Raw genomic sequence first — 52,823 nt, forward strand, 5'->3', positions numbered from 1 at the left:
ACGGCACGGCCCGAGCCCTCTCCTGGGACCGGATGCACCCGCGCCTGACGGCACGCGGCCCCTGGCTCGACCACTGCGACGAACTACCTCTGATTACTGACTTCGGCTCTTCAAGGTGACGTTGGTTCGTCGAGGGTGAGGCCGGTGCCGGCTATGAAGCCGTCGAGGGTGTGGGGCCGGTATTGCAGGCGCTTGAGGCGGTTGCGGACAAGTGCTTCGAGGCGGTCGAGGGCCATGACGGCGAGGTTGGCGAGGCTGCGTTTGACGTGTGCCCATACCCACTCGACCGGGTTGAGGTCGGGTGAGTAGGCGGGCAGCAGGAACACCGTCAGCCACTCCCGCTCCGCCACGAGACCCTGCATCTTGCGGGACACGTGAGTGTTCAGGCGGTCCCAGACCAGCACGATCGGCGCTCTGACCAGCTGGTGGACGCCGTCCAGGAGCGCGATGAAGTCCCGCTCGCCCATGCTGCGACGTGCGCCCTTGCCCGCGGGATGAGACCGAAGCCGGTGACAGAGCCGGGTCCTGGACCCCGGTCGCATCGCGATCAGCCCGGCCACCGACAGCCGCCCCGAACGCCGGCCGCTGATGGTGACGACCGGAGTCACCCCACGCCGACCCCAGGTCCGCCCCCGCGGCGGCCTGCGGGTGAAACCGGCTTCGTCCTCGAAGCAGACGTAGCCCCCGCAGGCCGCCCGCGCCCTTTTACCTCCGCCCAGGTCGCCTCCCTCCACACCGCGACGGCCTGATCGTCGCGTTCGGCAACCCGCCGGGCGGGAACCTGCGGGCTGAAGCCGAGCCGGTGCATCAACCGGGTCGCACCCGAGACGCTGTAGGAGACGTGGAACTTCCGGCCGATCAGCGTGGCCACCCGCGACGCGGTCCACACCTGGTCCTCCACCCAGCCATGCGCGGCCGGCCCCTCCTCCAGATACCCGGCCAGCTTCTCCAGACAACGCGGAGACAGACGGCACCGCGACCCGCCCGGGCCGCCGGAGGCCAGAGCCTCCACACCGCCCTCTCGCCACAACTGATGCCACTGATATGCCGACTTCCGGCTCACCCTCAGTTGTCTGGCGACCTCAAGCGGCTTGATCCTCTGCTCGAACAACTCGGCCGCCTGCCTCCGCACCATCTCCCGGCGCCGACGTCCCTCGGCGGTCAGCCCGCCACCATCTGCATACCTCACACACCACGAAATACAGCCAACACCTCAGCCCTGTCAGACACTCCGTGGAGAATCACCCTGACGAGCCGAGGTCAGTAACGGCACGTTGATCCGACTGAAAGTCGAGCATCTGCCCGGCGACCGCGACCCAAAACCGGTTTGGCTGTGGTCCTCCAAGACCGGGATGTCCGGCGAAGACGTCGACCTGCGCTGGCAGGCGTTCCTGCGACGCTTCGACCTGGAACACACCTTTCGACTGTTCAAGCAGACCCTCGGCTGGACCGTTCCGAAGGTCCGCGACCCACACACCGCCGACCTGTGGACCTGGCTGATCATCGTCGCCCACACCCAGCTCCGCCTCGCCCGACCGCTCGCCGAGGACCTACGCCGCCCCTGGGAACGGCCCTGCGAACCACGCCGGCTCACCCCCGCACGCGTCCGCAGGGGGTTCCGCCACCTCCGCGCGAAGACCGCCCGTCCCGCAGCGGTTCCGCGACCCTCCCAACCCGGCCCCGGCCGCCCACCTGGCTCACAAAACCGCAGGCCAGCACCACGCTACGAGCCCGGGAAGACCGTGAAACGAGCCGAAAGCCTCACTGAACACATCCGCCTGAAACAGCAGCGAGGTTAAAGATCAAGCTTACATCTCGGTCGCCCACCAGGACGCTCCCTCAACTCCAGCGCACAGCCACGCCCGGAGCGCCCCGCCCAGCGCCGCTGGTGACAGCATCTCTGCTGCGGTGACAACTATCGTGCGTCGGCTCAGCCCCTGAGACGTAGATCGTTGTACGGGACAACCCTCAGTTCTAGGAACGCCTCCGCCTCGCCATCGCAAAGCCCGTCCCGACCCCCGCGATCACGAGTCCGATCCCACCGAAGATCAGCGGCAGCAGCCACAAGGAGGCGAAGCCATTGATCCGGGCGTCCTCCGGGGAATCGGTGCGATACAGCACCTCGACCCGCTCGCCCTTCTCGTACGACGGCGGATTGGAACCCGTCGAGCTCCGGAACGTCCTCGGCGTGCCGTCCGCCGAGGCGAACTCGACCACCGGGTACGCCGCGGGCTCGTCGTTGCCCCGCTTCTTGCGGGAAGCGCCGTCATGGTCGTTCCGCCACTCCAGCGCCACCACTGTTCCCTGGGTACGCTCCGCGTCCGCCAGGAACGAGACGGACACCCCCGCCAGGATCAACCCGACGACCAGGAACAGCGACCCGAACGCGATCGCCCCGAACGTGATCCACCGGCCGGCACCCCGCCCACTCACCTGCACTTGAACCTGCACGACATTCCTCTCACCGGTCCGGAGTGAGGGACGCTATCCCAGGCACTTCGGTCACCCTCCTCCCGCCCCGGGCGGTGCGGCTTCTCCCTCCTCGAAGAGGAGGGAGAAGCCGCAATCCTCACCGACAGGCGCACCTTCGCCGTGCGCAGCGGCGCCGAAGTGGCGCCCTACCCGGACGGGCTGCTGGAGCAGGGTCAACTCGGCGCCTGGACTGTCGCGTTGGTCCGACGACCGGCACGCCATATCTCGTACGTACGCCTCCAGCGCGGGCTGGTCTCGGCCCTGTCACCGGCCGGAGTACGCCGTGTTCGGTGAAGGAGAGAGCGTCGTGCGTTCGGTCTCCTGCGCCTCCTTACGCGCCGCAGGGTGTGGTGTTGTTCTTCAGGGAGTGGGTGGTGTCGTTGAGCTGGTAGGAGCGCAGGTCTGCGATGGTGCCGCCATCGGCTCCGACGCACACGTGCCGGCCGAAGTAGTTGTCCTTCTGGTAGACCCTCGCGGTGCGGCTGCTGTTGTTGATGACCGAGCTGCCCTTGCCGCGGATGTAGTCCGGCAGATGTCGGACCGAGCCGTCGGTCGCTCGTTTGACGTAGGGCTGGCCCTCGAAGTGGATCTCGGGGTAGATGCACACGAATCCGCGCGGGCACTGGATCTGGTCCTGGGGAGCGGTGACGGCCGGACCGGTCGGCGCAGACCGGGCCTGGGCGGGGGTGACACCGCCGAGCACCGCTGTCAGAGCGACGGTCGTACCGGCGATCGTGAGAATCCTGGCAACGTGCATGTACTGACTCCTCCGGTTGGCTTCTGTCGTGCGGAGCAGCAGACGCCGCACGGATCGGCGCCCAGCCCCCGCCGCGGCTGGAAGCCGCGGGATGCCAGAGTGATTACCCAAAACGGTAGTTAATTTGCATACCACCCCAACCAGGCTGGATCACAAGGAGCGCACTGATTGCGACCGTGCGCCGCGAGTGCCTCAGCGCCGCGGTCACGTCTGTACGACGGCGGTGCGGCGGGCGGCGGGGAGCGAGCAGTGCTCGTGCTGACGCCGGGCGGGCGTAAAGCAGCGGTTCGACGGTGACGTCGGACGGCGTGCCTCCAGGCCGCTTCCGGGCCCTGGACGCCTACTTGCGGTGGCGCGAGCCCGGTCACGCGGTCCCGGCTGACGGTCCGTCGAGCACTCGCCGACGCGGAGCCGCACCAGCCGTCGTGGCGGGGTGCTCGGCACCCAACCGCACCGGTTGTTGGGGCCGCGGGGGCGTGGACGGGTTCGTGGGTGGGGCAGGGACGCAGGTGATCCGGCCGGTCCGTCGGCGGGACCTGCGAGAGGGTGGTGTGCTGATGGAGTTGGGGCTGGTGGACGGTGGAGTTCGGGGACGTGCACGCGGGCGCGGCGGGTGTCCTGATCGGTGGGGGTGAGCCGGGGCCGGTGTACTTCGATGTCGGGAGCGGGCCGAACGTGCCGTCGACGACGCACTGGACGGCCTACGACGGCCGGTCCCGTCGTCCACGCGCGGAGGCCTTGCGGGCGGTGTGCGCGTGCGGCTGGCGGGGCGCCGCGGAGTACCCGCTGGACTGGGCGGCGATCGGATACCGGCCGCTGTACGAGGCGGACGTCGACCTCGGCGGAGCGCTCGCGGACTGGACGGCGCACCTGTCCGTCGTCCGCGACAGGGCGGTGACGCTGCCCGAGCCGCTGGCCGCGCTCCTGGTCGAGGTCACGGAGCAGCTGACCGCTACGGCCGCGGCCACGCCGTTGGCCGCGTTGCGCGCGGTCGGGGTGCTGGAGCGGGTCGCTGCCTGTGTCGGGCGGGAGGCCGTCGGCGCGGTCGGCGACGACGGCATGTCCGCCGAGGCGGTGGCCACCGCGCTGGGCACCACCCGCTCGAAAGCCGTGGTTCTGCTCCTGACCGCCCAGGACCGGCACCAGAGCTGGTGACGAGGCACGCCACAACATGAGCTCTGTTTGGTTCGGTTTCGCCGGAGCGGATTCTCCCCCACCGGGGTGGGGGATACGGTGGTGACGCCACGCCAGACGAGAGCCGAGGAGTCCGGGATGAGCGAGCAGCCGGCCACCGTGCCCGTGCCCGAACGTCAGCCCCTTGACGAGCACGCGGCCGCGTCCGTCCTCGCGTACGCGGCCGAGCAGCGGGCGAAGGTCGACGTCCTGGCCTCGGTGCTGGAGGACATCGCCGCCCACGGCTACCCCGCCCCGGAGACCGGCATCCTGTGGGAGACGGCCCGCGACGCCCACCTCGCCCGCCTCACCGAAGAGCAGCCCCGTGTCGCCTGACCCCTCCGGACGCCGTGCGCGCGTCGTCATGGTCGAACCCGCCCTCACCCAGCTCACGAAGCTGACCGCGAACGAGACGCACCGCCTGGACCGCGCGATCGTCGCCATCAGCGTCAACCCCGACCTCGGCACCGAAGTCCCCGGCACCCTGCTGCGCGACTACGCGGACGACATCGACGGGGTACGGGTCATCTACTACGTGACCGCCCTGCGCACGATCATTATCTCGGGTTTATGTGGCTTCGTTGCAGCTCAGGGCTTCGCTGCTGTGTGAGGGACGTTAGCCACGGTCCTGCTTCAAATAGGGTGACGGGGTGTCTCAGAGTCCTGATCAGCCGCTTCTGCCGTCTCGTCATCAAGTTGGCAGCCTTCGTGACTTCCTGCATGGAAGGACATACTCGGCTGCCTCAATCACCATCCGGCTCGACGGTGCACCGTCTGATGCTGCGGGCTCGCCTCTGGATGACGTGAGCAAGGTCTCCAATGCCCTGTATGAGGTTGTCGACGGTCTTGCCAGGCGGGTGCTGGACGCGGTTTTCTCCGGGCAGCCGAACGCTGAGGCGCGTGGAGCATGGGTCGCGCTCTTGCTGATCGCCCAGAACTGGCGGGACTCACCTGACCTGCCGGCAGATGTGGAGACCATGGTTGATGAGGCCCTTCCACTCTGATAGGCGGCAACGCTGGATCGTCGCCAGCCGAGCTCCGTCAGGTCACGGCTCCTGGTGTCCAGCTGCGCGGAGCCTGGCAGCGGCTTCAGCGGGTGTGTCGTAGTAGCCGGGACGAGCCAGGAGGACCGAGCTGAAGTAGTAGCCCTGTTCTTCGTCGGGTTCGTCGTCCGCTTCGAAGGGGCGCCAGAAGCTGAGAAGAAGGTCTGGCGCGATGAAGGAGGCCGGGTCGTCCTCGGCCTCGGTGATCGTGGCGAGCCCTCGCAGCTGGGTGACCGCCTCGGCAGCGGGCAGACCGAAGACGTCGATTCCGCGGAACAGGACGATGTCCTGGCCACTGGCGGGTCGGCCCAGCTCGATTGCTTCGAGCTTGCCGCGCGAGCAGTGAATGCTGACCATCAGGCCGCTTGGCCGGAAGACGAACCTGCCCAACTGGTCTGATTCCGAGATCGCTGAGGGATCGCGGAACGAGGCGAGTGCCTGTTCTGCTGCCTCGCGGGGCATGCCGATGACCAAGGCACCGAGACCGGCAGGCGGCGTGAGTTCGAATTCCATGGGCGAATGATTCCAGAACCGATGATCGGCGGGATTCAGCGCTCTGGTGGCAACCGGTTCTCGTTGCGGATCATGCGGCGGAGGCTGGTGCGGGTGGCGGCGAGGTCGTCCTCGAGCTCGGTGACTCGCTGCTGGAGTTCCGCATTCTGAGTGGTCGCGTGCCGTTCTGCCGTGGACAACCGGAGGTTCTCGGGCCTTGGCCCAAGGCCGGGAAGTTAGCGTTTTCGCAGGTCATGCAAGTGCGTTGATGAGTGCGGGGGTAAACCGCAACGGAGCTCGTTGGTACAGGCAGTCGTCCAAGACAGCTTGTCCCGCAAGGAGCTCCGTTGCACGTTCATTCTGTCCTGCCGTCCGAGCTGACGGCCATCACCCGTACGGTGACTGTGGCGGCGGGCCGGTTCGCGCCGGGTCATCTGGGGGAGCTGACCTCAGTGGTGCCGTTCGAACTCGTCGACGCGGTCCTGGCCGAGACTCGTGCGGTGCAGCGGCGGTTGCGTGATCTGCCCTCTCGGGTCGGGGTGTACTTCCTGCTCGCGATGTGTCTGTTCCCCGAGGTGGGCTACCGGCTTGTCTGGGACAAGTTGATCGGCGGTCTGGCCGACATGCCGGCGGTCTCGCCGAGCGCGAAGGCACTACGGGATCTGCGGCGCAGGCTGGGGGTCGCACCGGTGCGGGCGCTATTCGAGGTGCTTGCGGGTCCTCTGGCTCGCCCGTCGACGCCGGGGGTGCGGTTCGGCGGCTACCGGACGGTGTCGTTCGATGGCTGCAGCTCGCTGCGGGTGCCCGATTCACCGCGCAACCGGGCCTGGCTGGGGCGGACGGCGCATCACGGCTATCCCACGCTGGAGCTGATGACGCTGGTCGAGACCGGGACGAGGTCCCTGATCGGCGCGGTGTTCGGCCCTACCGACGAGGGCGAGACCGCATGGGCCAGCCGCCTGCTGCACCTACTCAAGCCGGACATGTTGGTGCTGTGGGACAAGGGGTTCGACGCCAACGCCTTCCTCGCCTCAGTGAACGCGACCGGCGCGGAGGTGCTGGGCCGGCTCCGCAGCAACCGGCGCACGCCGGTCCTGGCCCGTCTCGCGGACGGTTCCTACCTGTCGGTGATCGGCATCGTGAAGGTCCGGATCATCGACGCTGAGATCACGGTGACCTGCGACGACGGCACGGTGTTCACCGGCGCCTACCGGCTGGTCACCACCCTGACCGACGCCCACCGTCACCCCGCGGCGGCACTCATCGGTCTCTACCACGAACGCTGGGAACACGAGAGCGCGTACTACGCGCTCCGGCACACGATCCTGACTGGACGGAACCTTCGCTCGGGAGATCAACCTGGTCTCGAACAGGAGATGTGGGCTCTGCTCACGCTCTACCAGGCCCTGCGGGCCGTGATGGTGGAGGCCGCCGAGTCCCTTCCCGGCACAGACCCCGACCGGTGCTGCTTCACCGTAGCCCTCCAGACCGCCCGCGACCAGGTCGTCCTGGCCACCGGCATCGTCTCCGATCAGCCCGGCTCCGCCGGGCTGATCGGCCGCCGAGTCCTTGCCCGGCTTCTCCCGCCCCGCCGCCATCGGGTCAGCACCCGCAAGGTCAAATCCCCGATCTCCCGCTACAGCGACCGACGTGACGACGGCCGCCCCGGCCGCAGCCAGACCGTCACCCGACTCGCCATCACCGTCCTCGAACCCGGCCCCGAACAACCATCACTGCCCACCGTCTCCCGCGACGACCGAAACGCCCTGCCCGCACAGCGCCGACGCCACCGGATTCTCCACTTGCTCCAGAACGACCCGGCTCGCCTGTGGAGACCAGCTGAGATCGCGGCTCACTTCGGCGACGTCACACTGCACACCATGTATCGACAGCTCTCCAGATGGGCCGACAACGGCCTCATCCACAAGATCGGCCCCGGCCTCTACGCAGCCACAGCCTGGACATCAACACCCTTGCCGCCAGCGGGAAAACGCTAACTTCCCGGCCTTGGGCCTTGGCCCCGGATGTTGAACACGTCTATGCGGCTTGGGTCAGGGTAGTTGCTGTTGTTCGGAGGGCGTTCTCGTAGGCGATCGGGGACCGCTGGCCGAGGCGGGAGTGCCTGCGGCGGGTGTTGTATCGGGTCAGCCAGCGGAAGGCGTCGAGTCGCGCTTCCCGCTCGCTCGGCCAGGCTTTGCGGCCTTTGAGCGTCTCTCTCTTGAAGGCGGCGTTGAAGCTTTCCGCGGCTGCGTTGTCCGCGCTTGATCCGATCGCTCCCATGCTCTGCCGGACCCCTGCTGGCCTGCAGATTTCAGCGAATGCCCTGCTCGAATATTGAGATCCGTGGTCCGTGTGCATGATCGCTCCGGCCAGGTTCCCGCGGGTCCGCTCGGCCGCCGTCAGGGCGTCGGTGACGAGCTCTGTGCGCATGTGATCGGCGATCGCCCAGCCGGCCAGTCGGCGTGAGGCGAGGTCGATGACGGTCGCGAGATAGAGCGGCTTCGCGCCGCTGACCGGCAGGTATGTGATGTCGCCGACGTACTTCGTGTTCACCGCGGCCGCGGTGAAGTCACGGCCGATCAGATCCGGTGCCTTCGGCGCCGCCTGGTCCGCGACGGTGGTGCGGTGCCGGCGGCGCAGACGCACTCCCTCGAGCCCGATGGTCCGCATGATCCTGGCGACGCGCTTGTGGTTGACCACCGGGCCGCCCTCGTCACGGAGTTCGGCGGTGATCCTCGGGGCGCCGTAGGTGCCGTCGGAGTCCTGGTGGACCTTGCGTATCCGGGCCGCGAGCCCGGCTTCGAGAGCCTGCCGGGCAGCCCTTGCGGCCGCGGAGCGGCGCCAGTAGTAGAAGCTCGACCGGGAGAGGCCGAGGATGTCGCAGAGCCGCTTCACGCCGTGTCGGCGCTGGTGATCCTGGACGAACTGGAAGCGGTTCACCAGCGCGTCTCCGTCGCGAAATACCGGGCCGCCTTGCGGAGGATGTCCCGCTCTTCCTCCAGCTCACGGATCCGCTTCCGGGCGGCGGTCAGCTCTGCCTGCACGTCGTCGACACCGGTTCGGGCCGTGGCCGGCGGCGCGGCGTGGGCGCCAGGGCGACGCCCGTCGGCGGCCCGGATCCAGTTCCGCAGTGTCTCGGTGTTCACCCCGAGATCACCGGCAACGGACTTGACCGTCGCTCCCGGCCTCGACCGGTACAACGCGACCGCGTCCGCCTTGAACTCGGCGGGATAGTGCTTCATCCCCACGGGGACTCCGTTTCTCCTGGACCTTCAAGATCCAAGTGTCTCCGGTGTCCAAAATCCGGGGTCAGGGCCCTTCCTCGACCGTGACCTGCTGGTCCGAGAGCCGTCGCCAACGCGAGTAGTGGGTGCGGCAGAGCTGGCCGCAGTGGGCGGGTCGCTCGCATCTGCCGGAGGGACCGTCCAGGGCGCATGGCTCGCGCTCGGTCCCCCATTGCGTGCGGATCCGGCGGGGCCGTTCGTAGGTGGCGGTGAACTCCTCCTTGCTCAGCGTGCTGGTCTTGTGCAGCTCCAGGCAGTGCCGGCAGAACAGACCCCGGGAGTGCATCACGGTCCAGCACGACGTGGTGATGCACTTCGAGGCCGAGGTCCGCGGGTTGTCCACGTCACCGTCGAAGAACCAAGCCTGCTGGGACCATTCGCCCGGCCGCCAGAGGAGATCGACCTGGTCCTGCAGCCAGTTCGTCCAGGCCGTCAGGTCGAACGGAATGACGTCGGAGAGCGGCTCCGTTGCAATCGGGGCGGTACTGGTCACGACCGCCTCCCCGCCGCCACCAGCTCGACCGCCGCCCGCTTGTCCGCCTCGCTGGCGTGCAGGTAGGGCGTCAGCGAGGACCGGGAGACGTGCCCCATCAGGTCCTGGACCACGTCCTCGTCGACGCCGGCGCGGACCCAGGCCGTGGCCGCCCCGTGCCGCAGCATGTGCGGACGTGCGGTGAGCTGGGCTTTCTTCGCCAGACGGTCGAAGAGCTCCTTCGCCGTGCCATAGCGCATGGGCTGTCCGAGCGGGGCGTGGAAGAGGTTCACGAAGACCATGTCGCAGCCGGCCGCCGCGGGGACATCGTCTCGTTCGAGCTGGTAATCCGCGTAGAGCCCGGCGAGGTCCTCGGTGACCGGGATGACCCGGGCGAAGCGGGACTTGGCCAGGGCTCCGTTGGCGTTGTTCGCCCGCCGCCGGACGTGGATGTGCGGGCCCTCGACCCGGCAGCCGAGCATCCGTGAGTCGCTGAGCAGGTGCATGTCCTGACGGCGCAGGCCCAGGGCCTCGCTGATCCGCTCCCCCGTGCAGCCCAGCAGGGCGACCAGGAACCGGTCGCGGGCCCGCGTGGCGACCTGGAACAGCTGGTCAGCCTCCTCCGGGGGCAGATACTCCACGGCCTCCTCGGCCGGCTCCGACAGCTTGAGGATCTTCGTCCTCACAGTGCGGAACTGGCCTTCCTCGCCCGCATCCTTGCCCGGCGGAAGCCAGCTCAGGTACTTCGTCTCCGACAGCCGGCCCACAAGCTCCGCGTCCACCCACTCGTTGCGCGAGCAGAACCGCAAGAACTCGCAGACCCCGCTCATCACCGCGTTTGCCGACTTCTCCATCCGGAAGCGCGGCGCAGACGAGACCCGCGGGCTGCGTGGCGGCAGCGGCTCGTCCACCAGCCAACGCAGGAACCGGGCCAGGTCGAGCAGCGTGATCCGCTTCCAGTCAAGGCCGCGTTCGGAACACCAGGTCAGCAGCAGGGCGGAACGGATGCCGTACGCCTTCTCGGTGTTGAACGACCGACCCATGTCCCGCAACGAAGCCAGGAACAGGCAGGACTCATGGTGAAGCCGGTACGACCCATCGACCACGACCCACAGCGGACGCCCGTCGACTGGGGACTCGGCGCATGCAGCGCGGAACTTCATGACACCCATGACTGACCGTCAACACGTGCCTCGCAACCAGCAGATATCCCACAGTCACACGGACTGATGAGCCCATGTGCCTCACACAACAAGGGCCAAATCAGGACCGCAGATAACGATCACGATCGTGGCGTACGTCGAAGCCTGAACACTGCAGCGCCCCGGGAGCCGCTCGGGTGGGGTGGATGTACACGGCGGATGCGGCAAAGGGACGGCGTGGTCGTGTCCGGGTGGCTACCGTTTCTCCTCTGGTGAGCGACAGGGGGCGGTATGCGGACGACGTCGCTGGGCAAGGGCGAGAACGCGGCGCTGCTGATGGAGAGGACGGTGCTGTCGGTGGCCGTTCAGGGACTGTCTGCGGATGTGTCCGCGCTGCTCCTGGGGCCTGACGGAAGGGTTCGCGGCGATCACGACCTGGTCTTCTACAACCATCCGGTCCAGGACGGTGTCTCGGTAGCGGGCGCGGCGGTCACCGCGGAACTTCCTCGGCTGCCGGCCGACGTGCACCGCGTGGTGATTGTCGCGAGTGCTGATCCATTGCAGCCCGGTGCCGTCTTCACCCGGGCACCCCGGCTGACCATCACCCAGGGCGGCTCTGCGGCGATGTCGTTCACCGCGCCGGACTTCTCCTCGGGCGAGACGGTCGTGGTCCTGGCGGAGCTGTACCGGCGCGGTACCGAGTGGAAGGTCCGGGCCGTTGGTCAGGGCTATGCCTCCGGCCTGGCGGGTCTGGCAACCGACTACGGCGTCGACGTCGACCCAGAGCCCACCACCGCGCCACTGCCTGCCCAGACACGCACCACGACGCCGGCAGTCCTTCCGGTCGACCTGACGAAGCTGGAGCGGCAGGCACCGGGGCTGCTGGCACCCGCGCGACAGGCCGGCCAGGCCCTCGCCGACCGAGGGATCACCGGACGGCACGCTGCCGTCTACCTCATCCTGGATCACGACTGGCACATGGAGGAGCTCTACGAGTCCTTCGCCGTGCAGGCCTTCGCCGAACGCGTCCTGGCCCTCTCGGCCAACCTCGACGACGACGGCACGGTCCCCGTGATCTTCTCCAGCGGACGCGAGCCGTTCCTCGAGGAGATCCGGCTGGACAACTACCGAGGTCGGATCGGACAGCTGCACACCCAGGTCGACTGGGGCTGGGGCAGCGTTTCCGACGCAATGCGTCGAGCGGTCGGCCACTACCAGGAGTCCGGAGCCACAGACCCGGCCTTCGTCGTGACACAGGTCGGCGACGAGCCCTTCGACAAAGCAGAGGTCCGCTCCCTGCTCCAGAACACCGCCTCCCTCGGAATCTTCTGGCTCTTCGTCGGATTCGGGCGCGGCAAGCTCGCCTTCTACAAGAACCTCAACGCCTCCGCCTCCGCCTCTTTCCCCAACGTCGCTTTCTACGACGCCAGCAAGAACCCGGGCGCGGTACCCGGGGAACGCTTCTACACCGGCCTGGTCGACGCCTTCGCGCGCTGGATGCGATCGTGAGGCCATAGCCGTCGAGCGCCAGGAAGCCGACCACGCAGCACCGGGTCGGTGCGGGGCTGGGTGACTACAGGACCGGCCCGGTGCCTGCGAGTTCCGGTGCACGACGGCGCGCCGAAGTCGCCGCCCTCGGTCCGGCCCGGCAGCGCCTTGCAGCGCGGGGGAGCCCCGTGGCAGGCCTCGTTCTGCATGGCGGACGATGACGCCCGCGGCTCCTGCACCGGCCGGCCGCCGGTCTTTCGTCCGCAGACAGCAGGAAGGCCCCGAGGTGACTCGGGGCCTTCCTGCACTGCGCTGACCTGCCGGTCCAACGACCTCACCGGACGAGGATCACGCCCATTGCGGCGCGGGCGGCGAGCACGGCCGGAGGTGGTGCTCCGTTCGTCAGGCGCCGCTGCTGGTGAGGTGGCGCCTGCGTCGGGCCGAGAGTTCGTTCAGGCGGGCGGTCAGACTTCGGCGGCCGAATTGGATGCCGTCGTGTTGGGGCTGTTCGTGGTCGTCGGTCTCGGGTGGCGGTTCGGTGGTGGGGCGGGCGGTGGCCGGGAGCCAGAGCCGACCGGGTTCGTGGTCCGTAGCCGGGCCGGGGGCCGTGTTCGGGGTGGGTGGGGTTCCTCCGGGGCTGTGTGGGTGGGGGGCGCTGGTAGCCGGCATGCCGGGTTGGCCCTGCCGGCCGGGCTCGACCAGAGGGGGCGCGGAGGCCAGGAGCAGGGAGAGCAGCAGGCCGGTGGCCTGGTCGCTCAGCACGCGGGCGATCTCCAGCAACCGGTGACGTTGCGCGACGGGTAGAGACAGGGCGACGCAGCCGGCCTGTCCTCCGATGCCGAGGGGGACGGCGACGCACACGTACTGTCCGGAGTATTCGAGCAGGTCGAACTGGACGGCCTGGGGGCCGTGATGGTCGATGGACCGGAACAGCGCCGAGGAATCGGTGATGGTCCGGGGCGTCAGCTTCACGGCCTTGCGCCGCGACAGGTGCTCCATACGCCTGTCGAAGTCGAGCTGGTGGAGCAGGCTCTTCCCTACAGCGCTGGCGTGCGCGGCGCTGCGGAAGTCCACCCACTCCTGGACCCGCGGAGCGGACGGACCGTCCGCGCAGTGCGTGATCGATACCTCGCCCTCGTCATAACTGGCCAGATAAACCGCGGCATCGACGGTGTCGCGCAGCCTGCTCAGGGCCCGGTGCAGGATGACCTGCGGTCCGAGAGTCTCCCCCTCGGCGGACATCATCTTCAGCAGGGGGCCGGCCAGGTAGGAGGCATCGGGAAGACGCTCGATCAGGCCCTGCCCGCACAGCCAGAACAACAGCTGCTCCAGCACCCGGTGGGGCAGGCTCGTACGGGTGCGGATCCGCTCGCTGTCCACCGGCCGCCCAGCCGAGGCGATCACGTCCAGGACGTCCAGGACCCGCATCGCCGACTCCCACCGCTGACGCCCCAAAGGCGCGTTCATCTGCTGCGATGCGGAGACCACCTTCGCGGCCCGCAGGGGATACCGGGAGTACCGTTGCGACGCCGCGCGGGCGGCCGGGGCAGCCGGGGCGGCCGCTTTCGGCTGGACCGGGGCCGGCGGCGGGTACGAGGCCAGGATCTGGGCGACCGCAGGAACGAAGTCGGGATCCTGCCAGGCCGCCGCTTGGCTCTGCGCCAGCGACAGTTGCGACCGGGCGTGGAAGTCCAGCAGGATCCGCGCGTCCCCGTGGCCGAACCGGGCCGCGGCCTCCAGCACTCCGAGGACCTCTTCGCGGACCGCCGCGCTCCGGCCACGGTCGTACGCCTCCCGCCACAGGGCCACGGCCAGCCGGAATGCAGCTCCGGGGTGCAGCTCCATGCAGGCGTTCTTCAGCCAGGTGATCGCAAGGCGACCGTCGCCGCGCCTCAAGGCCTTGCTGCCCATTCGGTAGCACGAGTTCGCGTGCTCACGCCGCTCCAGCGCGTCCGTCCCGACCAGCAGGCCCCAGTCACCTCCGGCCCGGTCCCAGTGGTCCCTGCCGGGCTGCGGTCCGGGCACGCGTGCGCCGGTCGCCTGCGTGACCCCGATCCTCAGGAGCGTCTGTCCGGTGTCGTTCCTGATCATGCCTGTCACGCGTCCTCTTCCCCGCGCCGGTGCTTCCTGTGGTGTCCCCAACGGATGAAGGCCTGAAGGTCGTCCGTCCCGCGCAGGTCTCTGGAGGCCTTGCTGCTGAGCGACCGGACCTGGGCGGGCGGGGTCTGCAGGTCCACGGCGATCGTGTTCTCATCGTCGCCCTGAATCTGCGCTTCTGCGACGTTTTTACGCTTTGACGGCTTCATTTTCGCTATCGCCTCCGCCGCCAGGCAGAGAGCCGGATCCGGCGGAGTGATGAGCTCACGCCGGTGCACCCCGCGCTCCTCGGCCAGCGGCAGCAGCGCCTCGTCCTCCAGCGGCCGCTCCGGCGACCGCAGTGCATCCACCGCGAGATTCGCGGCCACCCGCTTCATGTAGGGGAGGGGAGGGCGGCCCGGCTCGTTCCTGCCCTCCAGCCACACCCGCAGCGTCCTCTCGTGCGCCTCCTGCGCGATCTCCTCCCAGTAGTCACGCATGGTCGGATAAGCGGTCCGCAGCGCGGCCATCACCTTCCGCTCCCACTCTTCGGCGTACTCGCTGAACTCGAGCCGTACCGCCTTCCGGCGCTGACGCTCCTCGTCATCGGACCCACTGCTCACCACGGGCCGCCTTCTTCCTGCCCGTCGTGCGCGGACCTGGTGACGGTCTGCCACACCGTCACCCGCCCGCCCTCGGGCAGCTCGTAGCGGATCACCACGGTCGCCTCACGGGCACACGGCACGCACCGTGCCGCTGCGCTCGCGCTGCCTGCGTACGGCCTGCGCGTGAATCGCCGCCGCCCCAGCTCCGCGGCCCAGGGCTGGCAGAACGCGGCGGCCACAGGGACCGAGCCAGCCACGACCGAGAGCAACTCGGTCCAAACCGGGGGTGTCAATTCAGGCTCCAGATCTTCCTGCTCGGAACGACGCAACTTGCGTCACGCCACTAGTACGGAGCCCTCACCGCGGAATTGCCCGGCGACCGATCATGACCGCAAAAGCCCGCCTGCGATCATCCAGTCGCCTAAGAAGTCATCTCATTTGGATGATTGGGTAGGCTGTCGGTCGTGGGGATTGTTGAGCGGCTGGTGCCGGATGAGTTGTGGGTGTTGTTCCAGCGGGTGGTGCCGGAGGCGCCGTCGAGGCCTCAGGGCGGTGGCCGGCGTCGCCATGGTGATCGTGAGGTGCTGGCCGCGATCGTGTTCGTCGCCACGTCGGGCTGCACGTGGCAGCAGTTGCCCGCAGCCTCGTTCGGACCGTCGGGGGCAACGGCTCACCGGCGGTTCTCCGAGTGGAGCAAGGCCCGGGTGTGGGCCAGACTCCACCGCCTGGTCCTCGACGAGCTCGGCGCCCGGGGCGACTTGGACTGGTCGCGCTGCGTGATCGACTCGGTGAACATGAGGGCCCTGAAAAGGGGGATCTGACAGGTCCGAATCCTGTTGATCGGGGCAAGTTCGGTTCGAAGATCCACTTGATCACGGAGCGGACCGGTCTGCCCCTGTCCGTCGGTATCTCAGGGGCCAACCTCCACGACAGCCAGGCTCTGGAGCCCCTCGTCCGGGGCATACCTCCCATCCGCTCGCGCCGCGGGCGCCGACGGCGCAAGCCCGGAAAGCTCCACGCGGACAAGGGCTACGACTATGCCCACCTGCGGAAATGGTTACGTGGACGCGGTATCAAGCACCGCATCGCCCGCCGAGGCATCGAGTCCTCCCAGCGGCTGGGCCGCCACCGATGGGTGGTCGAACGCACCATGTCCTGGCTCGCCGGGTGCCGGCGCCTCCATCGCCGCTACGAACGCAAAGCCGAGCACTTCCTCGCCTTCACCAGCATCGCCTGCACCCTCATCTGCTACCGCAGACTCGCCAAATGAGATGGTTTCTAAACGAGGTACCTCCCAGTCCCACCGTGGCCAGGCGAAGAGCCACCTCCCCACCCAGCCGTCATGTCCGGGTGACGGTGGTGGGGTCGGCGTGCCATTCGCGTCCGCCGTGCTCGGGGGAGATGAAGGCGATCGGGCGCCGGGGGCGGTCGTGTGGTGGGTGGGAGGGGTCTTCCCATGTGGGGTCGATGTCCCGCAGGATCCCGACCCTGCCGTATGCGTCTTGGACGCGGTGTCCGATGTCGTTCCGGTCGATCACCGGATGCTCCGTCCGTCGGGGTGGGGGTGGTGTCGGACGACGACGTTGCAGTCCGACACCCCGGACAGGTCTCCGGCCTGTCGGCACACGGTCCGCCGTGCCGCGGCGTCCGCGCACTCCGGACAGCCCGGTACCGGTGGCGGGTCGAGCCGGGGGAGTGTCACGTGCACGGGGGTGCCTTGTCCGCCGCCGGGTGCTCCCGGCTTGCTGTCGTACGTCATGCCTCACCGTTCCTCGACCGCCTTCATGCCCCCCCGCACAGGTACCGTCGGTGATCTGATGTGCCCTCACCAGGGGCATCGGTAGGGGCAAGATGGCTGCATGGACCTGGGGGACTTGATCAGAGACCTGCGTACGGCGCGAGGATGGTCGCAGGGCAGGTTGTCCGATCAGGTCAACGCCCGGTACGGGACTGCCCTGACCCGCGAGTACGTGTCCCGGTGGGAGCGGGGTGTCGTGTCGCCGGGTGCCTACTATCTGCGGTGCCTGTCCGTGGTGCTGGACGTGCCCCTGGCGGTGTTGGAGGGTCAAGTGGATCGACGTGAGTTCCTGACCGACGCGGCGGGCGCCGCGATAGCCCCGCTGGTGGCCTCCGACCTCCTCAGCGCGGGATTCGCCGCCCGCCTGACCTGCGGCCCCACCACGGACGAGTGGGAGGCCAAGCTGGCCACCTACGGCACCCAGTACATGAGCCTCGGCGCCGCCGACATCCAACGCCGCGTCAGCGCCGAACTCGTCACCGTCCAGCAGCAGCTCGACAATCCCCGCCTGTGGTCGGTCGCGGCCCGCCTGATGACCCTCTACGCGAAGACGTTCCCCGGCTCGGACGGGGCGAAGGCCGTCCATTGGTACCGGATGGCCGCCAAGGCCGCCGACACGTCCGGCGACGTCGACACCCGCGTCTGGGTCCGGGGCCGCGCCGCGATCGCCCTCGGCTACGAAGGCGCCGCCCTCCCGATCGCCGACGTCTTCGCCGACCAGGCCATCGCCCTCAGCGACAACCGGCCCTCCCTCGGCCTGCTGAACGCCGTGTTCGGCAAGGCCCACGCCGCCGCACTGCGCGGCGACCACGCCACCGCCCGCCGGCTGCTCGCCGAAGGCCGCCGGATCTTCGACCGGGCCGGCTCGCACGAGCAGACCTCCGACTACGCCGTCCCCTTCTGGCGCCTCAACGTCTTCACGTCCCTGCTCGCCGCCCGCCTCGGCGACGAGACCACCGCCGTCGCCGCCCAGGACGCCGCGGCCGCGGAGCTCCCCGCCACGCTGCCGCGGTTCGCGACGCACCTGGAGATGCACCGCGGCCTCATGCTGGCCCGCTCCGGCGACCTCGTCGCTGGCACCGCACACGCCCGCACGGCGCTGGACGCGCTCCCGCCGGAGAAGCACTCCCTGACCCTGCGCCTGCTCATGGCGGAAGTCGAGCAGTCCTGACCCCCGCAGACGCGCCCCGGGCCGGTGCCCGGACGTGACCCGGCGGCGTTGTGCACGGCATGGAGATGGTGGAGCGGTTGCCCTTCGGGATGCGAGCCCCGGTGGCGGTGACGTACGCACGGTGCGCGCAGGGCGGGGCACTCGGTGAACTGGTCCTCGACGGGGGCCGGCTGGACCTGGCGGTGACCCGGGCCGGGGATCACGTCCGCGAGATGCACCCGGGCGCGGATGCCGCCGAAGCGCTCCGCCTCGTGCCGGACGTCGCCTTCCCGCCGGCGGGCTGCGCCGACGTCGCCGAGTGGGTCGCGCAGTACAACGCCCGGACGAGCTTGATGCCGGTCGCCCGTCCGGGGTAGCGCGCCCTGGTTGCGCCAGTCCCGTGCCGCCGACGCCGGAGGTCAGGCGGCGGCCTCCGCGGCGGCCTCCGCGTCGACCTGCCACCGAAGTTCGGCATCCTGTGCTCTCTGGACGGCCCGCCAGGATGTCGGACTGCTCCGGCATGATGAATCAACGGTTCGGTCGATGACGGCGAGGTACGTGCATGAGGCTGAAGCTCAATGAAGAGTGGACGGTTGGCGATCGCCTTGGGGAGGGCGGCTTCGGCGCTGTCTTTGAAGCCCGCTCCGCCGACGGCAGGGCTGCCGCCGTCAAGCTGGTGGAGAAGAAACCAGGCGCTGACCGCGAGCTGCTCTTCACAGACCTGGAGGGCGCCCGCAATGTCGTACCTGTCATCGACAGCGGCGAGCACGAAAATTACTGGGTGCTCGTCATGCCACGCGCCGAGACATCCCTGCGAGCCCACCTCGAACAGGCAGGACCCCTGGCCCTGGACGAGGCCGTTCGCATCCTGAGCGACATCGCCGAGACATTGATGGACCTCGACGGCCGGGTCGTCCATCGCGACCTCAAACCAGAAAACGTGCTTCTCCTCGACGGCCGCTGGTGCCTGGCCGACTTCGGCATCGCCCGCTACGCGGAAGCCACCACCGCACTCCACACCTACAAGGGCGGCGGCAGCCTCCCCTACATGGCACCCGAGTCGTGGAAGTACCAGCGAGCCACCGGGGCGACCGACATCTACGCCCTCGGCGTGATGGCCTACGAGCTCGTGGAAGGTGTCAGGCCCTTTAACGGCCCGCACGAACACGACTACCAGGAACAGCACCTGCACGGCACTCCGCCGCCGCTCACCACCGCGCCCGCGCTCCTGGCTTCGCTGATCACCGAATGCCTCTTCCGTGCGCCCCAGGGCCGCCCGGCCGCCGGCAATGTACTGGAACGCCTCAGCCGTATACCCGCCATGACCCTGACCGGAGGCTTGGCAGCACTGGCCGAAGCGAACCGGGCCGAAGCCGCCCGACGCTCCGAAGCCGATCGCCAGGCGTCGGCACACGCCACCGAAGCCGAACGCCGCGAAGATCTCCTCGAAGCCGCCCGGGTGTCACTGCGCCTCATCTCCGAGCAACTCCTGGCGGCGATCACGAGCATCGTCTCCACCGCCGAAGTGCGGCGGGGCGCGGCGGAGGGCTGGACCGTGCGCCTCGCCGGCGCCCAACTCACCTTCTCGGGAGTCACGGCGGTCGCTGCACCCTGGAGCGGTCCCTTCGATGTAGTTGCCCACGCTGTGATCGAACTCAAGATCCCGCAGGACCGGTACGGATACGAAGGTCGCAGCCACTCCGTGTGGTACTCCGATGCCCAGACGGCCGAGCGCTACCAGTGGTTCGAGACCGCCTTCATGGAAACGCCACTGCGCAGCGGGATGTCGCCCATGGACCCGTTCGCCCTCAAGCCTGACAGCGACGCCAACACGGCACTCCGTCCCATCATCGGCCTTCGCCAGGTCGCTTGGCGCTTCACTCCGCTCTCGACCGGAGACCTCGACGAATTCATCGACCGCTGGACGGGCTGGCTGGCCCAGGCGGCCTCAGGGCAACTCAGGCACCCTAGGCAGATGCCAGAACACAACCCCGAAGGATCTTGGAGAAAGTAACGTGATGTGGCACCCGCCTACGAGGGCGAGCGCCACACCTGTACTCCATCCGTCCCCCGGGTCTGCCCGGAGCGGGCCCAGGCCCTGACCGCCTGCATGCGCCCCTGTCTCCTCGTCGGGCTGACCCAGGGACGAGGCGTGGCCGCGCGCGTGGCGGCCAGGTGGTCAGGGTCAAAGATCGTCAGCGCCCGTCGGCGGGGCTGCCGGTCAGGCTAGGGTCCGGGTAGCCCGTGCCGATAGGGCGTGTGCGGGTGAGGCCCGGGGCCCAGAGCGCTCTGGGGGCAGCAGTACCCCCGGGCCGCCCCAACGCCCCCCACGCCAGCCGCTGGCCGATCCGTGCCCGGCGGGATGGGTAGGGCGACTGCCGTTCGCACTGCGCGCCCGACCCAATGGTCCACGATTTCCTGAATCCAGGATTCTCTGTATTGTCGGGGTGTGCTGACCGTTGCTGCTGACATCGAGGTGCTGGCCCGTTTTGGCCGCGCCGTTGCCGATCCGATCCGCTGCCGGATCCTCCTCGCGCTGCGTGAGGCGTCGGCCTACCCGTCCGATCTCGCCGAGGCCATCGGGGTCTCCCGGACCCGGCTCTCCAATCACCTGGCCTGTCTGCGGGACTGCGGCCTGGTCGTCACGGTCCCCGACGGGCGGCGTACTCGCTACGAGCTGGCCGACGCCCGCCTCGGCCATGCCCTGGACGATCTGCGTCAGGCCGTCGTGGCCGTCGAGCACGACAAGACCTGCCCGGACGCGGACACGAAGGGCTGCTGCTGATGGCCTCCATATCCCTGGGCCCGTCCCCGGCCCGCCGCGACGCCCTGGCCCGCCGGATACGCCTGCTGGTCGCCGCGACCATCACCTACAACGTCATCGAGGCGGCCGTCGCCCTCACCGCCGGGACGATCGCCTCCTCCACCGCGCTGATCGGCTTCGGCCTCGACTCCGTCATCGAGGTCTCCTCCGCCGCGGCGGTCGCCTGGCAGTTCTCCGCCCGCGACCACACCGTGCGCGAGGCGCGCGAGCAGCGGACCCTGCGGATCATTGCGGTGTCCTTCTTCGCCCTCGCCGCCTACGTCGCCTTCGATGCTGTCCGCGCCCTGACCGGCACCGGCGAAGCCGAGCCGTCGGTCCCCGGCATCGTTATCGCCGCCCTGTCGCTGGCTGTGATGCCCTTCCTGTCCGCCGCCCAGCGCCGCGCGGGCCGCGAGCTCGGGTCCGCTTCCGCGGTGGCGGACTCCAAGCAGACCCTGCTGTGCACGTACCTCTCGGCGATCCTGCTCGTGGGCCTCCTGCTCAACGCGGCCCTCGGCTGGTCCTGGGCCGACCCGATCGCCGCACTGGTCATCGCCGCCATCGCCGTCAAGGAGGGCCGTGACGCCTGGCAGGGCAAGGGCTGCTGCGTCCCCACCTCCGCGAGCGGCCCCCTACCCGTTGCTGTCGCCGCGGAGCAGGACGGGTGCGGCTGCGGCCCCGGCCGCTCCTGCTGTTCGTGAACATCGTGTTGCAGAACCGAATGTGACCTGCGGGCTCTGCCGATACTGGCCGGGCACAGGGCGTGGGGCGGGAGCGGTCGGTGGAGTGGACGCTGTGGGCGGGGTTGGCCGCCGGGCTGCTGATCGCGGTGGTGACCGCGCCGGTGGGGGTGTCGGGGGCGGTGTTCCTCCTCCCGGTCCACCTGTCCGTCTTCGGCGTGCCGTCCCCGGCGATCACGCCGACGAACCTGCTGTTCAACGTGGTGGCCGGCCCGGGTGCCCTGTGGCGCTACCGCCGTGACGGCGCCCTGCGCGGGGATCTGGCCCGGCGCCTGGTCGCCGGGACCCTGCCCGGCGTGATCGTCGGGGCCGCGATCCGGGTCTTCGCCCTCCCGGGCCCCGGCGTCTTCCGGCTCCTGATCGCCGCACTCCTCCTACCGCTCGGCCTGTGGCTGGGCGTGCGCACCCTCGCCCCCGCCCACGACCGGCAGGCCGCGGCCGGGCAGGCCGCGGCCGGGCAGGCCGCGGCCGGCTCGGAGCCCTCGCCAGGGGCGCTCACCGCGTTGGCGATCGGGGTGGGCGTGGTCGGCGGGATCTACGGCATCGGGGGCGGGTCCCTCCTCGGCCCGGTCCTCGCCGCCCGCGGTCTGCCCATGACCCGCGTCGCGCCGGCCGCACTCGCGGCCACCTTCGCCACCTCGATCGTCGGCGCGGCCGCATACGCACTGCTGTCGCTCGTCAGTTCCGGCGACGTCGCCCCCGACTGGGGACTCGGCCTGGCCTGCGGCCTGGGCGGCCTGATCGGCGGCTACCTCGGCGCCCGCCTCCAACCCCACCTCCCCGAAACCGCCCTGCGCCTCCTCCTCGCCGCCCTCGCCACCACCCTCGGCGCCCTGTACGCCCTCCAAGCCCTGACGTAGACCCGCGCGCCGGACCGCTGGCTCTGGCAGGCTCGACCCCGTCTCTGCTCAGCCCGAGGCGGCGGCCGTGGCTTCGCGACGTGGATCTGCCCTGGCCGCACAGAACCCCGGCCGCGGCCGGGCGGCGAGGAGGGTGTGCACGTGTCGGAGTACGAGCGGGAGTTGGCCGAGGCCCAGCGGGAGCATTGGCAGCAAACGTACGGCGAGCACCCCGCCATGTACGGCGAGGAGCCCTCCGAGCCGGCCGTCCACGCCGCTACGGTGTTCCGCGCGGGCGGCGCGCGCGACGTGTTGGAGCTGGGGGCCGGGCACGGCCGCGACGCCCTGTACCTCGCCCGCGAGGGCTTCACCGTCCAGGCGACCGACTTCAGCCCGACCGGCCTCGACCAGCTACGGGCCGCCGCCCGCGCCCAAGGCGTCGCAGGTCGGGTGACGACCGCCGTGCACGACGTCCGCGATCCGCTGCCGCTGCCGGACGCCTCCGTGCACGCGGTGTTCGCGCACATGCTCCTGTGCATGGCCCTGTCCACCACCGAACTCCACACCCTGGTCGCCGAGGTACGCCGGGTGCTGCGGCCCGGGGGAGTGTTCGTCTACACCGTGCGGCACACCGGCGACGCCCACTACGGCGCGGGCGCCGGCCACGGGGACGACATCTGGGAACACGGCGGCTTCGCGGTGCATTTCTTCACCCGCGACCTGGTCGACGCCCTCGCCGAAGGCTGGCAGCTGCAGGAGGTCCACGCCTTCGAGGAAGGCGGCCTGCCCCGCCGACTGTGGCGCGTCACCCAAACCCTGCCCCGATAACTACTCCGACACCCAACCCGGGCCGGCACGCCGCCCCCTCGGCGGGCGGAGGACCCGAAGGCTGGACCTGGCGCCGGCACCGGCCGGGGCTCACGTCCGCGAGAGGACTCCACCCGGGACCGACCGGCACCTCAGCCCTACCGCGACTGCTCCCGGGCTCGCCTGCGCGGATCCCTGTGTGCGATCCGGCTACCCGGGTTGTCCTTGCCCCCGGGTAGCGGGGGCCGGTGACCTGGCACGGGGGTGATCGTTTCCGGGGTGGGAGCGGTGCGCACCGCTTCTTCGGCTTCGCGGAATGAGGATCCGGGTGGACACGATCACGGCCAAGCAGCACATCTTCTCGATGCTGGACGTCGACGGCGACGGGGTCATCTCCCGCCAGGAGTACCTTGCCCGGCCCGAACGCGCGGCGCAGGCGCTGGGTCGGGCGGGTGACGACCCGCTCCTGTCCTTGGCACGCACCGCGCACCAGCAGGTGTTCGCGTCGATGGACGCGGACAAGGACGGACGGGTGACCTTCGCGGAGTACGAGGCGTGGGCCGGCGGAGAGTCCTTCGACGAGGTGTGCAGGCCGGCTCTGGGATCACTGTTCGATCTCGCCGACACCGACAGCGACGGACACCTCGACCGGACCGAGTTCACCCGGCTGCGCCACGCCCTGGGCAACCCGGCCGACAACGCCCAGGCCGCCTTCGACGCGCTGGACGAGGACGGTGACGGCCGTATCGGCCGCGACGCCTACTTGGCGCAGATCCGTTCCTTCGTCACCGACGGGTCCTCGCCCATGGCACACGCTCTCCACGCGCCTTGATTGTCTGCCGCAGTCCGCTCCGACGGCCCGCCGCCCTATGGGCGGCGGGCTGCGATCTCTCGGTTTGGTGACAGTGGTGTGAGAGACAGCGCGTCTGAGTGTGTTGATGCTGCTCGGGGGCTGGATTGCTGTCGGGGACCTTTATCGCAGCAGGTGTGACGCTGTCTCAGTTTCGTGAGTTCTGATCCATCGGCCGGTGGGCGGTCGGTGTGATCGGGGGGTGGATGAGGGGACTGCCCCGCCGGGGTCGGGCGGGGAAGACGCGGCTTTGCCGGCCGTGTCGGTGCGGGCGTTGCGGGCGTTGCGGGGGCCCGCGGTACGCCGGCTGCTGGCTTTGCGTGGGGAGGGAAAGCTCACCACCCGCATCCGGGTGGCTGCGGATGCTCTGGGTGTGCGGGAGCGGGCGGTGTGGCGGTGGCTGGCCGCGGGCGAGCAGGACGAGGCTGCGGCTGTGGCGCCGGGGGAGCGGGCCCCGTATCCGGGAAGGTTCACGGTCACTGCTGAGGTGCGGGCTCTGCTCGGGCTGTGGAAGGGGAACGTCGCTGCTGTGCACCGTGAGCTGAGTGCTCGGGCGGCTCGGGGCGGGAGTGATCCGCCTCCGTCGGTTCCGACGTTGCATCGTGCGATCCGGCGGGATCTGTCGCCGGGGGAGCGGGCGGGTCTTGCCGGTGGTGAGCGTGAGGCCCGTAAGCATGATGTGTTCCTGGCCCGGCCGCGGGGGTGGCGGAACCAGGTGTGGGAGGCCGATCACGTCCAGGCCCCGGTGCTGGTCGATGTCGAGGGCGTCGCGCGTCGGCCGTGGGTCACCTGGTTCGTGGACTGCGCCTCGAACACGATCATGGGTGTGGCGGTCCCACCGGGGCATCCGTCGCGGGAGTCGGTCCTGGCCGCGCTGCGCGCCGCTGTGGTGCGCGAGGAGCCGTTCGGGCCGCAGGGCGGCCTGCCGGAGAAGGTACGCGTGGAGGGGCAAGGACTTCCTGTCGAGGACGGTGATCGCCGCGTTCAACCCTCTCGACGTCACCGTCGAGGACCTGCCCCCTACACCCCGCACCTGAACGGCACGGTGGAGGGATGGAACCGGGCGGTGGAGTCGATGTTCCTGGCCGCGCTGCCCGGCTACGTGCGCCGGCCGTGCCCGGGCCGGCGCCGGGCGCGGTGCTGGTGTGGATCGCGTTGACCCCGCGTCTGCGCGGGGATGGTTCGAGGGTGCCGTGGGCGACATGTCTGGCAGGGGGTTTGCCTGCGTGGAGACGAACTATCGCAACTATGATAGTTGGAGTAGGTTGGGGTCATGGAGCCGAAGACGTACACGACGATCGACCTCCGCAAGCAGATGGGCGAGATCCTCGACCGCACCCGGATCGCGGGGGAGCCTGCCGCGATCACTCGCAAGGGCAAGACGCTGGCCTACCTCGTGCCAGCCGAGTGGTTCGAGCAGTACTTGGCGCAGCGTCCGTCGCCCCCCGGCGCCGACCGGAACGCCGCCTGAAAGGCCCGGACAGCAGACAGACCAGGAGTCCCTTCGTCATGACAGCGCAGCCCGTCCACTTCGACGGTCCCGGCGGTGAGAAGCCCCGCCAGGTGCCGCCGATGCCCGAACGCACCCCGCAGGCCCTGCGCCTGGCCATCCAGGAACATGCCCCGCATCTGCTGCCGGACTTCGAGGCCCACTGGCGCCGCGCGATCGGCGACGCCTTCAACCTCACCCCGGTACCGGCGTTCATGCGCCTGTGGTGGACCCAGTACGCCATCGCCCGCGACCCGGGCCTGGAAGCCCACCTGCGCGATCTCGAAGCGCGCGCTGCGAAGTCCGAGGACCCCGAGGAGTCTGCCAGGCTCCTGGCCGAGTACAGCCGGTTGCGCCGCCGGGCGGCCGTGGTGGAGCCCGGTCGGTGACCGATGAGCTCCCACTCCCGCCTTGGAAGATGGACTGGACGGCAGAGGCGCTCCAGGAATTCGAGAGCATGCCCGATGACGCCAAGCAGCTGGTGCTGGCAGCCCGTGCTGAGCTGATCACCACCCTGGATCCCTACTATCGGGGCATCGACGCCGATGCGTCCCTCCCGCACTGGATCACCGTTCGTCCTCTGGCCTCGACCAGCCCGGGTGGTCCGCACATCGCCGATCTCGCCGGTGGCCGCGGCTGGTTCATCTTCACCTTCACCCGCCGCCACGCCGACCCTCAGATCACCGTCACCGACATGTTCTGGGCCTGAACAGCTCCCGAAGGCCCAGCCCTGGCTGCTGGTGCTGCGGGTCCTCCGGGAGGTATAGGGCCGCTGGCCTCCGGGCCCGTCCCCTCTGTCGAATGGATGACCTGTGGGGTGGTGTCGCCGGGCCTGGGAGGTGCCGTCACAGACGCTGATGAGAGACCCGGCCACCGCCCGGTACGGCGCAATGCCGGGCAAAGACATGGGCGGCAGGTCTGCATACGTGGATGCGCGAGCACGGTGCCACCGCCGAGGCCGGCGAGGTCAACCATCTGGAAAGGGTGCGATGTGAGACACCGAAGGCGTGGGGGCCTTCCTCGGGATGAACGTCGGCAAGGACGTACTGCCCGAGACGCAGGTCGGTCTCCTGGCCGGCTCCGGCCCCTTCTCGCGGCCCGCATGAACCAGATCCGCGAGCAGGGCGTCCCCGCACTCCTCGGCGCGCACCTGCCCCGCCTCCAGGACGACACCTCCTGGAAGAAGGCCTCGGGCTCCGCCACGGTCGGGCGGCCCGTGGACGCGACCCTGAACTCCCTGACGACATCGCTCTCGGAGCCAGCCGCGCCCGCCTCCCGGGGTCCGGGTCTCCGCGGCGGCGGCCCGCTCCCGCTCCACTACGACACCCGCCGCTGCGGCCCCCGGGCAGCAGGCCCCGACGGAAGCCGTGGTCCCCGCTCCGGCAGCAGGCCGGACCGACCAGAGGAGCGGGGCGTAACGCCCTGACCTTTGCTACCGCGATCACCAAGTTCCTGGATTTCACGTTCAACTTCCGACGACCGACAGACCCCAGCCGGCGTCCGCTTCGCGGGTGCCAGCCTCGCCCCGAGCGAAGCGCGGGGCCTTACGCTCCGTCACTTGCGGGGCGGCGTGCCGGTGCCCGAGACCCAGCGGACAGACCGCCGCCCGTCGAAGGGCTGGGCAACGGTGTCCTCGGCGCGGGTCCCTGTCAGGACTCGCAGGGAAGGTTGACGATGCGGACGGTGTACGCCGAGGAGACCCAGCGGTTGGTGCCCACCTTGCGGAAGCCGTTGGTGGTGGACGCCGACGCGAGGATCGTGGAGCCGTTGGCGTAGGACCCGACGACCGAGTAGCCGGTGCCGGGACCGCTGCGGATCAGCAGACCGCCGCTGGCGTTGACCTTGTAGTAGCACTGGGTGGCGAGCGCACCGGCCTGCGTGAGCTCTGCGGCCGCGCCCGTCGTCCGGGCGGGCGCGGCGGCTTGGGCCGTGAGACCGCCGCCGAGGAGCGCGGCGGCGGACAGGGCCGCCACGGCCGCCATGCGGGCGGCGGAGCGACGCGGTGACATGGTGCGGCGTGCTGCTGTGGCCGTCATGGAATCGATTCCCCTTGCGTCGTCGGTTCTGGGTGCGGAACGCGTACGTAGGAGCAGGCCCGGGTCGGCCGAGCGGTGTCACCGCTCCACGGATACCGGAGCAGCGCACGACGTTAGCGCCACCGGGGCGAAATCAGCCACCGGGCACACGAGAACTCCCTAACCGGAACAGGGGAAGTTGCGCGTTCCGGTTGGGGAGTCCGAGACGCTGAAGCCCCGGGACGCCCTTTCCGCGCGAGTTCTCACCGACGATCATGCCCTTGTAGACCTCGGTGCCGGCCTCCAGGAAGATGACACCGCGCTCCTGCAGGTTGACCATCGCGAACGGTGTCACCGAACCCGAGCGGCCCACGACCAGCGAGCCGTTGTGGCGGGTGCGCAGCTCGCCGAACCACCGCTCGTGACCCTCGAAGAGGGAAGCGTGATGCCGGTGCCGCGGGTCTGCGTCAGGAACTCCGTACGGAAGCCAGCCCGGCCTGACGACAATCTTTCCGGCTGTGGTCTCTCGCAGATCGGCCTCGGTCATCTCGGTCAGACCCGCAGAGCGCGACGATACGGGGGAGGCTCAGTTGCTTCTTCGCGTCGGCGAGCCTCTCCTATGGCCGCGACATCTGGCCGCCTGCTGGATAAGGAACGACGGTGATCGCCAACCGACACGCGACGAACGTCCAGGTTCAGGGCACGGAGTGCTCAGTATTCGCGAACTCAGGCGTTTTCACCGGCGGCTACATCGGTGACTTCACCCGCGCCGAGATCACCTTCGCCCACCAGCTCGGCAGACCCGTCCGCTACACCGACCCGGTCGGCCACGCCGTCATCCTCGACCGGGCCGGCCCGGCCCGGCCCGGTACGGATCGGCCCGTACGAACACGAGGGCCGAGCCGAGGAGAAGAGGCCGCCGTCCTTGACCCAGGCGTGCCGCTTCCAGTCCGAGGAGAAGCTGTGGCGCTTCCACGGGTTCTTCTCGGAGTACTGCGGCAGCGTCGTACTGAAAGTCTCCTTGCCCGTCGACGGATCGTAGAAGGCCAACTGGGTGAGATTGCCGCTGGTGAGCGAAGCCAGTCCTTTGGCGACTGGCGCGTCCAGCTTCCTTTCTCTGTCCGGTGTCGACGTTGCCTGGGCGGACTGCGGCGCTTGCCCACCGTGAGGCTTGTTGGTTGATTTGTCTGCGTCACAGGCGTTGGTGCCCATGATCACCACCGCTGCCACGATGGCAGACCGCAGTCCGGTCTGCCAGATCCCGCCTGATTTCCATAAAAGCATCACTGGCATCTCCCTCGTTTGGCTGTTGCTGTCCTGCGGCATCCCCCACAATCTCAGCCGGTACTCGAAGCTGAGCGGCCCAGGTAGCTCGTTACGCTGTGCGGTGCGTGAGGGATGAGTACTCCTGTACGGGCCGGACGCTGCTGCCCGGTCCGAGCAGCAGCGTCCGGCCCGTACACGTGTCGAGTCCGTCCGGCCTGGCCCTCCCGGGTCTGTGGAAGGCCGCCGGGCCTTCTCTCGAAACCGTGGTAGGGACCGTGCTGGGCCCTGCTACCAGGGAGGGCAGGGCAAGCCGGCTGCTTCTCGTGGGTCCAGGAACTCCTCTTTGAACACAGCAAGAGAGGCTCGAAGCAGAGGGATGTCGATGTCCGGGCGGATGTAGCTCAGGCGGGCTGAATCTTCGTTCAAGCGGAACTCCAGGAGCAGCTCCTCGTGATCCGGAGCAGTCCTTTCGACTACTTCCATCGACTCGAAGTCTTCGGCGTCGCTCAGAATGGTCAGTGCCCAGTATGTGCGCCCTTGCACGTGGAAGTCCCTCATAGCCACCCTTCGAAATCGATCACACCATTACGGACGGTCCATCGTGCACCGAGTTTGGTGGTGTTGTCCTTGATTTCGAGGACGAACGGACCGTAGCGGGGGTTTTTGTTCGCCCTAATGATCCTGGTCGCTGACATATTTCCCAGGAGTTCAACCAGGATTTCATGTCCTCCCCGGTTGAGTGCTTCTTTGTCCGTAAGGCGGTTGGCGCCGTGCAAGTAGGGGCTGTACAGCACTTGGTGCTGCGGTGCTCGTTGCGGATCTGTGTGCTTCTGAAGGGACCTGCCAGCCTTCGTCATGTGCCGGTCGTAGTAGAACTTCCCTTTGCTCTTGCGTGGGGCAGGGCGCAGGGCGGCCGCAGTCAGTTCGAAGTCCGTCGCCTGCTGCAGCACGTTGCAGGCTGGGGCCGGAGGCGGGGGCGTGGACGGTGCGGCGGAGACCAGCCAGACCGTTGGCCGGGCGCGGCTCGGAGCAGCGGAAGTGGCCGGGGTGTGTCGCATGGCGCCAGCGGTGTGGGCGGATGCCTTCGCGTGGGTTGGGCCCTTGTCGACGGGGCACGGTTCCTGCCGCTGTTGTTCTTCCTCTTTGGGAAGTTTTTCCTTGGCCTTGCGTGCGGTGTCGATGATTTTGCGGAGGTTGTTGTAGGTGTCGCGGGCCTCTTTTGCCTTGCCAGCGAATTCGTGTAGGCCTTTCGCCTTGTCGAAGGTGTTCTTGGCTTTTTTGTATGCGCCGACGCCGAGGATGACGCTGCCGGCGTCGAGCAGGGTGGTGAGGCAGCTGTTGAGGTCGGCGTCGGCGCAGTCGCGGATGTCGTTGATGTCGAAGGTGTCGAGGAGGAACTCGAGGCTGTTGTCCTTGAGCCAGTCGGTAAGGCTGGTCTCGAGGATCTTTTCGGCGTCGCGGAGTTCCTTCACGCAGTCGCGGCTCGCGGGCTGGCAGTTCTCGCGCAGGAGCCGGTCGTCTTCTTCTAGTTCTGCGGCGTTCTCGGGTCCGCCGATCCGTGTCCAGTCGGCCTTGCCGTCCCACCGGTAGGTGGCGCTGCGGTCGGGGGTGAGGCCGTAGAGCTGGGTGTCGCTGACGGTGAAGGTGGCTCCGGGGCCGCCGATCTCGGTCCAGGAGTCCGGGGTGCCGTTGTACTGGTAGATGTGGCCGGTGTCGGGGTTGGTGGCGAAGAGTCCGGCTCCGCCGGCGTAGATGTTCTTCGCCGGGCCGCCGATGCGGGTCCAGTCGGTGCCGTTGCCGGTCCATTCGTAGACGGCGGAGTGGTCGGGAGTGATGGCGTAGAGCCGGTCGTGGCCGGAGGCGAAGGTGGCTCCGGGGCCGCCGATCTCGGTCCACTTGTTGGGCTTGCCGCCGTATTTGTAGATGTGGTCGGTGTCGGGGTTGGTGGCGAAGAGTCCGGCTCCGCCGGCGTAGATGTTCTTCGCCGGGCCGCCGATCCCGGTCCACTCCTCGCCGTCCCACTGCCCGATGCCGTCGGGGGTGAGGTGGTAGAGGTGGTCACCGGTGATGGCAAAGCTGCCGTTCGCCTCGACGATCGGCTCCCAGGCCCGGGTCTCGTCGTTGTACTTGCTGATCTGCGTGTTTGTGCCGGGGCGGGTGATGAACACGCCCGCGCGGCCGGCGTACACGGAGCCGGCGGGGCCGCTGATCTGCTCCCACTGGCTGCCGCTGCGGCGCCACAGTGCGCTGTGGTCGGGGGTCAGGGTGTAGAGGTCGTCCTTGGCGGTGACGGCCATGGTGAGGGCCGCGTCATCGCCTTCGGCAGCTCCGGGACGCGGCCCAGCAGGCGCAGGCCGCCGCTCAATCCCAGTACGTCCAGGCTTTCGAGGACCAGACCCCGCAGGAGGGCACCACCGCAGCCACTCCCGAGGACACCGCCACCGCGTACCTGCCGGCGGTACGCGCCGCTGACGTACTGGCCCAGGTCGCCCGGGTCCACAAGGACGTCGAAGAGGCTCACCGGCAAGTCGCCATGTTGTGGGGACAGGTCAGCGGGAAGCCGATGGCATCGCTCGTTGTCCGCGGAGAGGTCCTGGCCCGCGCGGACAACGTCCTGACCAGCGGCCCTACCGATGCCACACCTGCCAGCCGCCGTCCGCGCCGGCTCGGTATCGGCCTCGCCGCACTCGCCACGGTCGTGGCAGCAGCCGGCGCGACAGCGGGCACGGTGCTCTACCTGCGCCCGGCCCCGCCCGCCCAAGCCGCACCCCCGTCCGCGCAGGCTCCAGTGCAACCCAGCCTCTCCGCCACCGTCACCGCCCCGGCTTCAGCCACGCCCACCCCTGCCGCGTCGGGCGGTACTCCGCCACCCAGCTCCGGCCCGGGCGTCAGCGAGACGCGTGATCCAGGCCAGGCCGCTTCCCCCGCCCCGACTCCTCACGCGCCTGTCCCCGGTACCAGTGCGGCACCGCCCGCCGAGCAGCAGCCTGCCCCCCGGCAGCCGGTACAGCCGGGTCCGCGACCGTGGATCAACATGAACTCCGGCTCGTGCCTGGAAATCCGTCGGGACTCGACTGAGAACGGCGCCACTGCCAACCAGTGGACCTGCAACAACTCACCCACCCAGCAGTGGAAGACCACCAGCCCGACCGGCTGGGGCACGATCGTCAACGTCAACTCGGGGCTGTGTCTGGAGATCCGGCGCGACGCCACCGGCAACGGCGCCACCGCCAACCAATGGGAGTGCAACGGCTCAGCCACCCAGAACTGGCACTGGAAACCGGCACCCGGCGGTGGCTGGAACCTCGTCAACGCCAACTCGGGCAAATGCCTGGAGATCGTCGCCGGCTCCGCCGACAACGGAGCCCTCGCCGCTCAGTGGGACTGCAACAGTTCCCCCGCACAGAAGTGGACCTGATCAGGAACCCGGCACGGGACCGCTGGCCGTCCTGGGGGATGTGCGGGTGTTGGACCGGTTCCGGTCGGGGGCGTTCGGCACGCCGGTCCCGGGGAGGAGTGCGCGTGCAGGAGGCATGACTGCAACCCCTGCAGGCGGTATCAGGTGCAAGGACCCGGCTCCGAGCCGACAAGACGAGCGTGGGGCCACCCTGTTCGGGCCGCCCCACGCAGCTGGGCTGTCGTGGTCGTGCTCTTCAGAAGGAGACGTCGATGTAGTCGATGTCGGTGAATTCGACTTCGAGGTGGTCGGCACGGGTCCCGCCGTCCTTGAAGTAGGTCTCTTGGAGGCCTTCGGCGACGATGGCGCGCAGTTCCGGGTCGCCTGCGCCCTGCTGCTGTGCGTCGAAGAGGCGCTGTGCGTATGCGGGTGGGAGGTGGACGGTGAGGCGGCGCATGCGGCCGTCGTCGGTGGTGCCGATGGGTGCGGTGTACCCGAACCGGGCGCGGGTCTCCACGGTGATGCCGGTGCGGGCGGCGGCCTGCTTGCGCCGCCGGTTACGCACCACCGGCTGCCAGCGGGAGCGCACGACGTCGTCGATCCGGTCGGCGATCGCCTTCGGCGGAACTTTCCGGTCCCCCTTGCGGTAGCGCTCGACCGACCGTTGGGTGATGCCGAGCTCCGCGGCGACGGCCTTGGTGGTTTTCAGCCTGCTCATCAGGAAGTTGATGCGGGCCTTGAGCGTCTTGGGTGGCTCCCGGGTGAAGGCCTCACGGCCTGCGCGCTCCAGGGCGTCGTCGATGTCCCCCACGGCTTACTCTCCTTCGTCGGTGACGGCGTCGCCGCCCTTGATGTGGCGTGCCGGGTTGAGGCCCTTCTCCATGAGGTCCACGGCCCACGCCATCTCCTGGACGCCTTCGACCTTCGCGAGGCCCGGCGTCGTCCCGAGGCGGAAGGCGCCGGGGAGGGGCTTGCCGGAGGTGGTGTAGGGCAGGAAGTCGAGCGGCGAGGGCCCGGGGCTGGCGTAGACGACGCAGTCGGAGAGCACGCCGAGCGGGTACTGGCCGGTCGCCTTCGCGGTGTTGGCCATTTTGCGGTGCATGTTGACCCGGGCCTTGGAGATGACGGCGGCGCGGATGTCGGGCCGCCAGGTGGGCCGCTCCAGGGCCGGCCACCGCTCGCCGTCGCGGTAGTGGCGTCCCTGGGGGCGTTCGCGGAGCTTGCCGATGCCGCCCTTGACGGTGGCCTTGATCGCGGCGAGGACGGCCGCCATCCCAGGGTCGATGTTCTTGTGGTGTTCCATCGCGGCGAGGAACTGCCGGTCGTCGAGATCCGGGGTGACGCCGAGGTCGGCGAGCGTGTCGGCGTAGGCGGTCTTGAGGCGGTCGTGCCACGGGTCCAGGTACGCACCCGTCTCCCTGCGCAGGAACGCCTCGATCGGGGCGACGTCGTAGCCGAGCTCGACCGCGTAGGCGACGGTGTGCGTCTGGTACCAGGCCGGCCCGGTCGGACGCTGCCCGGACGGCGTGAACGGCGACGGCAGCCGCGGGTCCAGTTCAATCCCGGACAGGTCCACCAGCCAGGATCCGGGGATCTTCTTGTTGAACTTCGGGCGGTGGAAGTGGTCGGGGCCGGACAGGCCGACGACCAGGCGGGCGGCGGCGGCGAGGAACGCGGTGTTGAGGTCCAGGCCGACGGCGTACGGCAGCAGGCACTCCTCGTCCGACAGCAGCTGGGGGTCCCGGACCCACTGGAACGCCTCCTCGTCCAGGAACCCACCCGTCCAGCCCTGCGCGACGGGATGTTCGGTGGGGGCCTCCGGCGGCGCGGGGTCCATCGGTTCGGTGCCGAGCGAGCCGGGGTTGTAGGCGGACTCCCACTCACCCGTGGTCTCGTTCTTCACGGCGCGGGTGGGCGGGCGCAGCGCGGTCATCAGCTCCAGCCCCGAGGTCGCGGTGGAGCCGCGCGGCGTCATGACCCGGGTCGCGTACGTGCCCAGCACGCGGGCGATCTCCGCCGGCTCCATGCCGACGACGCCGGGCCAGGACCGGGCATCGAGGGCGTCCCAGGAGAGGACGGCGAGCTGCACGCACTGGCGCTGGCCGGCCTGCGCGGGCCGGTAGACGCGCGCCCAGGGGCCGAACCCGCGCTGTGTCAGCTTCCACTTGGCTTTGGTGATCTGCTTGACGACGGGGTGGTCGTCGGGGAGCCGCAGGGAGCGGCGGGCTTCCGGGCCTTCCAGCCGTTCGGGCAGGCCGAGCTTGACGGCGGCGGCCGCGGTGAGGACGACCAGCGGGTCGGCGTCCTTCCCGGAGCGGTTCAGGCGTGCGGCGCCAAGTCCGGATTCTTTGAGGGTCCACTCGACCAGCTGCACGAGGGTGGTGGCGGGGCAGTCCAGCACGATCCCGTCGATGCCGTACGCACTCCCGTCGCCGTCCAGCACCGCGAGCGGGCCGTGCGGGAACCGCGGATCGGCCGCGACGGGCTTCACGGCGGCTTTCCTTGCCGGGCGGCGCGACGTCGCCGACGGCCCGGCCACCGCCTCCACCGTCGGCTCCGCGACCGGGACCGGCACAGTGGCAGGCACGGCGGCGGTGGTGGCCGTGGCGGGCACGGCCGGCTGCTCCACGGAGCCAGTGAACGTCTTGGGAACCACCACGGGTGCGGGTGCGGCGGCGTTCGATGCCGGGTACCGCTCCGCCCAGCCGTCCAGCAGCCGCAGATACGCCTGCAGTCGCGGCGGGCGCGGTTCGGAGCGGCCGTTCTCCCAGTTCTTCACCGTCTGCGGCGTCGACTTCAACGCGGCCGCGAGCCGGGCCTGCGTGACACCCGCCGCCTCACGCAACCGCGCACGCTCCGCCGGAGACGGCAACTGCGGCTCGCCCACCAGCAGCGCGTCCACCGCGTCGAACAACTCTTCCTGACTCGGCATGCTCCACCTCCACCCCGAAACCTAGCAGATTTAGCCCAATCGGTTTTGTTGGATTTAACCTCATCGGGATGAGTCATTGCTTTCGTGAGACCTCGATCGGTAGTTGGCCATCTCGTTCGACAGTTGGCCAGCCCCGTTGTCGGTGGCTGGTGGCAAGATCGCCAACATGCGATTCGTACGAACTACTCCGCCGCGGCCCGTCGAGGTCACGGCGGTCTTCCCAGAGCTGGCTCCATTGGCGCGTCCTGCGATACGGCTGCATCCGCGTCCGGGAGTGCCTTCGGTCGGCGACAGCTCGGTCGGCGGGCCGTTGCTCTGGCCAGCAGGGGAGCCGTGGCCGCACTGCGAAGACGCGCACCTGCATGTGGACACCGGATCTCGCCAGTCGCCGACTGAAGTGCGGCTCCGCCGCATCTTGTCTTCCCGGTGGCATCCTGACGGCCCGGCTCCCACACTCACGCCCGCAGAGGAGGCGCTCAAGGAGCGGAATGCCGCGCGGTTCACCGAACGGCTCGAAGCGAGCCCTCCCGGCCCCGCGGAATGCCCAGTCCCGATGTTGCCCGTAGCGCAGCTGTACCTGCGCGACATAGCCCTGTTGCGGCCGCCCGGGCAAGCTGATCTGCTTCAGATTCTCTGGTGCCCGTACGAACACGAGCCGTATTGCAAGCCTGCGACCGCGCTGTTCTGGCGGTCGGCCGAAGAGGTCGGCGATGTCCTCGCCACACCACCGGAACCGTACGAGGCGGACTATCCGGGTTACGTGCCGGAACCGTGCGTGCTGGCACCAGAGGCCATCACCGATTACCCCAACAGCCTGGATCTGAGCCCGGAACTGCGGCTGCTGCTCGATGACTGGAGCAGGTGGCAGGCAGCCGGCCCCGCCGTGGACAGCTCCTACGCGGAGTATCCGAACGAGTTCTACTCCACTCATCTGGCCGACGCACCCGGCTGGAAGGTCGGCGGCTGGCCTCCGTGGGGCCGTACCGACCCCATCCCCCGGTACTGCGCCGTGTGCGAAGCGCAGATGATCCCGCTCTTGACAATCGCCTCATTCGAGGCGAATGGCGATGAAAGCCTTACCTGGGTGCCACAGGAAGACCAGGCTGCCGCCAGCTCTCGCTACGCCCACCGCGGCGTCTCACAGCCGACCTGCGTGGAAGTAGGCAGTACCGACAATATGCAGATTTACGCCTGCCCGACCTCCCCCGAGCATTCGCACACCGACCTGATTCAATGAGCTGTCCAGCTTGCCGCACACCCTCCCGTAGCCGGTGACAGAAGGGCTGCCGCGCCGGAACGTTGGCTCCAACTATCCCGTCCAGGCACAAAGCGGCATTTTCTGATCAGGTACGGGCTTCTGTATGCCGGCCACCGGTAGGGCTGCTGTGCTGCTTGTATGAGTGGTACGCGAAGGCGGGTAGGGGTGCCCTCGGACTTGTGCGGGCTGGAGCAGTTGGTCGCGCCGTACGCCGTCGATGAGGACGTTGAGACGCGCTTTTTGCCGGGCTACGGCTGGCTGCGGCGGTGGACGACGACCTGGCGGTTCGACGGGGAAGAGGTTGTCTGGGCGGCGCGGGATCTGGAGTCGGTGCCGCTGTTCACGTCACAGCCGGTAGGCCGTTTCGGCTGGGGAACCCGGCAGCGGCACCGGCCCGGATTGCAGCTCATGGTCGCCACAGGCCGGCACCACGGATTCGAGTCCCTGGAGGAGCAACGCCTGCTCCTCGCACTGGACTTCCTTCGGGTGAGGGAGGTGCTGCCGCAGCCGTTCCGGCTGAGCTTCGAACATTCCGGAGGGCGGGCGGAGCACATCCCCGATTTCCTGGCGGTCATGGTTGACGGCGGCAGGTGGGTGCTGGATGTGAGGCCGCGGGCTCGGATCGGCGACGACGACGAGTTGAAGTTCGCCGCGACCGGTGAACTCGCGATGGCATGTGGCTGGCGATACGCCGTGGTGACGGGATGGCGGCCGCACGTGTGGTCGGTACTGGACGCCTTGTCGGCCCAGCGCCGGCCTGTTGATGATCCGCTCGGGCTCCAGGCCGAACTTCTCGCCGCCGCCGAGGCCCCGGTGGCCTTCGGCGAGCTGGTGCAGGCCACACGCCTGCCGGTGGTGGCCCGCACCCACGCCTTGCACCTGATCTGGCACGGACGGCTCGCAATCGAGCTGGCCGAACCGCTGAGCGATGCGACGCTGGTCTCGACGGGCGCCCGGTGGGCTGACTGATGGCCACCGCGATGCTGGCGTTGGCGCCGGGGAGCCGGTATCCGCCTCAACGGTGTCGAGTGGACGGTTGAGGAGGTTCTGCCGCAGTTCAGCGCCGTGGTGCTCCGGGATGCCGCAGGTGAGGTGGAACGGCGACCGATCCGATGGCTCATGCACCACCCAGACTGCCGGCCCGGCAAACCGGTGGGAGAACAACTCCTGCGGCAACGCGGGCAGGTGTTGAAGACCGACCTGAGCGAGGACCAGCTGAAACGGGCACGGCTGCGGGCTGAGCACGTGCTGGAGGCGGAGACCGGCTACCGCGCTGGCCACTCCACGCGCGCCTTGCCGGGCGAACCCCGGCCTGAATACGACCCGGCCCTCACCACGGTGACCGAGCGGCGCCGGGCCAAGGCCGCAGACCGCGACATGTTGAAGGCGCTGGCACAGACGGAAGGAGGAGAGGCAGCACGAGCCGCGTTGCGCGTGCTGGAATTGCGGACCCCTCTCTCTGGTCAGGGCTGAAAGGCCCGGCAGACGGTCACGGGCTGCCGTGGTCGGCTGTGACGGGTGGTCGGGCTCGGTCATGGCTTCCCCCGCAGTTGATGTTCCCTTCCGTGACCGTAGCCGCCTGCGCCGGGCCGAAACCCCCAGCGGTATCCGGCTCCGGAGTCCGCGCCCCGGGGGCTGTGCGGCGCCCTTGCTTCGGAGCCCCCTGCTGCCGCGGCCCGTCGGCTGCCGAGGCGTACGGCGTCCTGCGCGGGGTTCGATTACCTCTCCGCCCACCGCGCGAAAACCTGTGTCGGCCGGAGTAGACATTGACGGGTGGTGTGGTTATGGTTTCTCTCGTAGCCCAGAGAGACCGTAGGGCCTGGCAGAGATGAACTGCCGGGCAGCAGTACAGGAAGTACCCGTATGGCGGTGCGGTGGTGGAGTGTCGAAGCCAGCGTTTGTGCAGGTCGGCGACGGGACTGGTCACCGGACCGGGTGGCCCGCAGTCATCAGGGGCCACCACCGGCAGTACCAGCAGTTAACGCAGTGGTGCAGTACCAGTAGTTCGCAGTGGCAGTACCTCGGTAGGACGCTGATGGTGGGCGTCCGTACCGGGAGGTTCGGCAGTGGGGTTCTAAGCCAGAGCGGACGCAGGACGGGCGACGGGGCTGGCTGCCGGAGGCGTGGCGCTCGGACAGGCCACGAGCAGTTCGCAGTACCCAGCAGTGAAGTTCAGTGGGCGGTACCCCTGGTGAAGGCGTCGGCTGCGGGCGCGCGCATCGGGAAGTCCGGTAGTGGGGTTCTAAGCCAGAGCAGATGCACGATGGGCGACGGGGCTGGCTGCCGGAAGGGTGGCGCTGGGTGAGGTCACCGGCAGTGAAGTTGAGTGAGCGGTTCCTCGGTGATGGCGTCGATGGTGGGCGCGTATGCCGAGAGGCGGCAGTGGGGTTCCAAGCCAGAGAGATGTAGGACGGGCGACGGGGCTGGCTGCCGGAAGGGTGGCGCTTGGTCAGGTCACGAGTAGTACCAGCTGTATCGAGTGGAGCAGTATCCGCAGTTCGCAGTACCAGTAGTTGGCATTACAGCAGTTCCCAGTGGTAGGTAGTTGATCATCCGAGGGATGAACGGAGGGATTCGGCGCCATCAGGATCGCCCGGGCCGAGGTCTGAGTCCGGGTACCGCAGGACATCGTTTGTGAGGTGGTCTCCGGTCGAGCAACCGCGATCCCCGCACCCCGACGCAGCTCAGGTCGGGCAGGCGGAGTAAGTAGGCCGGCGCAGTACCAGGGCCGGCAGATGGTGTAGCAGTTCCTTCGGGGCCCTGGTGCCATAGGCACCAGGGCCCCTCCGCATGGTCCACAGAGAGGCGAAATGACCACAGGCGACATGCTTGACCGTCTCGATGACGATGACTTCCCCGCCTACACGATGGGCCGGGCCGCCGACATGCTCGGCACCACCCAGAGCTTCCTCCGCGCGATCGGCGAGCACCGCCTGATCACCCCGCTCCGCTCGCCGGGCGGCCACCGGCGTTACTCCCGCTACCAGCTGCGCATCGCCGCCCGCGCCCGTGAACTCGTCGACCACGGCACGCCCGTCGAGGCGGCCTGCCGGATCGGCATCCTCGAAGACCAGCTCGAAGAGGCTCAGCGCGTCAACGCCGAGCACCAGCAGGCCGCCACCGCCGCGGCGCCGGCGCGACGGCGGGCCGCGGCCTGACCGGACGCCCTCACGCACCTTCACGAGCCGGTGTGGAGAATCCCCACATCGGCTCTTCCACATACCCCGATTACCCGATCAAGGAAAGCCCGGAAAGCCGTGGAACAAGATGTCCTGGTACTTCCGGACGAGGGTGACGGCGTCCGTGTGATCGCGTGCTCCGGAGAGTGGGTGCGGCTCCTCTGGAGGGAATGTGCGTGAGGCCCCATTGGATCAGTCAGGAGAGCCGCAAGTCGATCCAGGGAACGGTGTCTCCGGGCAGCAGGTATCGCTCGGTCTCGACGAAGCCGTGCTTCAGCGCGAATCGCAGTCCGTCCTCGTTGGAGGACAGGACGACGGTCTCGATCACCTCTGCTCCCAGCTCGAGGGCCCGGTTGAGCCCGCGAGCATAGAGTTCCTCGCCGAAACCCCGCCTGCGGTGAGTGGTAAGCACGCGGGCGATGACCGTGGCGGTCAGTGTTTCGTCCGTCGGCGGGCGCACGGTGCTGCAGCCCACGAGACCGTCATCGAGATACGCGATCTCCAGGTGGTGGCGCTGGGAACGTTCCCGTACCTCGTCCAGTGAGAGGGCGTGGGTCGAAATGATCACGTTGTGGGCGTACTGCCAGTCTTTGAGCGTGGCGTCGCTGTCCGGCTGCTGGATGTGAAGATCAGACATCGCAGCAGGAGACCTGAAGACGCCTCGGACGTCAATACTGTCGGGCGCGTCTAGCTCTTCGGGAAGTCCCTGATCAGGCCGTGAGGTCGTGCGGTGCGGGGGTGGGGTAGAGGCGCTGGTGCTCGCGGGCGGCGTGGAAGTGCCAGTAGGAGTCGAGGTCGCCGTTGGCGACGACCGCGCGGAGCCGTAGGACGGCTTCGGCCCCGTCCAGGCCCCAGCGGGCGCCGGTGATGTCGAGGCGGTCGGCGATCAGATGACGGCAGGCGCCTTCGACCGCGCCCGTGGCGATCGGCCACCCGCTGTCGAGCGCCGTGTCGTAGCGGAGCTGGTCGAGGTGACCGGTCAGGTAGCGGTGGCAGGCGTCGACGGCCTCACGGCGGGTGGCCGACAGGTGTTCCCGGTCGGCTTGGGCGGTCATCTGGTCGGCTGTGCGGGAGGCGTGGCCTGCGAGGATCGCGGTCAGATGGTCGGCGGCCCAGGCTTCGGCCTCGGTGGTGCCGGGCTTGTGGAAGGCGTGGGCCGCGGCCCAGACGTACTCGGCGACGTGCACGAAGTCCAGCAGCACGTGCACCGTGACGCCGCGCCGGCCGGCCTCGGCGGTGATCAGACCGAGCTGGTGACGGGCGCCGTCGACGAGGACGATCCACGGCCGCAGATGCTTCGGGTCGCGTGCCTGAGCCTGGTCGAACGCGTCGGCGATGACCTGCTCGGGCGGGCGGACCAGGGAGGCGGTGCACCATTTGTTCTCGGCCCTCGGACCCGGGCGGACCCGGCGTTCGCCGCTGCGGCCGCCAGGCGGATGGATCACGTCGTGGGGCCGCCTGGGGGCCGGACGGGTATCGAAGACGCAGGCCACGGTCGCCATCCGCTTCCGGTTCGGCTTCTCGCCCGGAGCGAGCCGACCGCGATGGCCACCGGCCGCAGCCTTCGCGGCGGCTCTGCGGGTGGCCTCCCGCAGAGCCTCGGGCCGCATGACCACACCCTTGCCGTCCACCTGGACCACCAGCGGCATCCACCGACTGCACGGGACCGGGATCCGGGCCTGGTAGAAGGCGCCGGCGTCGACCGCGGCCGCGACCACCAGTTCTTCGAGCCGGCGTTTGCCCAGCACCTTCCCGCAGCGACGCTCGACCGCCTGCTGAGCCTGGTCGAACGAGCCGCGCACGGCTTCGGTGACCGCGAGCCGGCGCAGGCCCATCGAGTGCCGGCCCGCCGGCAGCGACAGCGCGGCGTCGGCGGGGTGGACGTTGCCGACGCCCGGGCCCTGATGAGCGACCCGCGTGACGCGGACCAGCCCGAAGATGCTGGCCAGCCAACGCGAGTGTCCCGTCTCCCGCCAGGGCCGGGCTCGTCCCTCCGGCCCCACCACGAGGGGCCTGCTACCGGCCCGGGCCTGTTCCGCTTCGCGCATCGCGCGCAGGTCCAGATGGTCTTGCAGCAGCTGCCGTAACAGCTCCCGCCCGGCCGCGTCGAGGTGTTCTTCCAGCTCGGCGTGGCTCCACGCGCTCGCATCGCCGCCCGACAGGGTGCACATCAGCGTCTCGAAGGCGCTGACCGAGCGGGCAAAGGGGTCAGCGGTGGCATGAGTGTCGTACGGTTTCATCTCCGGGGCTCTTCCTGTCCTGCATCCGATTGGGTCGCACCTTCGAATGTAGGCGGAAGAGCCCTGTTGTCAGCGGGAGTTGGGTGAAGCGGCCGTCCGGTGGCGGGCCGGGGTAAACATGCCGGGGGTGTCCTCGTCCAGCCAGCCCCGCTCGACCAGCCGCTTCAGCTTCGACCGGGTGCCCTCGATCTTCCCCGTCTCGGCCGACAGCCCGATCCTCGGCACGATCTGCTTGGCGCGGACCGGCCCCGGTGCATCCGCCACCACCTCCACGATGTCGCGGTACACCGACGGCAGCACAGCCGGCATCATCCCGGGCTGCCAGTTCGGCACGGTCAGCACCCCGATGACCTGCCGTTCGGCCCCCGCATACGCCGACGCCACCCGCTCGCCCGCAGGCGCCTGTCCGGCATCGACCGCCGCCGCGGGCACCTTCGGGCTCATCTCCGCGAGCACTTCGGCGACCGTCTCCCGCGCGATCCGCAGACGCTCCAGCACCTCCCGGGCCAGCTCCAGCCTCCCGGACAGCTCAGCGATCTCGGCTTCCAGCTCTTCCACCCGAACCCGGGCGGCAGCCTCGCGGGCTTCCAACTCCTCGAACAGCGAGCCCATTCGCTACCCCTCCTCCACCACCACGGTAGAGACGAGAAGCCCCGAACACACCCCCGATCAGCGTTCTCCCAGCTCAGCGTTTCCCTTCAAAGGAACTGCACCCTCCGTCGATCAGGTGCGGCCGGTACTGGATCTGCTTGAGGCTTCGCTTCACGGTCCTGGCCAGCTGGTCGAGGTTGGCGGCGGCGAGGTTGCCGATGGTCCGTTTGACCAGCGACCAGATGCCTTCCTGAGGGTTGAGGTCGGGTGCGTAGGAGGGGAACTGGAAGACCGTCAGCCAGTCAGCGTTCGCCTCGATGAACGCCCTCATCTGCGGCATCAGGTGAGCGCGGAGGTTGTCCCAGACAAGTACGACCGGAGCATCGAGCTGTGGGTGTGCGCGCGGACGAACAGGTCGCGGTAGTCCCGCCAGGTGAAGCCCTTGGGCTCATCCTTTCGGCCCCGGTAGACGTGAAAGCTGTAGAACATCCGGGACCGCTGGCCCTGCCTGAAGCACGTCATCCCGGCCATCGAGACCCGGCCGGAGCCCCGTGCTCGGACGCGAACGACCGGGGTCCGGCCTATCCGGCCCCAGGTCTTGGCGCGCGGCGGTCTCAGCGACTGCCCGGCCTCGTCCTCGAAGACGATCCAGGCCCCGCGAGCCGCCGCGGTGCTTTTACCCGCGGCCAGACCTCCTTCTTCCACAGTTCGACGGCCTCATCGTCGCGCTCGATCGCCCGGCGGGCCGGCTGCTGCCAGGACCAGCCGTGACGCTTGAGCAGCCGCCACGTTCCCTCCACCGTGTAGGTGACGTGGAACAGGCGGCCGATCAGCGTCTTCACCCGGGCCAGCGTCCACCGCTGATCCGCCCAGCCGTGGGCCAGCGGGCCCCGCTCTAACTCCCGCTCAAGTCTTGCTACTTGTCTCTCGCTCAGTCGAGGGCGGCCTGGAGAGCCCTTCGAGCGGACCTCGCCCTGGCCGCCTTCCCGCCACTGCCGACGCCATCGCTCCACCGACCGCTCGCTCACCCGCAGCACGGCCGCGATCTGCCGGTTCTTCTCCCCGCCCTCGAAGCGTTCCACGGCCTGCAGCCGGATCCGCTCCCGTGCGGCCCTCTCGGCGTCGGTCAAGCCGCCGTCCTGCGCGTACCTCACAGCCCAGAGCTACCGGAACGGTCCGGACGCTGTCAGGCAAACAGCCCCGACATCACCCAATCAAGTTCAGTAGCTGCTGAAGAGTCCGCTTGCGCCGGCCATGATGCTGCCTCCGGACTATTTTAATGAATCAAATGTACGAAGAATGTGGCCGGAATTAGGACACTAGTTCCCCTATTCTGCGTGTCTGTTTTGATGAGGGCGATCAATGTGAGACGACTTAAAAGAGCCCCTCGGGATCGTGCTTGCGAATCGGCGTGGCGGTCCGATTCTTTGATCAAGGCCACTGAGTCAGAGGTTCGATGTGGAGCCAGACGTAGGGAAAAGGCCACGTCAGAGTGGTTGCTATGCCGCTCTCATGTCAGTGCTCCATGGTGAACAGGGGTGTGTGAAGCCTACCTTCGCGATCTTGCTGGGTTTGATGAGAAGTGTGAATCAAGACATATCGGAGGTCCGGGGGAAGCCTCATTTCGCTGGTTGAGAGGCGGGGATGTCAGTGGCCTTGGCTAGCTTCGAAAACGCCGACACCGGACAACGCGATCTTCATCGTTGTCTGCCGGAGACCGGGTAATTCCGCCTGCAGGGCGGCGAAGCGCGAGCGAGTTGGGGGCAGTGCGTGTCACAACCACGGATGTGGTGGCAAGACGTTGTGCCGGGGGACTGGTACCTCCTCGGAATGCCCGAGGACATCGTGCGCGAGCGATACCTTGCACTACTCGCTGCTTTGGAGGAGCTGTCCACCCGCGGGCCCATGGCCACACTGGGGGACATCACCGCACAGCTCAAGAGCGTGGGCTACCACGACCCGCTGCCTGAGCCGGAGCTACGCGCCTGCCTGGACCACCTGGTCAAGAAAGAACTTGCCGAGCCCTTCCGCGACTACGCGGCCCCCGTCCGCAGCCTTCAAGGCCTGGTGGAGCGACAGGAAGCCTGGGCTCTGACCCGACGAGGGCGCAGTGTCGTCGCAGCCGCTCGCGCGGCGGTCGTCGACGTTTCGCGGGCCCTGCAGCTGCCCGGCCGGCTTCTCGACGGGGTGGAGCGAACGCTGCGCAGCATCCTCGGCCACCTGGACACCGACCACGGCTTGCTCCCGGGCGACATGGAGGACGTCCGTACCCGGATCGACGAACTGCAGCGAGTGACAGCAGATTTCTACGCCGCTCTCGCGAAGATGGTGCAGTCTGACGTCACCGACAACGAGGTGTTCGGCGAGAACCGGGACCGGGTGATCGAAGCACTGCGTCAGTTCCCCCGCGAATACGGCCGAGGCCTGCTACGAGTCGAGGCGGCACTGGACGAGCTGCGTGAGGCTGGCTACTCCCGGACGGCTGAGATCGCCGCCAAGCACGCTGGGCTTGTGGACGCAGCCGACCAGCAGCACTGGATCGACGAACGCGTCCGGCGCCTCACGGACCTGGAGGCATGGTTCAAGGCGGACGGCACCGTGCACCGGCTCATCAGCTCGGCCGGCGGAGCCGTCCACACACTGCTGGTTGCCATCGACCGCCGGTACATGGCCCGCCGGCGCGGTAGCGACCTGGGGGCTGACTTCAGGGCTCTGGCTTACAGTCTCCACCGCCAGCCTGACGAAGGCGAAGCCCGCCGGGTATACGCGGCTGCGTTCGGGGACTGGCCAGCCTGGCACGCCGTCGTCCGCGCCAGTGAGGAAGACGTCGCACACGGCACGCAGGCCCAGGCGGGTGCCAGCCGCCACGTTGTAGAGGTCACCTTGCGCGAACACGAACGGCACGGACCCACCACAGGCCGCCCCCGCAAGGTCCCCGACACCACCGCCGGGCGCACCGCTGCCCACGCGCAGGCACAAGAGGCCGCGCGACGCCGCCGCCATATGACAGGACTCCTGGCCACAGGCGGAGAGGTCGGCCTTGATCACTTTGCAGGGCTGCCCTCAGACGCCGCAGCCGTACTACTCAAGGCCGTGGAGGTCGCGCTCAGCCACTACCACCCCGCTAAGGGGTACGGGCAGGCCGACATCGACGACGCGGGTCTGCAGGTGACGGTTCGCCCCGGCCAGCCGCACACCACCATCACGGTCGAACTCGCGGAAGGCCGCCTGTCCGGACCTGACCTCAGGGTGTCCGTCGCACCGCTCGGCCAGAGCCCCACAGCGCAGACGCAGTCGGCGGCCCACACGGCCCAAGAGTCCTGGAGGGTGGCATGAACCCCGCTCTGCTCGACGCGGACCTGGGCGCAAGCGCCCGCCAGCTGATCGCGACTGGACGGCTCAGGGCTGAGAGTGACCCCGAGCAGTACCAGGCGGCCGTCAAAGGCCATGAAGACCTTGCTGAGTTCTTTCGAACCGAACTGGGCTGGACGATGGAACTCCACGAGGTCGCAAGCCTGGTCCGCCTCCACAAGCGCCGCAGCGATGTTCCGGCCGGCCGTGGGCCCCTGCTCGTCCGCGACCGGCATTCCCAAGCTCCCACGCTGGTGATGATCCTCGCGTGCCTGGCATGCGAGCAACTGTGGCGCCGTCCCCGGATGAGTCTCAGGGAACTCGTGCAGGCCATCGCGCAGGTCTGCGCGGCCGAAGCCAACAACGGGCGTCTGCCTCGCTTTCCCGTCGTTGCCTCGCACGACGTCAGCAAGAAGGAAGCCAGAGCGAACCGTCTGAGCCTCGCCGACGCACTCAAGCTGCTCGTCGAGGAAGGCACGATCAGCGTCGACGCCGACCTCGACCGCGCTCTGGCCGACGAAGACGGCGACCTGGTCGTCTCCGCCTCCCGCGACCGCCTGGCCGCCAAATTCTCCTCCCTGTCACCCACCTTGCTCGAACTGGGCGGCCTGCCGCCCGAAGAGCACGCCGCCGCCCTCTCGGCCGAGTCGCTCATGGACCACACTTCCGAGGCTCTGGACACCGCACCCACCGTGGAACAGCGACGCCTCAAAGCCATCCGCCGCCTCATCGACGACCCCGTCACAGACCCGCTCGATGACGACGCCGACACCACCGCCTACCTTCACAGTCTGACCGGACGCGAGCGCGCCCTGAATGTCGTTGCCGCCCTGGGCCTGTCCGCCACAGTGCGCCGGGACTGCTGGCAGATCACCGACCCCACCGGCCAGGCCAGCGCCGTGGACTTCCCCAACGGTCGCCGCATGGAACGCCAGGCGGCGCTCGCCCTTCTGGCCGCTCTTCCGGACCGTGACGACCCTGCTGCCCCGCTGCCACTCGCCGAAGCATCCGACCTGTTCACCCGCGTACGAGCGGACCTGCCCCGCTGGGCGGCCTCCTACGACCGCATGCCCGCCCTGGCCCGCGCCGCGGCCGCAGAACTGGTCAGCGTGGGCCTGCTGGCACCCGACCCCGAGAACCCCGACCAGTGGCAGCCCACCCCCGGGGTGCACCTGTGGCGCGTCCGCGTCCACCAGCCCGCCCCGGCCACCGAGGCCCGCGCCAACCCGGCGGCGACCACCCCCGCACCCCTCAGCGAGCAGAAGCCCCTCCCCGAACCCAACAGCGGTCTCGACCCCCTGCCCTCGCCCCGCCAAGGAGATGAAGGATGAGCATCGCCGAACACCCCACGCATCACCTCGGCCCCTCAGCCGCAGGTGAACTGGCCCTGGGCGTACCCGGTGCGCAGGACCGCTGGCAGCCGACCCGCGCCGGCATTGTCAACTCGTGGGCCTGGGCCGAAGAACACCTCTGGTTCTCCAACGGCTGGCTGGCTCTCGTCGGCCCGAACGGTTCCGGCAAGTCCCTCACCGCCTCCATGCTGATCACCGTTCTGCTGGACGCAGACACCTCACAAACCGCCCTCTCGGTCTCAGGGAAAGCGGCAGGTACCCTCACCAGCCGCCACACTGACTGGAACGACCGTGAAGACCGCACCGGCATCTGGTGGCTCGAGTACGGGCTGCGCGATACCGCAAGCGGCGCTACCGAGCACATGACCACCGGCCTGTGGCTGAGGGCCACCGGAGGCACCTTGCACCGGGCCTTCTTCATCGCCCGAGGGCGAGTGGGTACCGACCTCACCCTCGAAACGGACCGCGAACCCGTACGCCTGGAGGCTCTCGCCAGCCAACTGGCGAGCTGCCAAGGCGAGCTGTTCACCGACTCCAGGGCCTTGCGCGGCCAGGTCACACAGCTCACCCTCGCGGACGAACGGTCCTACCGGAAGGCCATCCGCAGCCAGCTCTTCGCTCCACTCAACGAAGTCCAGTTCGAAGCACTGCTCGCCGTTCTGCGCAGCCTGCGCAGTCTGCGGACCGCCGAGGGCATCTCCCCCACACGCATGCGCCAGGTCCTCACCGATGCCCTGCCGGCCCTCGACACCGAGAACCTCACGCTCATCGCCGAGGCGATGGAACGCATCGCCGAACTCGAAGGCAAATTGGAGCGCACCCGCAAGGAAGCCACCCTGCTGCAGGCCACCGACCGCAACTACCGCCGATACCTCAAGACCCTCGCCCAGACCGAAGCCGCAAGGCTGACCGCGGCCAACACCGAATTCGACAACCAGGCCCGCCGCACCAGGGAAGCCACCGATCAGCTCAACACAGCCGAGACCGCACACCAGGATGCCGAACGGCAGCGTACGCAGGTGCAGACCGACATCTCCCAGCACAAGGGACGCCTGGCAGCAGACGAGCTGCTTCTACGTGACCACGCCGGAGCGGACCTGCCGCACAAGGAACAACGCGCCCGCGATCTTGCCGCCGAAGCCGAAGCCGCCGCCACCCGGGCCGAGGAAGCCACAGGTGACGCCCAGACGGCTGAAGACAAGGCCGACAGCAGCCGTAGCGACGCCCAGGCCGCACAGCAGCAGCTCGACAGGCTCACCGACGGCGTGCGCACCAGCGTCACAGACCTCGGGGCGCAAGCCGCGTTCGAAAACCTCCTGGCCGCGTCCAAGGCTCTCACCGCGGCCCGACATGCTGCCGACGCGCCACTCGACACGGAGCGGCTACGAAGCCACCCTCAGGCCTGGTCCGAAAGCCGCATCCGCCAAATCCAAGACATCGAACATGCACTGAGTGGGCATCAGCACGCGCAGGGAGCCGAGCGGAGCGCTTCGAACGAACGGCGCGGCGCCGAGACACAGGAGGACAGCTGCCGCGACGAGGCCCGCGAGACCACAGCGCGTCGGCAGCATGCCGAAGAGGAACTCGCCACCCGCCTTCAGGCGTGGCAGGACACCGCCCCCTTGCTGGCCCCGATCCCGACCGGACTGACCGACCCGGCTCAGGACAGCGCCGACCGTATCGACACAGCCTGCCTCACCGACTGGCTCACCACGGCGGCGGACGCCGCCCGGGCGCGGATCGACCTGCCTGGTCACCAGCAGGCCACCGCAACCGCGGCCGCCCTCGCCCAGGCCGCAGCCCGCTGGGCAGAGGGGGCACACGAGGGTCACACGGCTGCACAGGCAGCCACAGCCGAAGCCGCCGCCGCTCACCACCTGGCCGAGGAACAGGCATGCGCCGACAACCAGAGGGACGAGACACATCGCACGCAGGCTCATGTAACGCACCAGCAGGCCGAGGACGATGCCCAGAGCGAAGGTGAGGCCATCCGTCGGGCGGTCAGTGGTGCCGAAGGCGCAGCCGTCCAAGCAGCCCGTGAGTGGGCCCTCGACGTTCACGCCTGGCGGGCCGGGCTCACCCATCTGGCCGCCACAGACATCCCCCTGCCCGACGTATCGTGTCCGGCCGCCGAGCTCGCCGCCCTGCAACCGGCGGAACTGGATCTCTCGGTCGCCCGCGCGCACGCCAACGCTGCACTGAGCCTGCAGCGCAGGGTGGACGCCGCGGAGCGGAAGGTACAAGCGGCCGCCGTCCATGTCACCGAAGTCCGGAATCAACTTGAGGAAAGCCGCCAGGCGGCGCCGGTTCCCCCACCCCCGCCCTGGCGTAGCCGCTCCCCGCATGACGGAGTTCCTCTGTGGGCCCTTGTCGACTTCACCCCCAGCCTGTCGGCAGGCGACGCGGACCGGCTCGAGGGCGCGCTACTCGTCGCAGGCCTCCTCGATGCGCTCATCACCCCCGACGGTGCCCTGGTCAGTGGCGACCTCACTTTTGCGTCCGGCGAAGCGGCGCCTGGGACCACGCTCGCCGATCTGCTGGTCGTCGAAGCAAGCCCGACAATCAACGCCCAGAGGGTGCACGACATCCTTGCCGCCATCACCGTGGACACCACAGAAGGTGACCAGTCGACCACCGGGAGGCTGGCACACGGGATCCTTATCGCCAGCGCTCCGGCCGGCTACAAAGCGTCCTACATCGGCCGAACTGCGCGTGAGACAGCACGCCAGCAGCGTGTGGCAATCCTTGAGGGGGAGCTGGCTGCTGCCCACAGCATTCTTGCCGCCGCAGGCGACGAATGCGACCGCCACCGCCAGGCGATCCACGACGCGGACGACGAACGCGACCGCGTCCCAACAGTCGCCCCGCTCCTGGAAGCCCGCGCTCATGCCGCCCGCCAGCGCCAGAGCGCCGACGCCGCCGAGCGCCGCGCCACTCAACTCATGGCCGATGCCCGCCTGACCCTGCACAACACGCTGGCCGCACTGGATGCCGCCGCGGCCACACGCACCGCTCGTCTCCAGGTCGCCGAGCGCGAGCACCACCACGCCCGGCAAGCGCAAACGCGGGCCGAAGCAGCAGCAGCCGCCGCCGAAGCCGCCAGCACCGACCGGGCCGCTGCCGCCCGGCGCGGTGAGGAGGCATACGCGCAGGCCTCCGCCGCCCAGAATGCAGCTGACACGGAACAGGCCGCCTTCCCCCGTGACGCCCTCGAGACAGTGGACCTTGCCCAGCAGAGCGAAGACGCAGCCGAACGGGACATGGCCCAGGCCCGCGCCGACACCATCAAAGCGACAAACCGCCACCAAGAGGCAAGCCAAGCCGTCAGTGAGGCGCTGCGCACACTCAACCGGGCCGCGACCCTTCCCGACGGCACCCTTCTACCCACTGATCCACAGCGGCTCCGAGCGCACCGCAACGCCGCCACCGGCCTTGCAGGCCACATTCATGCCTGGGATCACGCGGCGCACCGCGTCATCGACCTCCTCAAGCGTGCGGACGACGACCAGCAGGACGCCGAGACACGTCGCAAACGCCTAACAGTCGCCCGGCAGGAAGCCGACAGGACTCTGCGAAGCGCTCAAGAAGAAGCCGCAACCGTCGCAGAAATGCGCACCCTGTACGGCACCGAGTACGCCGAACTCGTCATGCACCGCGAAGCCGCCGCCCAAGCGCTGCAAAAGGCAGAAGAACGCGCCGTCGAGCTCCAGAGCGTCCAGCAGGTTGCCGACCGTGAGGCGGCTGCGGCACGAGCCGTTCTTGAAGCCATCGCCCCGCAGCGTGAGACCGCCGAACAGAGCCGAGACGCATGCCTGCGCCGCCTGGGCCTCCTAGTTGACGAGAGCCTGGCAGAGGTACCCGACGACGTGCCCACCGATCCCGCAGGCCGCCCCGCCAACCTCACTGCCGGACTGACCTGGGCACGGCATCTACTCACCGACGCGCCCGGCGGCACAGACCGCCTCACCGCCTTGACCCGACAGCGCGACCGGGAGATGACCACCCTTGAGACCAGCGCCCGCACCGCCAGCACCGCCCTGGCCCGCTTCGACCGGCAGGTCACCCTCATCAGCATCGAAGACACCCCCTGGCGGCGTGCCGTGGTCGCCGACCCGGCTGCCGTACGCGGAGAAGACGTCCACCTCGCCGTCCAGGCACTCAACGCCACAGCCGCCCAGCTCGAAGACGACCTGCGTGCCGATGTCAAAAAGACCCTCAAAACCAGTCTGTTCACCCGACTGCAGCGCGACATCCAACTACGCCGGCAAGCAGCTTGGGACCTGGTCGGCAAAATCCGCACCACCCTCGACGGCGTCCGCACCGGCGTCGCCGACGTCGGCGTCCAAGTCGCCTGGGCCGTCCGCGAGGATCCGGACGCCCAGCGAATGGTGGACCTGATTGACCAGCCGCCGTCCGACGAGACCTTCGAGCGGATGTACGACGCTCTGCGTCAGCGCATGAACGAAAAGGCCGGCGAGCCCTGGCCCGACCGGGTCGCCCACACCTTCGACTACCGGACCTGGCACGAATGGAAAATCTCCGTCACCCACGCATCCTTCGAAGCCGCAGGAAAAGAAAAGTTCCGCGAAGTCACCCCCCGCTCCAACCCACTGGAAGCCTTGTCCACCGGCGAACGACGACTGGCCACCATGCTGCCACTGCTTGCGGCCGCCTGGTCGATGTATTCCACGACCGGCTACCGCGGACCCCACCTGTTGTCCATCGACGAGATCGACGCAGCCTTCGACGACCCCAACCTGCGCCAAGTCCTCGCACTCCTGCGGTCCTGGGACTTCGACGTCCTGGCCACCGCTCCCTTCATGACCCCGCTGATCAAGAAAGAGACCCAGCACGCCGTGATCCACCAGGTCGTCACCACCGGCCGGCACCGCGTCACCGTGCCCTGGCTGTGGCAAGGCCACGGCGAACCCCAGCCGCTCACCCTCGACCTCACCCCTACACGGTCCCCGGACGCGCCGTGACAGCCGACCCGCACCTCATCGCCGTTGACCCCGACCTCGCACCCTTGTGGCAGACCGTCCACGACCGCCTCAGCGCCGGGAGCGCCCCGGCCGACATCGCCACGGTGACCGTGCCTGACCTCACGCCGGGTGCGGTGGCCGCCTTGCGGTCCTGGCTCGATACCACCGCCCAGCGCCGTAGCGGCCGTACCTGTGTACCCCAGACCTCCGCAGGCGGCACCAGAGTTCCGGTGCGCGCTCTCCTCACAGTGCTCGGCTTGCCCGTGGAAGCGCTGCAGCCGCTGGTTGAGCGCGCTGTCGGCCGAGGCGTCGTCAACCGCAAGAACCACCGCCTCCGGTCCGCCTCGCTCCGCCAGGAACTCTGGCAGTATGCCGAAACCCGGCTCCCTCACCTGCCGCAACTACGCGCACGAATGAAATCCTCCGGCCTCGAGAACGGCGCCGTCGAAGAAACACGCCGCCTTATCGACTCCCTGGCCGACTTGACCCGCAAATTGCCGAGCACACCACCACGCGCCCTGGCCAAACTCGCCCACGACCATGCAGGCGACCCCCACTACTTCGACCTCGGCACCCTGCCCGGCCAACGCCTCATCTCTGCGATAGCCGAACTCACCAACCAGCCGGAGCCATCCCGCCCTGATCACCTACGCACGCTGCTACTCGGGCAGGGCATCATCGCCGATGGGTGCAGATCTTGTGAGGGTGCCTCGTTGGGGTGATCCGCAGGGGTTTGTGATGTGACGGTGCGGAGCGGTCTCTACCGTCGGCGAGGTGAGC

General features: G+C 68.9%; 54 protein-coding genes and 2 pseudogenes. 30 read left to right on the forward strand and 26 right to left on the reverse strand.

What is annotated here, in order from left to right:
* Positions 1-110 precede the first annotated feature (110 nt).
* Together ACIQZO_RS37485 and ACIQZO_RS37490 are read right to left on the reverse strand one after the other, a co-directional pair.
* Complete coding sequence (locus tag ACIQZO_RS37485) at positions 111-719, reverse strand: transposase (RefSeq protein WP_403635558.1); 609 nt, start codon at positions 717-719, stop codon at positions 111-113.
* A complete protein-coding gene (locus ACIQZO_RS37490) occupies positions 605-1,165 on the reverse strand; it encodes a transposase (RefSeq protein WP_403635559.1) in 561 nt (186 codons plus the stop codon). The genes ACIQZO_RS37485 and ACIQZO_RS37490 overlap by 115 nt, the downstream gene beginning before the upstream one ends.
* A 94-nt stretch (positions 1,166-1,259) precedes the next feature.
* Here ACIQZO_RS37490 and ACIQZO_RS37495 point away from each other — a divergent pair.
* Positions 1,260-1,799 (forward strand): annotated as a pseudogene (locus ACIQZO_RS37495) (transposase); the annotation flags it as partial.
* A 175-nt stretch (positions 1,800-1,974) separates the two neighbouring features.
* Here ACIQZO_RS37495 and ACIQZO_RS37500 read toward each other — a convergent pair.
* Positions 1,975-2,451, reverse strand: coding sequence for a DUF3592 domain-containing protein (locus ACIQZO_RS37500; protein WP_403635470.1), 477 nt, complete (start codon positions 2,449-2,451; stop codon positions 1,975-1,977).
* Between the two features lie 352 nt (positions 2,452-2,803).
* Positions 2,804-3,229 (reverse strand): peptidase inhibitor family I36 protein, encoded by a 426-nt coding sequence (locus ACIQZO_RS37505; RefSeq protein ID WP_403635472.1) that lies wholly within the window; start codon positions 3,227-3,229, stop codon positions 2,804-2,806.
* Between the two features lie 579 nt (positions 3,230-3,808).
* Here ACIQZO_RS37505 and ACIQZO_RS37510 point away from each other — a divergent pair.
* From ACIQZO_RS37510 to ACIQZO_RS37525, 4 genes are all read left to right on the forward strand, one after another.
* Positions 3,809-4,384, forward strand: a complete 576-nt coding sequence (locus ACIQZO_RS37510; protein ID WP_403635474.1) for a hypothetical protein — start codon at positions 3,809-3,811, stop codon at positions 4,382-4,384.
* A 117-nt stretch (positions 4,385-4,501) separates the two neighbouring features.
* Positions 4,502-4,738: a hypothetical protein gene (locus ACIQZO_RS37515; protein WP_403635475.1), complete on the forward strand. Its 237-nt coding sequence runs from the start codon at positions 4,502-4,504 to the stop codon at positions 4,736-4,738.
* A complete protein-coding gene (locus ACIQZO_RS37520) occupies positions 4,728-5,012 on the forward strand; it encodes a hypothetical protein (protein ID WP_403635477.1) in 285 nt (94 codons plus the stop codon). Before ACIQZO_RS37515 ends, ACIQZO_RS37520 begins: the two co-directional genes overlap by 11 nt.
* A gap of 40 nt (positions 5,013-5,052) precedes the next feature.
* Positions 5,053-5,406 carry a hypothetical protein gene (locus ACIQZO_RS37525; RefSeq protein ID WP_403635479.1) on the forward strand — a complete coding sequence of 118 codons (354 nt, stop codon included), beginning with the start codon at positions 5,053-5,055 and terminating at the stop codon, positions 5,404-5,406.
* A gap of 42 nt (positions 5,407-5,448) precedes the next feature.
* Here ACIQZO_RS37525 and ACIQZO_RS37530 read toward each other — a convergent pair whose 3' ends face one another.
* Together ACIQZO_RS37530 and ACIQZO_RS37535 are read right to left on the reverse strand one after the other, a co-directional pair.
* Positions 5,449-5,958, reverse strand: coding sequence for a hypothetical protein (locus tag ACIQZO_RS37530; protein ID WP_403635481.1), 510 nt, complete (start codon positions 5,956-5,958; stop codon positions 5,449-5,451).
* Positions 5,959-5,993: 35 nt separating this feature from the next.
* Entirely contained in the window at positions 5,994-6,137 is a 144-nt protein-coding gene (locus tag ACIQZO_RS37535; protein WP_403635483.1) for a hypothetical protein, read from the reverse strand.
* 165 nt (positions 6,138-6,302) lie between these two features.
* On the opposite strand from ACIQZO_RS37535, the gene ACIQZO_RS37540 reads away from it, so the two are divergent.
* Complete coding sequence (locus ACIQZO_RS37540) at positions 6,303-7,934, forward strand: IS4 family transposase (protein WP_403635560.1); 1,632 nt, start codon at positions 6,303-6,305, stop codon at positions 7,932-7,934.
* Positions 7,935-7,974: 40 nt separating this feature from the next.
* On the opposite strand, the gene ACIQZO_RS37545 is transcribed toward ACIQZO_RS37540, so the two are convergent.
* From ACIQZO_RS37545 to ACIQZO_RS37555, 3 genes are all read right to left on the reverse strand, one after another.
* Positions 7,975-9,185, reverse strand: a protein-coding gene (locus tag ACIQZO_RS37545; protein WP_403635485.1) for an IS3 family transposase whose coding sequence is annotated in 2 segments (ribosomal slippage) — positions 7,975-8,891 and positions 8,891-9,185 — 1,212 coding nt in all. Because the reading frame shifts where the segments join, the coding sequence is not laid out codon by codon here.
* Between the two features lie 61 nt (positions 9,186-9,246).
* Positions 9,247-9,714, reverse strand: coding sequence for a hypothetical protein (locus tag ACIQZO_RS37550; RefSeq protein ID WP_403635487.1), 468 nt, complete (start codon positions 9,712-9,714; stop codon positions 9,247-9,249).
* Positions 9,711-10,736 (reverse strand): tyrosine-type recombinase/integrase, encoded by a 1,026-nt coding sequence (locus ACIQZO_RS37555; RefSeq protein ID WP_403635488.1) that lies wholly within the window; start codon positions 10,734-10,736, stop codon positions 9,711-9,713. The genes ACIQZO_RS37550 and ACIQZO_RS37555 overlap by 4 nt, the downstream gene beginning before the upstream one ends.
* Positions 10,737-11,126: 390 nt before the next feature.
* Between ACIQZO_RS37555 and ACIQZO_RS37560 the strand changes: the two genes are divergently transcribed.
* Positions 11,127-12,344: a VWA domain-containing protein gene (locus ACIQZO_RS37560; protein ID WP_403635490.1), complete on the forward strand. Its 1,218-nt coding sequence runs from the start codon at positions 11,127-11,129 to the stop codon at positions 12,342-12,344.
* A 381-nt stretch (positions 12,345-12,725) separates the two neighbouring features.
* Here ACIQZO_RS37560 and ACIQZO_RS37565 read toward each other — a convergent pair whose 3' ends face one another.
* Genes ACIQZO_RS37565 through ACIQZO_RS37575 form a run of 3 tightly spaced genes read right to left on the reverse strand, consistent with a single transcriptional unit; the run spans position 12,726 to position 15,144 of the window.
* A complete protein-coding gene (locus tag ACIQZO_RS37565; protein WP_403635492.1) occupies positions 12,726-14,414 on the reverse strand; it encodes an IclR family transcriptional regulator C-terminal domain-containing protein in 1,689 nt (562 codons plus the stop codon).
* Between the two features lie 5 nt (positions 14,415-14,419).
* Positions 14,420-15,022, reverse strand: a complete 603-nt coding sequence (locus ACIQZO_RS37570; RefSeq protein WP_403635493.1) for a hypothetical protein — start codon at positions 15,020-15,022, stop codon at positions 14,420-14,422.
* Positions 15,019-15,144 (reverse strand): hypothetical protein, encoded by a 126-nt coding sequence (locus ACIQZO_RS37575; protein WP_403635495.1) that lies wholly within the window; start codon positions 15,142-15,144, stop codon positions 15,019-15,021. Before ACIQZO_RS37575 ends, ACIQZO_RS37570 begins: the two co-directional genes overlap by 4 nt.
* Positions 15,145-15,474: 330 nt before the next feature.
* Here ACIQZO_RS37575 and ACIQZO_RS37580 point away from each other — a divergent pair.
* Positions 15,475-16,274 (forward strand): IS5 family transposase gene (locus tag ACIQZO_RS37580; RefSeq protein WP_403635562.1). Its coding sequence is split into 2 segments (ribosomal slippage): positions 15,475-15,820 and positions 15,820-16,274, totalling 801 coding nucleotides; the frame shifts between segments, so codons are not numbered across the junction.
* A 70-nt stretch (positions 16,275-16,344) separates the two neighbouring features.
* Here ACIQZO_RS37580 and ACIQZO_RS37585 read toward each other — a convergent pair.
* Positions 16,345-16,542 (reverse strand): hypothetical protein, encoded by a 198-nt coding sequence (locus ACIQZO_RS37585; RefSeq protein ID WP_403635496.1) that lies wholly within the window; start codon positions 16,540-16,542, stop codon positions 16,345-16,347.
* Positions 16,543-16,863: 321 nt separating this feature from the next.
* Here ACIQZO_RS37585 and ACIQZO_RS37590 point away from each other — a divergent pair, with 321 nt between their 5' ends.
* From ACIQZO_RS37590 to ACIQZO_RS37650, 13 genes are all read left to right on the forward strand, one after another.
* Entirely contained in the window at positions 16,864-17,973 is a 1,110-nt protein-coding gene (locus tag ACIQZO_RS37590; protein ID WP_403635498.1) for a helix-turn-helix domain-containing protein, read from the forward strand.
* Between the two features lie 59 nt (positions 17,974-18,032).
* The gene (locus ACIQZO_RS37595; RefSeq protein ID WP_403635500.1) at positions 18,033-18,329 is read left to right on the forward strand and encodes a hypothetical protein; all 297 of its coding nucleotides are present in this window, start codon (positions 18,033-18,035) and stop codon (positions 18,327-18,329) included.
* 185 nt (positions 18,330-18,514) lie between these two features.
* Positions 18,515-19,966: a serine/threonine-protein kinase gene (locus tag ACIQZO_RS37600; RefSeq protein ID WP_403635501.1), complete on the forward strand. Its 1,452-nt coding sequence runs from the start codon at positions 18,515-18,517 to the stop codon at positions 19,964-19,966.
* A 435-nt stretch (positions 19,967-20,401) separates the two neighbouring features.
* Positions 20,402-20,737 carry an ArsR/SmtB family transcription factor gene (locus ACIQZO_RS37605; protein ID WP_403635503.1) on the forward strand — a complete coding sequence of 112 codons (336 nt, stop codon included), beginning with the start codon at positions 20,402-20,404 and terminating at the stop codon, positions 20,735-20,737.
* Positions 20,737-21,456 carry a cation transporter gene (locus tag ACIQZO_RS37610; protein ID WP_403635505.1) on the forward strand — a complete coding sequence of 240 codons (720 nt, stop codon included), beginning with the start codon at positions 20,737-20,739 and terminating at the stop codon, positions 21,454-21,456. The genes ACIQZO_RS37605 and ACIQZO_RS37610 overlap by 1 nt, the downstream gene beginning before the upstream one ends.
* A gap of 80 nt (positions 21,457-21,536) precedes the next feature.
* Complete coding sequence (locus tag ACIQZO_RS37615) at positions 21,537-22,355, forward strand: TSUP family transporter (RefSeq protein ID WP_403635507.1); 819 nt, start codon at positions 21,537-21,539, stop codon at positions 22,353-22,355.
* Positions 22,356-22,496: 141 nt separating this feature from the next.
* A complete protein-coding gene (locus tag ACIQZO_RS37620; protein WP_403635509.1) occupies positions 22,497-23,162 on the forward strand; it encodes a class I SAM-dependent methyltransferase in 666 nt (221 codons plus the stop codon).
* Positions 23,163-23,469: 307 nt separating this feature from the next.
* Positions 23,470-23,973: an EF-hand domain-containing protein gene (locus tag ACIQZO_RS37625; protein ID WP_403635510.1), complete on the forward strand. Its 504-nt coding sequence runs from the start codon at positions 23,470-23,472 to the stop codon at positions 23,971-23,973.
* 733 nt (positions 23,974-24,706) lie between these two features.
* A complete protein-coding gene (locus ACIQZO_RS37630; protein WP_403635511.1) occupies positions 24,707-25,150 on the forward strand; it encodes a hypothetical protein in 444 nt (147 codons plus the stop codon).
* A 114-nt stretch (positions 25,151-25,264) separates the two neighbouring features.
* Positions 25,265-25,462, forward strand: a complete 198-nt coding sequence (locus ACIQZO_RS37635) for a type II toxin-antitoxin system prevent-host-death family antitoxin (RefSeq protein ID WP_403635513.1) — start codon at positions 25,265-25,267, stop codon at positions 25,460-25,462.
* A gap of 38 nt (positions 25,463-25,500) precedes the next feature.
* Positions 25,501-25,869: a DUF6247 family protein gene (locus tag ACIQZO_RS37640; RefSeq protein ID WP_403635515.1), complete on the forward strand. Its 369-nt coding sequence runs from the start codon at positions 25,501-25,503 to the stop codon at positions 25,867-25,869.
* A gap of 29 nt (positions 25,870-25,898) precedes the next feature.
* Entirely contained in the window at positions 25,899-26,189 is a 291-nt protein-coding gene (locus tag ACIQZO_RS37645) for a hypothetical protein (RefSeq protein WP_403635517.1), read from the forward strand.
* 393 nt (positions 26,190-26,582) lie between these two features.
* Complete coding sequence (locus tag ACIQZO_RS37650) at positions 26,583-26,906, forward strand: hypothetical protein (RefSeq protein WP_403635519.1); 324 nt, start codon at positions 26,583-26,585, stop codon at positions 26,904-26,906.
* Between the two features lie 223 nt (positions 26,907-27,129).
* On the opposite strand, the gene ACIQZO_RS37655 is transcribed toward ACIQZO_RS37650, so the two are convergent.
* From ACIQZO_RS37655 to ACIQZO_RS37675, 5 genes and pseudogenes are all read right to left on the reverse strand, one after another.
* A complete protein-coding gene (locus ACIQZO_RS37655; RefSeq protein WP_403635520.1) occupies positions 27,130-27,516 on the reverse strand; it encodes an SH3 domain-containing protein in 387 nt (128 codons plus the stop codon).
* Between the two features lie 232 nt (positions 27,517-27,748).
* Positions 27,749-27,999: pseudogene (locus ACIQZO_RS37660) on the reverse strand (translational GTPase TypA); the annotation flags it as partial.
* A gap of 222 nt (positions 28,000-28,221) precedes the next feature.
* Complete coding sequence (locus ACIQZO_RS37665) at positions 28,222-28,821, reverse strand: hypothetical protein (RefSeq protein ID WP_403635521.1); 600 nt, start codon at positions 28,819-28,821, stop codon at positions 28,222-28,224.
* A 494-nt stretch (positions 28,822-29,315) separates the two neighbouring features.
* Complete coding sequence (locus ACIQZO_RS37670) at positions 29,316-31,058, reverse strand: hypothetical protein (RefSeq protein WP_403635523.1); 1,743 nt, start codon at positions 31,056-31,058, stop codon at positions 29,316-29,318.
* Entirely contained in the window at positions 31,022-31,282 is a 261-nt protein-coding gene (locus tag ACIQZO_RS37675; protein ID WP_403635525.1) for a hypothetical protein, read from the reverse strand. Before ACIQZO_RS37675 ends, ACIQZO_RS37670 begins: the two co-directional genes overlap by 37 nt.
* Positions 31,283-31,795: 513 nt before the next feature.
* On the opposite strand from ACIQZO_RS37675, the gene ACIQZO_RS37680 reads away from it, so the two are divergent.
* The gene (locus ACIQZO_RS37680) at positions 31,796-32,179 is read left to right on the forward strand and encodes an RICIN domain-containing protein (protein ID WP_403635526.1); all 384 of its coding nucleotides are present in this window, start codon (positions 31,796-31,798) and stop codon (positions 32,177-32,179) included.
* Between the two features lie 235 nt (positions 32,180-32,414).
* On the opposite strand, the gene tpg is transcribed toward ACIQZO_RS37680, so the two are convergent.
* Together tpg and tap are read right to left on the reverse strand one after the other, a co-directional pair.
* Positions 32,415-32,969 (reverse strand): telomere-protecting terminal protein Tpg, encoded by a 555-nt coding sequence (tpg, locus tag ACIQZO_RS37685; protein WP_403635528.1) that lies wholly within the window; start codon positions 32,967-32,969, stop codon positions 32,415-32,417.
* 3 nt (positions 32,970-32,972) lie between these two features.
* Complete coding sequence (gene tap, locus ACIQZO_RS37690) at positions 32,973-35,090, reverse strand: telomere-associated protein Tap (RefSeq protein WP_403635530.1); 2,118 nt, start codon at positions 35,088-35,090, stop codon at positions 32,973-32,975.
* A gap of 166 nt (positions 35,091-35,256) precedes the next feature.
* Here tap and ACIQZO_RS37695 point away from each other — a divergent pair, with 166 nt between their 5' ends.
* The 4 genes from ACIQZO_RS37695 to ACIQZO_RS37710 all read left to right on the forward strand — a co-directional run bounded on the left by ACIQZO_RS37695 (position 35,257) and on the right by ACIQZO_RS37710 (position 39,506).
* Positions 35,257-36,327, forward strand: a complete 1,071-nt coding sequence (locus tag ACIQZO_RS37695; RefSeq protein WP_403635563.1) for a hypothetical protein — start codon at positions 35,257-35,259, stop codon at positions 36,325-36,327.
* A 186-nt stretch (positions 36,328-36,513) separates the two neighbouring features.
* Positions 36,514-37,317, forward strand: a complete 804-nt coding sequence (locus ACIQZO_RS37700) for a TnsA-like heteromeric transposase endonuclease subunit (RefSeq protein ID WP_403635532.1) — start codon at positions 36,514-36,516, stop codon at positions 37,315-37,317.
* A gap of 216 nt (positions 37,318-37,533) precedes the next feature.
* On the forward strand, positions 37,534-37,821 hold the full coding sequence (locus ACIQZO_RS37705; protein WP_403635534.1) for a hypothetical protein: 288 nt from the start codon (positions 37,534-37,536) through the stop codon (positions 37,819-37,821).
* Between the two features lie 1,337 nt (positions 37,822-39,158).
* Positions 39,159-39,506 carry a MerR family transcriptional regulator gene (locus tag ACIQZO_RS37710; RefSeq protein WP_403635536.1) on the forward strand — a complete coding sequence of 116 codons (348 nt, stop codon included), beginning with the start codon at positions 39,159-39,161 and terminating at the stop codon, positions 39,504-39,506.
* A 217-nt stretch (positions 39,507-39,723) separates the two neighbouring features.
* On the opposite strand, the gene ACIQZO_RS37715 is transcribed toward ACIQZO_RS37710, so the two are convergent.
* The 6 genes from ACIQZO_RS37715 to ACIQZO_RS37740 form a co-directional block, all read right to left on the reverse strand.
* The gene (locus ACIQZO_RS37715) at positions 39,724-40,164 is read right to left on the reverse strand and encodes a GNAT family N-acetyltransferase (RefSeq protein WP_403635538.1); all 441 of its coding nucleotides are present in this window, start codon (positions 40,162-40,164) and stop codon (positions 39,724-39,726) included.
* A 73-nt stretch (positions 40,165-40,237) separates the two neighbouring features.
* Positions 40,238-41,767 carry an ISKra4 family transposase gene (locus ACIQZO_RS37720; protein ID WP_403635540.1) on the reverse strand — a complete coding sequence of 510 codons (1,530 nt, stop codon included), beginning with the start codon at positions 41,765-41,767 and terminating at the stop codon, positions 40,238-40,240.
* A gap of 69 nt (positions 41,768-41,836) precedes the next feature.
* The gene (locus tag ACIQZO_RS37725) at positions 41,837-42,379 is read right to left on the reverse strand and encodes a hypothetical protein (protein WP_403635542.1); all 543 of its coding nucleotides are present in this window, start codon (positions 42,377-42,379) and stop codon (positions 41,837-41,839) included.
* A 73-nt stretch (positions 42,380-42,452) separates the two neighbouring features.
* A complete protein-coding gene (locus tag ACIQZO_RS37730; protein WP_403635544.1) occupies positions 42,453-42,698 on the reverse strand; it encodes a transposase in 246 nt (81 codons plus the stop codon).
* The gene (locus ACIQZO_RS37735) at positions 42,698-42,880 is read right to left on the reverse strand and encodes a hypothetical protein (protein ID WP_403635546.1); all 183 of its coding nucleotides are present in this window, start codon (positions 42,878-42,880) and stop codon (positions 42,698-42,700) included. The genes ACIQZO_RS37730 and ACIQZO_RS37735 overlap by 1 nt, the downstream gene beginning before the upstream one ends.
* 92 nt (positions 42,881-42,972) lie before the next feature.
* Positions 42,973-43,512, reverse strand: coding sequence for a winged helix-turn-helix domain-containing protein (locus ACIQZO_RS37740; protein WP_403635548.1), 540 nt, complete (start codon positions 43,510-43,512; stop codon positions 42,973-42,975).
* A gap of 676 nt (positions 43,513-44,188) precedes the next feature.
* Here ACIQZO_RS37740 and ACIQZO_RS37745 point away from each other — a divergent pair.
* The 4 genes from ACIQZO_RS37745 to ACIQZO_RS37760 are packed head-to-tail and all read left to right on the forward strand — an operon-like array spanning position 44,189 to position 52,765.
* Positions 44,189-45,694, forward strand: coding sequence for a DUF2397 family protein (locus ACIQZO_RS37745; protein WP_403635550.1), 1,506 nt, complete (start codon positions 44,189-44,191; stop codon positions 45,692-45,694).
* Positions 45,691-47,040, forward strand: a complete 1,350-nt coding sequence (locus ACIQZO_RS37750; protein ID WP_403635552.1) for a DUF2398 family protein — start codon at positions 45,691-45,693, stop codon at positions 47,038-47,040. The genes ACIQZO_RS37745 and ACIQZO_RS37750 overlap by 4 nt, the downstream gene beginning before the upstream one ends.
* Complete coding sequence (locus ACIQZO_RS37755) at positions 47,037-52,043, forward strand: SbcC/MukB-like Walker B domain-containing protein (protein WP_403635554.1); 5,007 nt, start codon at positions 47,037-47,039, stop codon at positions 52,041-52,043. The genes ACIQZO_RS37750 and ACIQZO_RS37755 overlap by 4 nt, the downstream gene beginning before the upstream one ends.
* Positions 52,040-52,765 carry a TIGR02679 domain-containing protein gene (locus ACIQZO_RS37760; protein ID WP_403635556.1) on the forward strand — a complete coding sequence of 242 codons (726 nt, stop codon included), beginning with the start codon at positions 52,040-52,042 and terminating at the stop codon, positions 52,763-52,765. The genes ACIQZO_RS37755 and ACIQZO_RS37760 overlap by 4 nt, the downstream gene beginning before the upstream one ends.
* Positions 52,766-52,823 lie beyond the last annotated feature (58 nt).

The organism is Streptomyces sp. NPDC097617 (assembly GCF_044761485.1).
In the GTDB taxonomy this organism is placed as follows: Bacteria; Actinomycetota; Actinomycetes; order Streptomycetales; family Streptomycetaceae; genus Streptomyces.

What these genes read in the sequence shown, in the direction of transcription:
- ACIQZO_RS37505 (WP_403635472.1), bottom strand. Translation starts at nt 3,229, where the DNA reads ATGCACGTTGCCAGGATTCTCACGATCGCCGGTACGACCGTCGCTCTG.
- ACIQZO_RS37515 (WP_403635475.1), top strand. Translation starts at nt 4,502, where the DNA reads ATGAGCGAGCAGCCGGCCACCGTGCCCGTGCCCGAACGTCAGCCCCTT.
- ACIQZO_RS37530 (WP_403635481.1), bottom strand. Translation starts at nt 5,958, where the DNA reads ATGGAATTCGAACTCACGCCGCCTGCCGGTCTCGGTGCCTTGGTCATC.
- ACIQZO_RS37555 (WP_403635488.1), bottom strand. Translation starts at nt 10,736, where the DNA reads ATGGGTCGGTCGTTCAACACCGAGAAGGCGTACGGCATCCGTTCCGCC.
- ACIQZO_RS37560 (WP_403635490.1), top strand. Translation starts at nt 11,127, where the DNA reads ATGCGGACGACGTCGCTGGGCAAGGGCGAGAACGCGGCGCTGCTGATG.
- ACIQZO_RS37565 (WP_403635492.1), bottom strand. Translation starts at nt 14,414, where the DNA reads ATGATCAGGAACGACACCGGACAGACGCTCCTGAGGATCGGGGTCACG.
- ACIQZO_RS37590 (WP_403635498.1), top strand. Translation starts at nt 16,864, where the DNA reads ATGGACCTGGGGGACTTGATCAGAGACCTGCGTACGGCGCGAGGATGG.
- ACIQZO_RS37595 (WP_403635500.1), top strand. Translation starts at nt 18,033, where the DNA reads ATGGAGATGGTGGAGCGGTTGCCCTTCGGGATGCGAGCCCCGGTGGCG.
- ACIQZO_RS37600 (WP_403635501.1), top strand. Translation starts at nt 18,515, where the DNA reads ATGAGGCTGAAGCTCAATGAAGAGTGGACGGTTGGCGATCGCCTTGGG.
- ACIQZO_RS37610 (WP_403635505.1), top strand. Translation starts at nt 20,737, where the DNA reads ATGGCCTCCATATCCCTGGGCCCGTCCCCGGCCCGCCGCGACGCCCTG.
- ACIQZO_RS37635 (WP_403635513.1), top strand. Translation starts at nt 25,265, where the DNA reads ATGGAGCCGAAGACGTACACGACGATCGACCTCCGCAAGCAGATGGGC.
- ACIQZO_RS37640 (WP_403635515.1), top strand. Translation starts at nt 25,501, where the DNA reads ATGACAGCGCAGCCCGTCCACTTCGACGGTCCCGGCGGTGAGAAGCCC.
- ACIQZO_RS37645 (WP_403635517.1), top strand. Translation starts at nt 25,899, where the DNA reads ATGGACTGGACGGCAGAGGCGCTCCAGGAATTCGAGAGCATGCCCGAT.
- ACIQZO_RS37650 (WP_403635519.1), top strand. Translation starts at nt 26,583, where the DNA reads ATGAACCAGATCCGCGAGCAGGGCGTCCCCGCACTCCTCGGCGCGCAC.
- ACIQZO_RS37655 (WP_403635520.1), bottom strand. Translation starts at nt 27,516, where the DNA reads ATGACGGCCACAGCAGCACGCCGCACCATGTCACCGCGTCGCTCCGCC.
- ACIQZO_RS37665 (WP_403635521.1), bottom strand. Translation starts at nt 28,821, where the DNA reads ATGCCGCAGGACAGCAACAGCCAAACGAGGGAGATGCCAGTGATGCTT.
- ACIQZO_RS37670 (WP_403635523.1), bottom strand. Translation starts at nt 31,058, where the DNA reads ATGGCCGTCACCGCCAAGGACGACCTCTACACCCTGACCCCCGACCAC.
- ACIQZO_RS37680 (WP_403635526.1), top strand. Translation starts at nt 31,796, where the DNA reads ATGAACTCCGGCTCGTGCCTGGAAATCCGTCGGGACTCGACTGAGAAC.
- tap (WP_403635530.1), bottom strand. Translation starts at nt 35,090, where the DNA reads ATGCCGAGTCAGGAAGAGTTGTTCGACGCGGTGGACGCGCTGCTGGTG.
- ACIQZO_RS37695 (WP_403635563.1), top strand. Translation starts at nt 35,257, where the DNA reads ATGCGATTCGTACGAACTACTCCGCCGCGGCCCGTCGAGGTCACGGCG.
- ACIQZO_RS37710 (WP_403635536.1), top strand. Translation starts at nt 39,159, where the DNA reads ATGACCACAGGCGACATGCTTGACCGTCTCGATGACGATGACTTCCCC.
- ACIQZO_RS37715 (WP_403635538.1), bottom strand. Translation starts at nt 40,164, where the DNA reads ATGTCTGATCTTCACATCCAGCAGCCGGACAGCGACGCCACGCTCAAA.
- ACIQZO_RS37720 (WP_403635540.1), bottom strand. Translation starts at nt 41,767, where the DNA reads ATGAAACCGTACGACACTCATGCCACCGCTGACCCCTTTGCCCGCTCG.
- ACIQZO_RS37725 (WP_403635542.1), bottom strand. Translation starts at nt 42,379, where the DNA reads ATGGGCTCGCTGTTCGAGGAGTTGGAAGCCCGCGAGGCTGCCGCCCGG.
- ACIQZO_RS37730 (WP_403635544.1), bottom strand. Translation starts at nt 42,698, where the DNA reads ATGCCGCAGATGAGGGCGTTCATCGAGGCGAACGCTGACTGGCTGACG.
- ACIQZO_RS37735 (WP_403635546.1), bottom strand. Translation starts at nt 42,880, where the DNA reads ATGACGTGCTTCAGGCAGGGCCAGCGGTCCCGGATGTTCTACAGCTTT.
- ACIQZO_RS37745 (WP_403635550.1), top strand. Translation starts at nt 44,189, where the DNA reads ATGCCCGAGGACATCGTGCGCGAGCGATACCTTGCACTACTCGCTGCT.
- ACIQZO_RS37750 (WP_403635552.1), top strand. Translation starts at nt 45,691, where the DNA reads ATGAACCCCGCTCTGCTCGACGCGGACCTGGGCGCAAGCGCCCGCCAG.
- ACIQZO_RS37755 (WP_403635554.1), top strand. Translation starts at nt 47,037, where the DNA reads ATGAGCATCGCCGAACACCCCACGCATCACCTCGGCCCCTCAGCCGCA.